The sequence below is a fragment of the Enterobacter sp. 241F3 genome (genome assembly GCF_034106785.1).
GTDB lineage: Bacteria > Pseudomonadota > Gammaproteobacteria > Enterobacterales > Enterobacteriaceae > Enterobacter > Enterobacter vonholyi.
The window spans coordinates 1-57,345 of the sequence record NZ_JAWNDD010000012.1; the positions used below are offsets into that span (position 1 = coordinate 1).

The following is a 57,345-nucleotide window of genomic DNA, read 5'->3' on the forward strand; positions in this document are numbered from 1 at the left end:
AGATTAGCGAGTGTCTCGTGGGCTCGGAGATGTGTATAAAGAGACAGCTAATACTGTGCAAGTGTTATTTTCTGTCGATTAAAAAATAGTTTGCTCTAACCCGTTACGCGTAAAGTTTAAAGTACCGATTTTTCTTCTATGAAATTATTACCTACTACTACAATACTTGGAGTAATCGAATGAAACTCGCAAAATATTTCTGCTGTTTTATGGTAATGTTTAATACTACTGTATTTGCTGCTGAGGAAATTGATGCGGAAAATGCAAGTAAATATACCAAAATTGGAACGTTATCAGTGACTGAAGATGGTTTTACAATGTCTGACGATGATCTTTCGCAAAAGGTTGATGAAAAGGGAGGAAAGTACTACGTTATTACTTCGAAGGAAGGAAAAGAAGAGCATAAGACTATTAACGCTGACATCTACAAGTGATGCCTTAGAAGGTGGCGATTGTTTTTGCCACCTTCATTGATAGTCTTAAAAAATGAATTAACCAATTCCAATTTTATATTTTTTTTCGTGGCGTGCGGCATTGTGTGAATGTTTGTATTTTATTTGTGCTTTCTATTTGTTTGTCAAATGATTAGATGATTCTTGTTGTTTTTGTTATTTTTTTTTAGTTCTTAAATTGTTGCTTCCAATCAAACTGTTTTTCCTGAGTATGCTGAAAATACTAAGAATGTGGTACATGGTTGTATGAAGTTTATGTTGTTTTGGAATTTAAGATTCAAACGGTGTTGATGTTCGATTAGGTTGACTTTATATATTTCGATAAATTAGTAAGTTACAGCCGAATAAAGGCTGGGAAACATATAATACGATCAACTTAGCGTGGCATAGAATAGATTAATTAAACCAGATATGAACTGCAGCAATGTTAATCATAAACTATGAATAATGGTTCATTAGGCAAGCCTGCCAATACTCGCTGCGTTCAGCTCTCTGAAAATAATCTTTGCAAGATCTTTGGCTCACCGCTGCGTCCGAAGGTCTGCTCCGGGCTTCAGCCCACGGCCGAAATGTGCGGCAGCACGCGCGAGCAGGCGATGACGTACCTTCTTGAGCTTGAATCGCTCACCGCACCTTAAACGTCTTTAATCTTCGCCAGACAGCCCATCGTCAGCGTACACATCACCAGCGCAATCCAGAACACCGTGTGATAGTCCCAGATTTCGGCCACAACACCGGCCATTGAGCCGGCAATAATCCAGCCCACGCGGGTGGTATTAGTATAAAGGGTGGTGGCAGAGCCTGCCTGGCCCGGCATCAGATCTTGGAAATAGAGCATGCCTATCCCCGCGAGAATGCCAATATAGATGGCGTTCAGCAGCTGTAAAGCCAGCAACAGCCCCGGCGTATGTACCGTCAGCATGCCGAGATAGAACAGCAGACCGGCGACGGCGGCGATACGCATTAAAAAACGTTTCCCGAAGCGCTTTGCGTAATAGCCCGCAATGAGCATCGTCGGGATCTCAAGCCCGGCCGCGGTGCCCATCATGATTCCCGCCAGCTTCTCCGACAGGTGCAGTTCATTAATAATAAACAGCGGCATATTGATGATATACAGGCTATTGGTGCCCCACATCAGCGTGCAGACAACAAACAGGAGCAGGGCATCGCGGCGGTTGCGGCGCGGTGCTTCCAGCACGCCCGTTGTCACTTTCGGCTCTTTGCGCATGGACGGCAGGAAGAACCACACCAGCGCGCCGCATACCACAAACGCGACGGCGGCACTCAGGTACATCACCGTAAAGCCAAAACCCATCGCCAGCGCGTAGGCCAGCGGCGGGCCAATCACCCATGCCAGAGACACCTGAGCACGCAGGACAGAGCTGAACATCACCGCTTCACGTCCGGTATGGTCCGCGTGTTCGCGGGCAAGGGCGAACAGCTGGGGGTTAGCCGTTGAGCCAAAGCTGCTCAGGAATACCCCGACGAAGAGCAGAATGAAATAGTTGCGGTTCCAGGCAAACAGAACGCAGGCCATGACCCCCAGCAGGCAGCAGAAAACGATCAGGCTTTTACGATCGCCTTTTCTGTCGGAGCGTCCCGCCAGAAACTGGCTGACCAGGATGCCGATGATGGCGCTTCCGGTAAAAAAGAAGCCAACCAGCGCCGGACGAACATGAACCTCATTTGTCAGAAATAGGCTGAGCGTCGGCGTCTGTAACGCACCGGCAATGCCCGTGAAGAAGGCAACAATCAGGAAGGCCGCTGAGGTTAAATCAAAGGGCTTCGGCGAGGCAGCCGCAGGGGTGTTATGCATGTTTTATAATTAGCGAGTAGCAGAGAGGGGCGGAGTGTACGCCGTCAGCTAAAAAATAAACAGTGGGTGCGGTCAATGATGCCACGAAAAATCAAAATGGCATTTCATCTTACAACCACATCGGCTGACCTTAGCTGAAACTGACTTGCTGAACTTCAGCAAAATTCAGCTGAACGAAGAAGAAATGTGCTGTATCTCTAAATTCTGACATCAGAAAGACGAGTTTACTTGCAAGGTATTGCAGAAAGCGCAAGACTTTTTGAAACGTTTCAGCGCTATCTTGTTTAAACAAACGGAGCAGGCTAGCGCATTTTTTCTCATTAAAGCTGAAACGATTCAATTTCAGCAGGAGTGGAGAACCATGTTCCAGTTATCTGTTCAGGATATCCACCCGGGCGCTCAGGCCGGGGATAAAGAAGAGGCTATTCGCCAGGTTGCCGCTGCGCTTGTGCAGGCGGGTAACGTCGCGGACGGCTATGTCAACGGCATGCTGGCCCGCGAGCAGCAGACCTCAACCTTCCTCGGCAATGGCATTGCCATTCCGCACGGCACAACCGACACCCGCGATCAGGTGTTGAAAACCGGCGTTAAGGTTTATCAATTCCCGCAGGGCGTGCTTTGGGGCGACGGTCAGGTGGCCTATGTGGCTATCGGTATCGCGGCCAGCAGCGATGAACACTTAGGTCTGCTGCGTCAGCTGACGCATGTCCTGAGTGATGACGCGGTGGCTGAACAGCTTAAGTCCGCCACCACAGCGGAAGAGCTGCGCGCCTTGCTGATGGGCGAAAAACAGAGCGAAGCGCTGAAACTGGATAATGAAACGCTGACGCTGGACGTGGTTGCTTCCGATCTGGTGACGCTGCAGGCGCTGAACGCCGGTCGTCTGAAAGAAGCCGGCGCGGCGGATGCCACCTTTGTGACGCGCGTGATTAACGATAAGCCGTTGAATCTGGGTCAGGGTATCTGGCTGAACGACAGTGCTGAAGGCAACCTGCGCAGCGCTATCGCAGTGAGCCGCGCGGCCAATGCATTTGACGTAGAAGGCGAACGCGCGGCCATGCTGGTGACCGTAGCGATGGCTGATGAACAGCCGGTTTCCGTGCTGAAGCGTCTGGGCGACCTGTTGCTGAACAACAAAGCTGAAAAACTGCTGAACGCTGATGCCTCCACCGTGCTGGCACTGCTGACCAGTGATGATGTGCTGACGGATGACGTGCAAACTGCGGAGTTCGTGGTGCGTAACGAACACGGCCTGCATGCCCGCCCGGGTACCATGCTGGTGAATACCATTAAACAATTCGAGAGTGAGATCACCGTGGCGAATCTTGACGGCACGGGCAAACCGGCCAACGGCCGTAGTCTGATGAAAGTTGTCGCGCTGGGCGTGAAGAAAGGTCACCGTCTGCGTTTCACCGCGCAGGGTGCTGATGCTGAACAGGCGCTGAAAGCGATTGGCGACGCCATCGCGGCGGGTCTGGGGGAGGGCGCATAATGAGCAGACGTGTTGCGACTATTACGCTGAACCCGGCTTATGACCTGGTAGGATTTTGCCCGGAAATTGAGCGCGGCGAAGTCAACCTCGTGCGTACCACTGGCCTGCATGCTGCGGGCAAAGGGATTAACGTCGCGAAAGTGCTCAAGGATCTCGGTATCGACGTCACCGTGGGGGGATTCCTCGGTAAAGATAACCAGGATGGTTTCCAGCAGCTGTTCAGCGAGCTGGGCATTGCCAACCGTTTTCAGGTTGTTCAGGGCCGTACCCGAATCAACGTTAAGCTGACTGAGAAAGACGGTGAAGTGACCGATCTGAACTTTTCTGGCTTCGAAGTGACGCCGTCAGACTGGGAGCGTTTTGTTAACGATTCTCTGACCTGGCTGGGTCAGTTTGACATGGTGTGCGTCAGCGGCAGCCTGCCGTCCGGCGTGAGCCCGGAAGCGTTTACCGACTGGATGACGCGCCTTCGCAGCCAGTGCCCGTGCATTATTTTTGACAGCAGCCGCGACGCGCTGGTGGCCGGTCTGAAAGCCTCGCCGTGGCTGGTGAAGCCGAATCGCCGCGAGCTGGAAATCTGGGCGGGCCGTAAGCTGCCAGAATTAAAAGATGTGATTGACGCTGCCCATGCGCTGCGCGAGCAGGGTATCGCTCACGTGGTTATCTCGCTTGGTGCAGAAGGCGCGTTGTGGGTTAACGCGTCTGGCGAATGGATCGCCAAACCGCCGTCAATGGAAGTTGTGAGTACCGTTGGCGCAGGGGATTCAATGGTTGGCGGCCTGATTTACGGCCTGCTGATGCGTGAATCCAGTGAACATACTTTACGTCTTGCCACTGCCGTTGCTGCCCTGGCCGTAAGCCAGAGCAATGTCGGTATTACCGATCGTACCCAGTTAGCCGCGATGATGGCGCGCGTTGACTTAAAACCTTTTAACTAACAGCAGGAGAGGAATAATGAAAACGCTGCTGATCATTGACTCCGGTCTCGGACAGGCTCGCGCCTATATGGCGAAGACCTTGCTGGGAGCGGCGGCGAACAAAGCACATCTCGAGATGACTGATAACCCTGGCGATGCCGAACTGGCCATTGTACTGGGCGACAAAATCCCGGCTGACAGTGCGCTGAACGGCAAAAAAGTGTGGCTGGGCGATATTAATCGCGCGGTGGCTCATCCGGAACTGTTCCTGAGCGAAGCGAAAGGTCACGCGTCTGTTTACAGCGCGCCCGTCGCGACGGCACCGGCTGCGGCTGCGGGCCCGAAACGCATTGTTGCGGTGACGGCCTGTCCGACGGGTGTGGCTCACACCTTTATGGCGGCTGAAGCCATTGAAACCGAAGCGAAAAAACGCGGCTGGTGGGTTAAAGTTGAAACGCGCGGCTCCGTCGGTGCCGGCAACGCTATCACCCCTGAAGAAGTGGCTGAGGCCGATCTGGTGATTGTGGCGGCGGATATCGAAGTGGACCTGGCGAAATTTGCCGGTAAGCCAATGTACCGCACGTCTACCGGCCTGGCGCTGAAAAAGACCGCGCAGGAGTTTGATAAAGCGCTGGTGGAAGCGAAGCCGTATCAGGCAACTGGCGCGCGTCAAACCGCGACGGAAGGTAAGAAAGAGTCCGCAGGCGCCTATCGTCACCTGCTGACCGGCGTGTCTTACATGCTGCCGATGGTGGTTGCGGGTGGTCTGTGTATCGCGCTCTCGTTCGCATTTGGTATTACCGCGTTTAAAGAGCAAGGCACGCTGGCCGCTGCGTTAATGCAGATTGGTGGCGGTTCCGCATTCGCATTGATGGTACCCGTTCTGGCAGGCTTTATTGCTTTCTCCATCGCCGATCGTCCTGGCCTCACGCCGGGTCTTATCGGCGGTATGCTGGCCGTAAGCACCGGTTCCGGCTTTATCGGCGGTATCATCGCGGGCTTCCTCGCCGGTTACGTCGCGAAGCTCATCAGCTCGAAGCTCAAGCTGCCGCAGAGTATGGAAGCGCTGAAGCCGATTCTGATCATCCCGCTGATTTCCAGCCTGGTGGTCGGTCTGGCGATGATTTACCTGATTGGTAAGCCGGTTGCAGGCATCCTGGCGGGTCTGACCCACTGGCTGCAAACCATGGGTACCGCGAACGCGGTTCTGCTGGGGGCAATTCTCGGCGGCATGATGTGTACCGACATGGGTGGTCCGGTAAACAAAGCGGCGTACGCCTTTGGTGTTGGCCTGCTGAGTACCCAGACCTACGCGCCAATGGCAGCGATCATGGCGGCAGGTATGGTGCCACCTCTGGCGCTCGGCCTGGCGACGATTATTGCCCGTCGTAAGTTCGATAAAGCGCAGCAGGAAGGCGGTAAAGCCGCGCTGGTGCTGGGTCTGTGCTTCATCACCGAAGGCGCGATTCCGTTCGCGGCCCGTGACCCAATGCGTGTACTGCCGTGCTGTATTGCAGGTGGTGCAGTGACCGGGGCGATCTCCATGGCGATTGGCGCGAAGCTGATGGCACCACACGGCGGTCTGTTTGTTCTGCTGATCCCTGGCGCCATCACGCCGGTACTGGGCTACCTGCTGGCCATCGTCGCCGGTACGCTGGTGGCGGGTCTCTCTTACGCGGTGCTGAAACGTCCGGAAGCGGAAGTTGTGGCAAAAGCAGCGTAAGCGATAAATAATAAAAAAGCCGGGTCGCATTACGCACCCGGCTTTTTTTATGCCGCCTGTTCAGCAGTTTGCTGAGCCTTCAGCCAGGCAATCTCTTCTGCCCAGATGTCCGGATTAATGGTTTCAAGCACCATCGGAATACCGTCGAAGCGGGCGTCCTGCATGATAAAGCGAAACGCATCGTGGCCAATGTTGCCTTCGCCCAGGCTGTGGTGGCGGTCAACGCGGCTGCCAAAGGCGCTTTTCGCATCGTTTAAGTGCATTCCGCGCAGGTACTTAAAGCCAACTACGCGCTCGAACTCATCAAACGTGTTTTTCGTTGTCTCGGTGGTGCGAAGGTCATAACCGGCGGCAAACGCGTGGCAGGTATCAATGCACACGCCGACGCGGGATTTATCCTCCACGCCGTCGATAATCGCCGCCAGATGTTCGAACTTAAAGCCGAGGTTGCTGCCCTGACCGGCGGTATTCTCAATCACCGCGGTGACGCCTTTGGTCTTGTCCAGCGTGATGTTGATGGATTCGGCAATGCGCGCGAGACAGGCATCTTCATCGATCTGCATCAGATGGCTGCCAGGATGGAAGTTCAGCAGCGTCAGCCCAAGCTGCTCACAGCGCTGAACTTCATCAAGAAACGCCTCGCGGGATTTTTCCAGCGCCTCTTCAACCGGGTGCCCGAGGTTAATGAGATAGCTGTCGTGGGGAAGGATCTGGCCTGGCCCGTAGTGGTACTTCTCACAGGCAGCTTTGAAATCGTCAATCACCTCGGCGGTGAGCGGTGCGGCGCGCCACTGGCGCTGATTTTTGGTGAACAGGGCGAAAGCGGTCGCCTCAATTTCGGCGGCGCGAATGGCGGCATTCGCAAGGCCACCTGCAGCGCTGACGTGCGCTCCAACATATTTCATAAAGGGACTCCTGTTAACCCGAAATGCCTATGATAGCGGGTTAACAGGAGAAGGATGTAGTGGTTTATGCCATCAGGCTATGGACCGCGAGGTTAATCGCGCCGCCGCCGACAATCAGCCAGATGAAGAGTACCAGCGCCATCAGCAGCGGTTTCGCACCAGCTTTTTTCAGTGCGCTGACGTGTGTAGTCACCCCCAGGGCCGCCATGGCCATCGCCAGCAGTACGGTATCCAGCGTCACCAGCATATCCACTACCGATTTGGGCAGCAGGTGGAAGGAGTTAAAGATAGCGACCACGATAAACAGGATCGCAAACCATGGAATGGTGATTTTACTTTTCTGATTACTGTCCGCCGGTGCCAGCTGTTTAACCCGTGCAGCAAGGAAAATCAGGAACGGCGCCAGCATCATCACGCGCAGCATTTTGGCAATCACCGCCGCGTTTTCGGCTTCAGGGTTAATAGCATGTCCTGCCGCCACCACTTGGGCCACTTCGTGCATGGTCGAACCGATATAGATGCCGTAGGTTTTCGGGCTAAACCAGTGGGCAACCAGCGGATACATGGCCGGGTAGAGGAAAATCGCCAGCGTACCGAAGATCACCACCGTCGCTACCGCCACCGTCACCTTACTGGCTTCGGCTTTAACAACGGGTTCCGTTGCCAGCACCGCCGCGGCCCCACAGATACTGCTCCCGGCACCGATCAGCCAGCTGGTTTGCCTGTCCAGGCCAAAGACTTTCTGGCCGATAAAACAGGCCAGCAAAAAGGTGCTGGTCAGGGTCAGGACGTCGATGGCGATCCCGCTCACGCCCACATCCGCAATCTGCGAAAAGGTGAGACGGAAGCCGTAAAGAATGATCCCAAGACGCAGCAGATGCTGCTTGGCAAAGATCACGCCGCCGTCGCAGGATTTCCAGATATGTGGATAAACGGTGTTACCCACGACCATGCCGAGCAAAATGGCCAGCGTCAGCGCGCTGAAGCCTGCGCCTGCGATGGCCGGGATGCTGCCGCCCCATAGCGCGACGGCGGTCACTGCGGCGCTGAGCGCAAGACCCGGCACGAAGTGCCACACTGTACGATGATGTTGTAAGGTGATTTCTGACATAACCTTCTCCTTTGTCTGGCTAAAGGTTACGGCGCTCTGGCTTAAAAATAAAATTGATTATATACTTATAATCAATCTATATAAGTGGTAAGTAACCATGCACATTACTCTGCGTCAGCTGGAAGTGTTTGTCGAGGTGCTGAAAAGCGGCTCGACGACCCAGGCGTCACAAATGCTGGCGCTCTCGCAGTCTGCGGTCAGCGCGGCGTTAACCGATCTTGAAGGACAGCTGGGCGTTCAGCTTTTTGACAGGGTAGGGAAGCGTCTGGTGGTCAACGAGCACGGTCGTCTTCTTTATCCGCGCGCGCTGGCGCTGCTGGAGCAGGCTATCGAAATCGAGCAGCTGTTCCGCGAAGACAACGGTGCGATCCGCGTCTACGCCAGCAGCACCATCGGGAACTACATCCTGCCGGAAGTGATTGCCCGCTACCGCCGGGATTTCCCGACCCTGCCGCTGGAGATGAGCGTGGGGAACAGCCAGGACGTCATCAACGCGGTGATCGACTTCCGGGTGGATATCGGCCTCATCGAAGGACCCTGCCATAACGTCGATATTATTGCCGAGCCCTGGCTGGAAGATGAGCTGGTGGTGTTTGCCTCCCCGGCCTCGTCTTTACTACAGGGAGAGGTGACGCTGGAACGCCTGGCGCAGGCGCAGTGGATCCTGCGCGAGCAGGGCTCCGGCACGCGTGAAATTGTCGATTATCTGCTGCTTTCTCATCTGCCGCATTTCCAGTTAGGGATGGAGCTTGGGAACTCTGAGGCCATCAAGCACGCGGTGCGCCACGGGCTCGGCATCAGCTGTCTTTCACGGCGCGTTATTGCCGAACAGCTGGAAACCGGATCGCTGGTTGAAATCCCCATCCCGCTGCCGAAGCTGGTGCGCACGCTGTGGTGCATTCATCATCGTCAGAAACACCTTTCCAGCTCGCTGCAGCGTTTTCTGCGCTATTGCGAAATCTGACATCGTCCCTCTCCCCAAAGAGGAGAGGGAAAAATTATGCTTTACTTATAATCCTGGCCCAGTCATGAAGCTCTCTTATAACTGAGTATTTCTGCCGGAAGGAACGCGGATCGTCTGCTACAATCGCGCCTCATTTATTAAATGGACAGCATTTTCATATGGTTTCAGAAATTAAAACCACAGAAGCGCCCACGCTACGTCGTGAACTCAAGGCGCGTCACCTGACGATGATCGCCATTGGCGGCTCCATCGGTACAGGTCTTTTCGTTGCCTCTGGCGCAACGATTTCGGCAGCAGGCCCGGGTGGGGCACTTTTCTCTTATATCCTGATTGGCCTGATGGTGTACTTCCTGATGACCAGTCTTGGCGAACTGGCCGCGTACATGCCGGTATCCGGTTCGTTCTCGACCTACGGTCAAAAATACGTTGAAGAAGGCTTTGGCTTCGCGCTGGGCTGGAACTACTGGTACAACTGGGCGGTCACTATCGCCGTTGACCTCGTTGCCGCACAGCTGGTGATGAACTGGTGGTTCCCGGATACGCCGGGCTGGATCTGGAGCGCCCTGTTCCTGGCCGTTATTTTCCTGCTGAACTACATCTCCGTGCGCGGTTTCGGCGAAGCGGAATACTGGTTCTCTTTGATCAAAGTGGCAACTGTCATCATCTTTATCGTCGTCGGTGTGGCGATGATCGTTGGTATTTTCAAAGGCGCAGAACCTGCGGGCTGGAGTAACTGGACAACAGGCGATGCGCCGTTTGCCGGTGGACTGTCGGCAATGATTGGCGTGGCGATGATTGTCGGCTTCTCCTTCCAGGGGACCGAGCTGATTGGTATCGCTGCCGGTGAGTCAGAGAACCCGGAGAAGAATATTCCGCGCGCGGTTCGTCAGGTCTTCTGGCGTATCCTGCTGTTCTATGTGTTCGCGATCCTGATTATCAGCCTGATCATTCCGTACACCGATCCAAGCCTGCTGCGTAATGACGTTAAAGACATTAGCGTCAGTCCGTTCACGCTGGTCTTCCAGCACGCCGGTCTGCTTTCAGCCGCGGCAGTGATGAACGCCGTTATCCTGACCGCTGTGCTTTCAGCCGGTAACTCCGGGATGTACGCGTCCACCCGTATGCTCTACACGCTGGCATGCGACGGTAAAGCACCGCGTATTTTCGCGAAGCTGTCCCGTGGCGGCGTACCGCGTAACGCGCTGTACGCCACTACGGTGATCGCCGGTCTGTGCTTCCTGACCTCTATGTTTGGCAACCAGACGGTGTACCTGTGGCTGCTTAACACGTCCGGGATGACGGGCTTTATTGCCTGGCTGGGGATTGCCATTAGCCACTACCGTTTCCGCCGTGGCTTCGTCAAACAGGGTCACGATATTAACTCGCTGCCGTATCGCTCAGGGTTCTTCCCGCTGGGTCCCATTTTCGCGTTCATTCTGTGCCTGATCATTACGCTGGGACAGAACTATGAAGCGTTCCTGGCGGACACCATTGACTGGGGCGCCGTCACGGCGACCTACATTGGTATTCCGCTGTTCCTCGTTATCTGGTTTGGCTACAAGCTGACGAAAGGAACAAAATTCGTTCGCTACAGTGAAATGGAATTCCCGGAACGATTTAAACAATAACCGCACTTCCTCTCTTTTAACCCGCTCATTCGAGCGGGTTTTTTTATTCCCGTATCCTGAAACAAAGATATATTTCTTAACAATTTAATTGATAATAATTATCGTTTGCTTTATCGTTATCAAAAATAAGCGTGTCACCGACCCACCCCAGATGTGGGCGGCAGGGAAGACGCTGTGAGCAATAATGATTTGATTTAGTTGTATTTACCTCATGGAGATATGGAATGTTTAGGTTGAATCCCTTCGTCAGGGGAGGACTGTGCGCGTCCGCAATGTCCTTGGCCCTGCCTGTTATCGCAGCGGAATCCGGCGACACAATGGTTGTAACGGCCTCCGCGACCGAGCAAAACCTGAAAGACGCACCGGCAAGCATCAGCGTGATTACCCAGGAAGATTTGCAGCGCAAACCCGTTCAGAACCTGAAAGATGTGTTACGGGATGTGCCGGGCGTTCAGCTCACGAGCGAAGGGGACAACCGTAAAGGGGTAAGTATCCGTGGACTGGACAGCAGCTACACGCTGATCCTGATCGACGGCAAGCGCGTCAATTCCCGTAACGCGGTGTTCCGCCATAATGATTTCGACCTCAACTGGGTGCCGGTTGACGCCATCGAACGAATCGAAGTGGTGCGCGGACCGATGTCTTCTCTTTACGGCTCCGATGCGCTGGGCGGCGTGGTAAACATTATCACCAAAAAAATCGGCCAGAAATGGACGGGCACTCTGAGCGCCGATTCCACAATTCAGGAACATCGCGACCGTGGCGACACGTATAACGGTCAGTTCTATACCAGCGGTCCGCTGGTGGACGGTCTGCTGGGGCTGAAAGCCTACGGTAGCCTCGCGAAGCGTGAGAAAGACGGTCAGCAGAAGTCCTCTACCACGGCGAGCGGTGAAACGCCGCGCATTGAAGGCTTTACCAGCCGCGATGCGAATGTTGAATTCGCCTGGACGCCGTCTGAAAATCATGACTTTACGGCGGGCTACGGTTTCGACCGTCAGGATCGTGACTCTGATTCCCTCGACAAAAACCGCCTTGAGCGGCAGAACTACTCGCTCAGCCACAACGGCCGCTGGGGCGTCGGCAACAGCGAGCTGAAGGTTTACGGCGAAAAGGTAGATAACAAGAACCCGGGCAACAGCAATCCGATCACCTCCGAGAGCAACGCGGTGGACGGGAAATACGTGCTGCCGCTGGGCGAAATCAACCAGCTACTGACCTTCGGCGGCGAATGGCGTCACGATAAGCTGAAGGATCCTGTCAACCTGACGGGCGGTTCCAGCAGCAGTACGTCGACAAGCCAGTATGCCCTGTTCCTGGAGGACGAGTGGCGTATTTTTGAACCTCTGGCACTGACCACCGGCATCCGTATGGACGACCATGATACCTACGGCGACCACTGGAGCCCGCGCGCCTATCTGGTCTACAACGCGACCGATACCGTAACGGTGAAAGGGGGCTGGGCGACCGCGTTTAAAGCGCCGTCACTGCTGCAGCTGAGCCCGGACTGGGTCACCGGCTCGTGCCGCGGTGCCTGTGAGATTGTTGGTAACCCCGACCTGAAACCGGAAACCAGCGAGAGCTTCGAATTCGGTCTCTACTACAGCGGGGAAGAGGGCTGGTTAGAGGGCGTGCAGGCCAGCGTCACCACCTTCCAGAATAACGTCGATGACCGCATCAGCATCAGCCGTACGGCCAATGCGAAACAGGCCCAGGGCTACACTAACTACGTTGGCCTGAATGCGGACGGTGAACCGATTTTCCGCTACTACAACGTTAACAAGGCGCGCATCCGCGGGGTGGAAACAGAGGTAAAGTTCCCGGTTGCTGAAGACTGGAAGGTGACGCTGAACTACACCTACAACGACGGTCGTGATATCAGCAACGGCGGCAACAAGCCGCTGTCCGATCTGCCGTTCCACACCGCCAACGGGACCGTTGACTGGAAGGCAACGCAGGACTGGTCGTTCTATGTTCAGGGTAACTACACCGGTGAGAAACGCGCGCTGACCAGCAGTGCTCCAACGCCGGGTGGCTATGTCATCTGGAATACCGGCGCCGCGTGGCAGGTAACGAAAGCCGTTAAGCTACGCGCGGGCGTGCAGAACCTGCTGGACAAAGATCTGAGCCGTGACGATTACAGCTACACGGAAGATGGCCGTCGCTACTTTGTGGGCGTGGATTATAAGTTCTGATGTAGCCTGGATGCCCGGTGGCGCTTCGCTTGCCGGGCCTACAAAACCCACGAATGTAGGCCGGGTAAGGCGAAGCCGCCACCCGGCAATCGGCTGCACTTAGCCAAACAAATGCTCCGCATGGAAGCGAAGATGATCCTCAATAAAGGACGCGATGAAGTAATAGCTGTGATCGTATCCCGGCTGAATGCGCAGCGTCAGCGGCCAGTCTTTCTGGCGTGCCGCTTCTGCCAGCACCGCAGGCTGCAGCTGTCCGGCGAGAAACTGGTCCGCATCACCCTGATCGATAAGGGTGGGAATGGCCTCTTCAGCTTTGCTGGCCAGCATCAGCGCGCAGCTGTCCCATGCCTGCCATTTTTCCGCATCCTCACCCAAATAGTGTGTGAAGGCTTTCTGCCCCCACGGCACCTGCGTTGGGTTCACAATCGGCGCAAAGGCCGACGCGCTGACGTATTTCCCCGGATTTTTCAGCGCCATGATGAGCGCCCCGTGTCCGCCCATCGAGTGGCCGCTGATCGCGCAGCGCTCGCCAACCGCAAACTGCGACTGCACCAGCGCAGGAAGTTCATCGCGAAGGTAATCATACATGCGATAGTGGCGCGCCCAGGGCTGCTCGGTGGCATTGAGATAAAATCCGGCGCCTTTGCCCAGATCGTATCCCGCATCGTCGGCCACATCATCGCCGCGCGGGCTGGTATCAGGCATCACCAGCGCAATACCGAGCTCGGCGGCAATACGCTGCGCCCCCGCTTTGGTGGTGAAGTTTTCGTCGTTGCAGGTCAGGCCGGAAAGCCAGAACAGAACCGGCGGATTTTCCGTCGGCGGCAGGAAAATGCTGAACGTCATCGCACAGTTCAGGACGGTGGAGTCATGCCGCCAGCGCTGCTGTCGACCTTCAAAACAACGGTGCTCTTCGAGCAGTTCCATGCAGGGCTCCTTAATGAGAATGCGTATTCATAAAAACCATAATACAGCCTTTTCATTGACCTGTGAGCAACTTTCACTTTCGCCTGACGGCCAGATGCTGCATCATAAATTTACTTTTCTTTAACAATTGGAGCGGTCATGGCGCTGCGTATTGCGCTCAGTGGGTTTGTCGTCCTGGTGGTGGCGATGGGGATAGGGCGCTTTGCCTTTACGCCTCAGGTGCCGCTGATGATTGCTTCCGGGCAGCTTACGCTGACCAGCGCGGGTCTGGTCGCGGCGATGAACTATCTGGGCTATCTGGTGGGCGCATGGGATGCCATGCGCGCGCACCGCTTTGTGGAAACGCGCCTCTGGCTTGGCATCACCGGCGCGGTGGCGCTGACGCTGCTCTCCGCGGCGGCGGATAACGCCGTCGTACACGGCCTGCTGCGTTTTGTGATTGGCTGCATGAGCGGCTGGTCGATGGTACTGATTGCCGCCTGGACTAACGAACGGCTTGGGCAGTTGGGTAAACCGGGCCTGAGCGCTGCCGTATTTGCCGGACCGGGGGCGGGCATTGCCCTGAGCGGGCTGCTCGCCGTCTACATCCAGGCGAAATCCCTTTCGGCCGGGGCGGCATGGCAAATCTACGGCGTGCTGGCGCTGGTGCTGATTGCGCTGGTGGCGCGCTACCTGCCGCGATCCGGGCAGCTCCATCGACCGGGCACCGCACCAGAGCCGCTGGTGCTGACGGCGGATTTAAAACGCCTGGTCTGGAGCTACAGTCTGGCTGGCTTTGGATATATCCTCCCGGCGACATTCCTGTCGCAAATGGCGGCGGTGCGTTTTCCCGGCAGCCTGTTTGCGCAGTTCGTCTGGCCGATTTTTGGTATCGCCGCCGTGGTGGGGATAGCGCTCAGTATTCTTTTACGCCATACCTCAACGGCTAACCGCAGGCTGGCTATAGTCCTGTGGTTACAGGGGGCGGGCGTGCTGGCGGCCTGGCTGCTGCCGGGGATTGGCGGATTGCTGACGGGTGGGCTGCTGGTGGGCGGCGGCTTTTTGTGTGCCGTGCAGCTCTCTCTTTTATACGGTCGCGAGCTGGCGCCAAACCACACGCGCTATATGGCAGGCCTGCTCACCACCGGGTATGCGATTGGTCAGTTGATTGGGCCGGTCACCTCGGCGTTATCAACCTGGCTTACCCACCGGCTGGAGCCCGCGCTTGGCCTGGCGGGCATTGCGCTGTTCGTTGGAGGAGCGTTGGTCTGGAATCGTCACGCTGAAAGGCAACAGCAATTGCAATAATTATCGTCGTGAATACTGGATTATGTGCGTCGCCTCACGCACAATGAGCGCATACTTTTGCCACAACGAGGGCAAAAGACGCCACACCTGCAGGAGAACAAAATGTCATCACTCAGTAAAGAAGCTGCCCTGGTCCACGAAGCCCTGGTTGCGCGCGGTCTTGAAACGCCACTGCGTCCGCCCGTACAGGATTTGGACAATGAAACCCGCAAGCGTCTGATTGCCGGTCATATGACCGAAATCATGGAGCTGCTGAATCTCGATCTGAGTGACGACAGTCTGATGGAGACGCCGCACCGCATCGCGAAAATGTACGTCGACGAAATTTTCTCCGGCCTGGATTACGCCAACTTCCCGAAAATCACCGTCATTGAAAACAAGATGAAAGTGGATGAGATGGTGACGGTGCGCGATATCACGCTGACCAGCACCTGCGAACACCATTTCGTGACCATCGACGGTAAAGCGACCGTGGCGTATATCCCCAAAGATACGGTGATTGGCCTGTCGAAGATCAACCGCATCGTGCAGTTCTTTGCCCAGCGTCCGCAGGTGCAGGAGCGTCTGACGCAGCAGATCCTGACCGCGCTGCAAACGCTGTTGGGCACCAATAACGTGGCCGTCTCTATCGACGCGGTTCACTACTGCGTGAAGGCGCGCGGCGTGCGTGATGCGACCAGTGCAACGACCACCACCTCGCTGGGCGGCCTGTTTAAGTCAAGCCAGAATACCCGCCAGGAGTTCCTGCGCGCCGTACGTCATCACAACTAAGTCTTACAGGGCAGGGACCATGGAGCGAAACGTCACGCTCGATTTTGTTCGCGGCGTCGCCATTCTCGGTATCCTGCTGCTTAATATCGCCGCCTTCGGTTTGCCGAAGGCGGCTTATCTCAATCCTGCGTGGTATGGCGACATCACGCGCAGTGATGCCTGGACGTGGGCGATCCTCGACCTCTTTGCGCAGGTCAAATTCCTCACGCTCTTTGCCCTGCTGTTTGGCGCAGGCCTGCAGCTTCTCCTAAAACGCGGTACGCGCTGGATCCAGTCGCGCCTGACGCTGCTGGTTCTCCTCGGCTTTATCCACGGCCTGTTCTTCTGGGACGGCGATATTCTTCTCGCGTATGGGTTAGTCGGGCTCATCTGCTGGCGTCTCATTCGCGATGCGCACAGCGTAAAAAGCCTGTTTAACACCGGCGTGATGCTGTATGTGATGGGGCTTGGCGTCCTGCTATTGCTGGGGATGATCTCCGGCGAGGCGACAAACCGTTCATGGATCCCGGATGCCGCTAACCTGCAGTACGAACAGTTCTGGAAGCTGAAAGGCGGTACGGAAGCGATAAGCAACCGTGCGGATATGCTGGGGGACAACCTCCTTGCGCTGGGCGCGCAATACGGCTGGCAGCTGGCGGGCATGATGCTGATGGGCGCGTCATTGATGCGCACCGGCTGGCTGAAAGGAGAATTCAGCCTGCGTCACTATCGTCGTACCGGCGCCGGTCTGGTGCTGCTCGGCGTGCTGATTAACCTCCCGGCGGTGATTGTGCAGTGGCATATTCACTGGGATTACCGCTGGTGCGCGTTTCTGCTCCAGGTGCCGCGTGAACTGAGCGCGCCGTTCCAGACCATCGGCTACGCGGCGCTGATCTATGGCTTCTGGCCAACGCTTTCCCGCCTGTGGATTGTCAGCGCTATCGCCTGCGTGGGCCGAATGGCGTTGAGCAATTACCTCCTGCAAACGCTCATATGTACCACGCTTTTCTATCGTTTTGGCCTGTTTATGAAATTCGACCGCCTTACGCTGCTGGCGTTTGTTATTCCGGTCTGGGTGGTAAACCTGGCGTTTTCTGTTCTCTGGCTACGCTATTTCCGCCAGGGGCCGCTGGAGTGGGTGTGGCGTCAGTTAACCGCATATGCGTCAGGGGTATCATTGAAAAACACATCCAGATAACGATCTGGATCACAATCATTAACAAAACGGATGTAAGCGTTTTCATGACTGTGAGCTTCTTCACGTAGTCCCCTTTCTCTCGCTGCCAAAATAGCCACCTTGCTAAACACAGGGGGTGTCTGTGAGTTGCTGCAATCCTTTGAAGGATGGTGAATATGATCACCATTCGTGACGTCGCCCGTCAGGCGGGCGTTTCTGTGGCTACCGTCTCACGCGTGCTGAACAATAGCGCGCTGGTCAGCCCTGAAACCCGAGAAACCGTAATGAAAGCCGTGACCCAGCTCGGGTACCGGCCAAATGCCAATGCCCAGGCGCTTGCGACGCAGGTCAGTGACACCATCGGCGTGGTGGTGATGGATGTCTCGGATGCCTTTTTCGGCGCGCTGGTGAAAGCGGTCGACATGGTGGCACAGCAGCATCAGAAATATGTCCTGATCGGCAACAGCTATCATGAGGCGGAAAAAGAGCGCCATGCCATTGAAGTGCTGATCCGCCAGCGCTGTAACGCCCTGATTGTCCATTCAAAAGCCTTGAGCGATGAAGAGCTAACCGGATTGATGGAGCAGATCCCGGGCATGGTGCTGATCAACCGCATTGTCCCCGGCTATGCCCACCGCTGCGTCGGGCTGGATAACGTCAGCGGCGCCATGATGGCCACGAAAATGCTCATCAACAACGGGCATCAGCGGATCGGTTATCTGGCCTCCAGCCATCAGATTGAAGATGACGAACTGCGGCGCGAGGGGTGGCAAAATGCCCTGAAAGAGCACGGCATTACGCCATCCGAAAGCTGGGTGGGGACCGGCACGCCGGACATGCAGGGCGGTGAGGCGGCAATGGTGGAGCTGCTGGGTCGCAATCTGCAGCTTTCTGCGGTGTTTGCCTATAACGACAGCATGGCGGCTGGCGCCCTAACGGCACTGAAGGATAACGGCATTGCGGTGCCACAGCATTTATCACTCATTGGTTTTGATGATATCCCGATTGCCCGTTACACCGACCCGCAGCTGACAACGGTGCGCTACCCCATTGCCTCTATGGCGAAACTGGCGACTGAGTTGGCATTACAGGGAGCGGCAGGGCTGCTGGATCCGGGCGCAACGCACTGTTTCATGCCGACTTTAGTACGTCGCCACTCCGTCGCGGCCCGGCAAATTGTGGTTCCGATCACTAACTGATTAGATCAGGTGATGTAACCGTTTTCAATCTGTGAGTAAATTCACAGTATCTTAACAAGGCGCTGACTATGATGTCAGCGTTTTAGGGGCTGAAACGCTATGTAACAGTGATTATTCACTTTCACTATAGCCAATGTGCCGCAAACAACGAATAAAACGCATTTCTGGAGCGTTACCGAACACGGAAGAGAGAAATTTTATAAGTGAACTTCGGCTGTCAGTAACGTTTTATTAACACCTGCCCGCCGATCGTTATTCACAAGAACTACCCTGCATAAAAAAACCGGAGATACCATGAATAAGAAGGTGTTGACCCTGTCTGCTGTAATGGCAAGCATGCTTTTTGGTGCAGCAGCGCACGCTGCGGATACCCGTATTGGTGTGACCATCTATAAATACGACGACAACTTCATGTCTGTTGTGCGTAAAGCGATTGAGAAAGATGCGAAAGCAGCGCCAGACGTTCAGCTGCTGATGAACGACTCCCAGAATGACCAGTCCAAACAGAACGACCAGATCGACGTTCTGCTGGCGAAAGGCGTGAAAGCCCTGGCCATCAACCTGGTTGACCCGGCTGCAGCAGGCACGGTCATTGAAAAAGCGCGCGGTCAGAACGTGCCGATCGTCTTCTTCAACAAAGAACCTTCCCGTAAGGCGCTGGATAGCTACGACAAAGCGTATTACGTCGGTACTGACTCCAAAGAGTCCGGTATTATTCAGGGCGATTTGATCGCGAAACACTGGGCGGCGAACCCGAACTGGGACCTGAATAAAGACGGTCAGATTCAGTTCGTGCTGCTGAAAGGCGAGCCAGGCCACCCGGATGCTGAAGCGCGTACTACCTACGTTATCAAAGAGCTGAACGACAAGGGCCTGAAAACCCAGCAGCTGGCGTTAGATACCGCGATGTGGGATACCGCTCAGGCGAAAGATAAGATGGACGCATGGCTGTCCGGCCCTAATGCCAACAAAATCGAAGTCGTTATCGCCAACAACGATGCGATGGCAATGGGTGCGGTAGAAGCGCTGAAAGCACACAACAAATCCTCAATCCCGGTATTCGGCGTGGATGCACTGCCAGAAGCGCTGGCGCTGGTTAAATCCGGTGCGATGGCCGGTACCGTGCTGAACGATGCCAACAACCAGGCGAAAGCCACCTTCGATCTGGCGAAAAACCTCGCCGATGGCAAAGGCGCGGCAGATGGCACCAACTGGAAAATTGACAACAAAATCGTTCGCGTACCTTACGTGGGCGTAGACCAGTCCAACCTGGCTGAGTTTATCGGTAAATAAGTTAGCGGTACTGTCTCCACTGGGCGCAATTCGTTGCGCCCTTTTATAACGCGATATGCGAGGCCAACAAGGTATAATTATGGTCAGCACAACAACTCAGTCATCCGGTGAATACCTGTTGGAAATGAGCGGTATCAACAAGTCATTTCCCGGCGTTAAGGCACTCGATAATGTTAATTTAAAAGTTCGTCCTCACTCTATTCATGCCTTAATGGGGGAGAACGGTGCGGGTAAATCAACATTATTAAAATGTCTTTTTGGGATCTATCAAAAAGATTCTGGCAGCATTCTTTTTCAGGGGAAAGAGATCGATTTCCATTCAGCGAAAGAAGCACTGGAAAACGGTATCTCGATGGTTCACCAGGAATTAAACCTGGTGCTGCAGCGTTCAGTTATGGATAACATGTGGTTGGGACGTTATCCAACCAAAGGTGTCTTTGTCGATCAGGACAAAATGTATCGCGACACCAAAGCGATTTTCGACGAGCTGGATATTGATATCGATCCGCGCGCCCGCGTGGGAACATTATCCGTCTCCCAGATGCAGATGATCGAAATCGCCAAAGCGTTCTCCTATGATGCGAAAATCGTCATCATGGACGAACCGACATCGTCATTAACGGAAAAAGAGGTTAACCACCTTTTTACCATTATTCGTAAGCTAAAAGATCGCGGCTGCGGCATTGTGTACATCTCACACAAAATGGAAGAGATCTTCCAGCTGTGCGATGAGATCACCATCCTGCGCGACGGTCAGTGGATTGCCACGCAGCCGCTGGAAGGGCTGGACATGGACAAGATCATCGCCATGATGGTCGGCCGTTCCCTGAACCAGCGCTTCCCTGACAAAGAAAACAAGCCGGGTGAAGTGATTCTGGAAGTGCGCAACCTGACCTCGTTACGTCAGCCGTCTATACGCGATGTCTCCTTCGACCTGCATAAAGGTGAAATCCTGGGGATTGCCGGCCTGGTCGGGGCAAAACGTACCGATATCGTCGAAACCCTGTTTGGTATCCGTGAGAAGGCTCAAGGCACCATTACGCTGCACGGTAAGAAAATTAACAACCACAACGCCAACGAAGCTATTAATAATGGTTTCGCGCTGGTGACGGAAGAGCGTCGGTCGACCGGTATTTATGCTTATCTGGATATTAACTTTAACTCGTTAATTTCTAACATTCGCAATTACAAAAACAAAGTCGGGCTGCTGGATAACTCCCGCATGAAGAGCGATACCCAATGGGTGATTGACTCCATGCGCGTGAAAACGCCAGGCCATCGCACCCAAATTGGTTCGCTGTCAGGCGGTAACCAGCAGAAAGTGATTATCGGCCGTTGGTTATTAACCCAGCCAGAAATTCTGATGCTGGATGAACCTACCCGCGGTATTGACGTCGGCGCGAAGTTTGAAATTTATCAGCTGATTGCCGAGCTGGCGAAAAAGAATAAAGGGATCATTATTATTTCTTCCGAAATGCCGGAATTGTTAGGGATCACGGACCGTATTCTGGTTATGAGCAATGGTCTCGTCGCCGGTATTGTTGACACCAAAACGACAACGCAAAACGAAATTTTGCGTCTTGCGTCTTTGCACCTTTAAGATCAGGGGCTCCTCATGAGTGCGTTAAATAAAAAAAGTTTTCTCACTTACCTGAAAGAAGGCGGTATTTACGTTGTTCTTTTAGTCTTGCTGGCAATCATCATTTTCCAGGACCCTACGTTCTTAAGCCTGCTGAACCTGAGTAACATTCTGACCCAGTCCTCCGTGCGTATTATCATTGCGCTGGGCGTGGCGGGCCTGATCGTGACCCAGGGGACGGACCTTTCTGCCGGTCGCCAGGTGGGTCTGGCGGCGGTTATCGCGGCAACTCTGCTGCAGTCGATGGAAAACGCTAACAAGGTCTTCCCGGAAATGGCCACCATGCCGATTTTCGTGGTGATCCTGATTGTCTGCGCCATCGGTGCGGTGATTGGTCTGATCAACGGAATTATCATCGCCTACCTGAACGTGACGCCGTTTATCACCACCTTGGGTACGATGATCATCGTTTACGGTATCAACTCCCTGTACTACGACTTCGTCGGCGCTTCGCCAATCTCGGGCTTTGACAGCGGCTTCTCGACCTTTACGCAAGGGTTTATTGCGCTTGGCAGCTTCCGCCTGTCGTACATCACCTTCTATGCGCTGATTGCGGTGGCCTTCGTCTGGATCCTGTGGAACAAAACGCGCTTCGGCAAAAACATCTTCGCCATCGGCGGTAACCCGGAAGCGGCGAAAGTCTCCGGCGTTAACGTAGCTCTGAACCTGCTCATCATCTATGCCCTGTCCGGCGTGTTCTACGCCTTCGGTGGGATGCTGGAAGCGGGCCGTATCGGCTCTGCAACCAACAACCTCGGCTTCATGTATGAGCTGGATGCGATCGCAGCCTGCGTGGTGGGCGGCGTCTCCTTCAGCGGCGGTGTGGGTACGGTACTGGGCGTGGTGACCGGTGTGATCATTTTCACCGTCATCAACTACGGGTTGACCTATATCGGCGTGAACCCGTACTGGCAGTACATCATCAAGGGCGCCATCATTATCTTCGCGGTTGCGCTGGATTCACTGAAGTACGCCCGTAAGAAGTAATCGTCTCTCTCCATACCCGGCCCGCTCACCGAGCGGGCTTTTTTTATGCTCTATGCCAGATGGGACTCCTCTCGGGTCACAATGCGCTCAAACCAGTCGAGTTCAGAGAGCTTGCAGGCGACCCACTGTTCGGAAAAGGCATCGCCCAGGCTGTCGGTGAGATACTGACAGCGGGCAAAGGCCTCAATCGCCTCCTGCTGGAACAGCGGCAGTTCCGGTTGGTCGTGCTGCGGTTCAGGGAGATCCCCCTCGTCGATATGTTCCAGCCCGTACAGCATGCCGGTCAGGATAGTGGCCGCCACCAGATACGGATTCGCATCGGCCCCGGCCAGCCGGTACTCGATACGACGGTTACTCTCATCCGAGCAGGGAATACGCAGGGCGGCGGAGCGGGTGTTATAGCCCCAGGAGTTAAAGACGGGTTCCGTCAGGCTTTTACGCAGGCGACGAAACGCGTTGACGCCTGGCGCAAGAATGGCGACGGAGGCGGGCATCAGCGCCATCTGGCCCGCGACGCACAAACGTATCATGCTGTTAAGCGCGTTCACCGGGGAAGCAAAGACGTTTTCGCCGTGACGATTGTTCAGGCTGAAATGGAAGTGCAGGCCGCTGCCGGCAAGCTGGCTGAAAGGCTTAGCCATAAAGTTGGCCTGCAGACCGTGCTTTTCAGCAACGTAACGGGTCAGGCGACGAAGCGCCAGCACGTTATCGCAGACCTCAACGACGCGATGGCTGTGCTTCAGGTTTAATTCGTACTGTCCGGACTCGGCTTCCGCCACGACCCCTGACAGCGGGATGCGCTGCAGGTGGGCCAGCTGTTCCAGCTCGTCAAACAGCGCCGCATGCACCGACGAGGTATCCATATGAAAACAGCCCTGATTTTGCGGATCGCGATCGTTATGTCCCGTCAGATAGAACTCAATTTCAGGTGCAATAACCGGGAAGAGGTCGTGCTGGTGGAAGCGGGCCAGTACGTTCTGCAGTATCACGCGCGGCTCAAGCGGGCAGGGGTTACCGTCGCTGTCTTTCATCGTCAGCAGGATCTGCGCCGTGTGCTCTGGATCCTGCGGACAGGGGCGCAAAGAGCCGGCGACCGGGACGCACAGCCGGTCGGGTTCATCATAAAGCGGGGCGGCGATTTTTCCCTTCTGGTCCATTGAGTAGACGGAAAGCGGAAAATAACAGCCTTTTTCCAGATTCAGCATGCTCTCTACCGAGAGGCGCTTGCCGCGCATCGTGCCGTTGATATCGTTCAGATAAACGTCAACATGTTTCGTTTGCGGGTAACGTTCCAGATAATCGGCCACTTCCACGGCAACGTTGTGCTGCAGGGCGTCTATTTTTTCATCCAGCCAGAGACCAGAAGTAAGTGCGCCAGGGAGTGATAAACCGGGAAAGTTAAAGTACGGGCGGAGACTTTTGAGGAAAAACGCATTCATTATCGAGTTCATAGTCATTCTTCAATGAAGCCGTAGCGGCAGTGAACTCAGCTTAAAAGAGCAGACGTAAAGGGGAGATAAAAAGCGTCAGGCCGGCCGTAAAGAAAGTATAAAGGCGGTCCCGCTATTTCTCTTTTTTCTGCATATCCAGCAGCTGCTCAGGCGTGACGGCCGGATAACCCTGCGCGTCTTCCGGCACTTCGTGCATCGCCGGAATCGGCACCAGAGGGCCTAAAAAGCGCGGTTCGCGTTTGAAGATATACAGATCGGCCAGGGCACCAAAGCGGGCGCCGAACTCGCGCACGCGCACGCTCAGCATATCTTTTGGCGACGGCACCGCGTAGCACTGCGCCTGAATGCCCATATGCAGGGCGATAAACAGCGCGCGCTCGCAGTGGAAGCGCTGGGTGATGATGATGAAGTCGTTGGTGTCGAAGACTTTGCGCGTGCGCACGATGGAGTCCAGGGTGCGGAACCCGGCGTAGTCGAGCACGATATCGGCCGGATCCACGCCCGCAGCAATCAGGTCCTTACGCATCGTCACCGGTTCATTGTAGCTTTGCAGGGCGTTATCGCCGCTCAGCAGCAGGTAGTTCACCTTGCCGCTGTTGTAGGCGTTCAGCGCGCCCTGAATGCGGTAACGGTAATACTGATTGATGACGCCGGTGCGGTAATACTTGGCGGTGCCAAGCACCACCCCAACCTGACGATAGGGCAGGTCCTGCAGGTCATCAAAGATGTAGGGGGCGGTTTTCCAGCTCATCCAGCGGTCGAGACCCAGCACGATCAACAGCAGTATGCCGACCAGGACAGACAGGCTGTAAAAAACGCGCTTTAACATGCAGATGGCTCGTACCGAAGGTGAAATTTAACTCAGGCTACTTTACCCGCCTGGTTAGCGCAAGAAACAGCGACTCAACTGAGGGGTTTTTCAGCAAACTGGCGGGCATTTCTGCCCGCCGGAAGGATTACGCCAGCAGTACGCGGTCAATCGTCGTACAGCCCAGCGCTTTGAGCGTTGCGGCGGTGGCATCCCACTGGATCAGCGGTGCATCGGCAATCTCAGCCAGAATGGCGCGCTGAATGTCCGGATAATCATAGCCGTTCAGGCTCAGCAGGTTGAGTGCGCCCTGCAGCGGCGGCAGCGTTGGGTTAAACGCGGCGTTTTCCGCATAGCTGCCGGTGAAGATTCGGCCATCGCGGCACTGCAGCGCCACGCCGCTCGGGGACTTGCTGTACGGCGTGTGGCTCTTGTTGGCGGCGGTAATCGCCGCCTGGCTCAGGTCATCGCCGGACAGGCCGAAACCGTGGTCCTGATCGTCCATCAGCAGCGTTTTGATCTCCAGATCTTTCGGACCAAATGCGTCAGGCAGATAATCGCCCAGCGTGTGCGGCGCGCGGCCCGGCAGGTTGATGCGCAGCTGCAGCCCGCTGTTCAGCTCGTTCATAAACTGACGGCAGTGGCCGCACGGAGTGTAGTTAACGGTAATGGCGCTCAGGGCTTTTTCACCGCGCAGCCAGGCGTGGCTGATGGCGCTCTGCTCGGCGTGAACCGTTTGCTGCATGGTCGCGCCCAGGAACTCCATATTGCCGCCGAAGTACCAGGTTCCGCTGACGCCGCGCGCAATGGCCCCGACGTTAAAATGGGAGAGATCGGCCCGCGCGCAGGCGGCAGCCAGGGGGAGCAGTGCGAAAGCCAGCGCGTCTTCGTCCAGTCCCGTTGCTTGTTTCAGCATCGTGACCTGCTCCGCGGTCAGCAGGGCGGGGAAGTGTGCATCTGCCAGAACGGGAGCCAGGGCTGACTGCAAATTCTCTGCAAGCTGGGCGAAAGAAGCTTGAAAACGTGGGTGCATGGCGTTTGCCTCATAAAGGTTAATGGATCGGTAGTTTACGGAGCCGTCAGGGCTTTATATGTGATCCACTTCTCATTATGTATGCAACTTATGAAAACAAAATGAAATTTGCGCGACGCATCGCAAATTTTAGCCCATCACCGCCAGAATAAGCGGGAAAATGAACGGGGCCAGCAGGGAGGTGATAATCCCGCAGATCACCAGCGCCAGCGAGCTAAACGCCCCTTCCTGATAATCCAGCTCCGCGCAGCGGGCAGTGCCCAGGGCGTGGGAAGCTGTCCCCATCGACAGACCTCGTGCCGCTTTAGTATGAATGCGCATACCGTTCAGCAGGCTGTGGCCAAACACCGCGCCGAGAATACCGACGAAAATAACGCACATCGCGCTGATTGCCGGAATACCGCCGAGGCTACCCCCAACCGCCATCGCAATAGGCGTGGTCACCGATTTAGGCAGAATAGAGGCGGCAATCTGCGGCGAGGCCCCCATCAACAGCGCCACCGACGTGCCGGTGATCATCGCCACCAGGCTGCCGACAAAGCAGATGGTAATGATGGATTTCCAGCGGGCGCGGATCTGGTGTAGCTGCTCGTATAAAGGAAAGGCGAGCGCCACAACGGCGGGCTGCAGCAGGTCGTTTAAAATTTTGCTGCCGGCAAAGTAGCGTTCGTAAGGAATGCCGGTGAGCAGCAGGAACGGAATAATCACCACCATTGCCACCAGCAGCGGGTTCAGCAACGGCATTTTGAAACGCGCGGCAAGCTTACGTGCGGCGAAGAATACTGCGAGGGTGAGCGGCAGCGACCACCAGATATTGGCCATCATTTTTTTGTTTTCTCCCCAATCACGTTACGTTCGCCATGCACCAGATGCGAACTCCAGCTCACGACCAGGAAAACCACCAGCGTACTCACCGCGCAGGAGACAACAATCGGGCCGAACTGGGCCTTGAGCAAATCAAAATACTGCATGACCCCGACGCCGATAGGCACGAAAAGCAGCGCCATATAGCGAATGAGGACGAAGCAGCCGGGATTGACCCATTTTGCGGGCAGGATTTGCAGCGCCAGCAACACGAAGAGGATCAGCATGCCGATAATGCTGCCGGGAATGGTGATGGGCAGCAGCGACGCGATGAAAATCCCGGCATACAGGCAGGCGTAAATCAGGACGAATGCGCGCAGATATTGCCAGATAATGTTCAATGTTTTGCTCATGGTGATAGTCCTTGCTGAAACGCATTCATCATACAATTAAACCTAAAAATGTGCCACGGATCACATCATGAATTTTGAGCATACCAGACATTCCGGAATGGAACGTCCGGTATCATCTTACTGGTGCAGGCAATAGTTTAGAGGAAAGGAATTGCACTGGCGTAGTAACGCGCCAGAGAAGGCATCAGCGTCAGGCGGTCAGTTTATCGAGAAAAGAAAACAGCACCTGGTTCATTTCGCGATAATCATGCGAGCGGAGTTTTTCCGCCGTTTCGACAAAACGGAATTCATCCGCGCGGCTGAGGTCATTCTGCGAATGCTCAATCAGCAACTCTACAACCTCCGGCGTCAGCTCCATATGGCACTGAAAACCGTAAACCCGTTCGCCATATTCCACGATCTGACGGGGGCAGCCCTCGCTGTAAGCCAGCACTTTAGCCTGCGGCGTCAACCCTGGCATGTCGTTATGCCAGTGACCGACGTTCAATTCGTGGCCAAAATCCGCAAACAGCGGGTTCGCCTTGCCTGCATCGGTGAGCCTGACGGGAAATTTGCCGATCTCTTTTTCCGGGCTATGGCTAAACGCTGCCCCCAGCGCTTCGCCGATAAGCTGCGAGCCAAGACAGACGCCTATCACCGTTTTACCTGCCTCTATCGCGCGGCTGATGAGTGCCTTTTCCGCCTGTGCATCGAACCAGGGGCATTCCTCAGGCGTGGTAGCGGGGGACTGCGGGCCTCCCATGATGATAAGCAGGTCCGTGCTCCCCAGCTCCTCGGGTAAAGGATCGCTCTGATAAACTCTGGTGTAGCTCAGAGTATGGCCGCGGCTTTTCCCCCAGATTTCATAGGCGCCCGGCGCTTCGAAATGTTCATGAATGATAAATTGAATGTGCATTGCGTCTCTCTCCGGTTACGTGTACAAGCAGCATCATAAGTGGAAGGGAGGAATGTGAGATGCCAACCGTTATCGATAAAACGCCAATTCATGACGATGACATCGGATGGTCCAGAGGGGCTATTAGCTATACGCGCGGCGAAGTGGATCCGCCTCACCAGCATTCACAGGGACAGCTTTTGTTTGCCATCAAAGGGGTGATGCTGGTCGAAACCGGCAATAAGCGTTGGGTCATACCGCCGCAGCGCGCGCTGTGGATCCCTCCCTTTCAGGAGCATACCTACAGCGTGTTATCCGCAACGGAGCTGCGCGCAGTCTGGTTTAGCCCTGCGCTGATATCGCAATGCGGGTCTTTTAAACGGAAAGAAGAGGTTCACGTCATTATGGCGACAGCGTTGTTCAAAGAGCTGATAGCCGGGCTGTTCAGTGCGGAATACCGGCCAGCCACTCAGCGCAGCATGGCCGTTTTGCTGCTCGATATTCTCAGTGAAGCTCAGCAAATCTCGGCCGAATTACCGATGCCCGTGGATGAGCGCTTACATCGCGTTGCCTGTGACATCATTGCCAATAATCTCTGGGATCTTTCTCTGGAAAGGCTGGCGGAACGGGCCGCGATGTCTGAACGCACGTTTTCACGCGCGTTTATCAAAGATACTGGCTTTAGCTTCCGGGCCTGGCGACAGCGCGCAAGGATTTGTGCCTCGCTGGACCTGCTCGCCAACGGATACCCGGTTAAGCAGGTGGCCTGGATGCTGGGTTTTTCAGGGCAGGCGGCATTTGCGGCGGCGTTTCGCGCGATTGTCGGGGCAACGCCGGCTGACTTTCTCCCCGAACAGAAGCGCTTCCCAGCGATATAGAGAGCGGCTACTATAGCGCGTCTTTTTTCACAGGTACTGCTATGCGTGTTTTACTGGCCCCAATGGAAGGCGTGCTCGACTCCCTCGTGCGCGAGCTTCTGACCGAGGTGAACGACTACGATCTCTGCGTGACGGAATTTCTGCGCGTGGTCGATATGCTGTTGCCGGTAAAATCCTTCTACCGTCTGTGCCCCGAGCTGCACAACCAGAGCCGGACCTCTTCCGGCACGCTGGTGCGTATTCAGCTGCTCGGCCAGTATCCTGAATGGCTGGCGGAAAACGCCGCCCGGGCGGTTGAGCTGGGCTCTTACGGGGTGGATCTCAACTGCGGCTGTCCGTCGAAGCTGGTGAACGGCAGCGGCGGCGGAGCGACCTTGCTGAAAGATCCTGAGCTGATTTATCGCGGCGCGAAAGCCATGCGCGAGGCCGTGCCCGCGCATTTGCCGGTGACGGTTAAGGTGCGCCTGGGATGGGACAGCGACGCGCGGCAGTTTGAAATCGCCGATGCGGTGCAGCAGGCCGGAGCCACCGAGCTGGTGGTGCATGGCCGCACCAAAGAAGACGGCTACAAAGCCGAGCGCATAAACTGGCAGGCGATCGGCGAGATCCGCAAGCGCCTCACCATTCCGGTGATCGCTAACGGCGAAATCTGGGACTACGAGAGCGCGCAGGCCTGTCTGCAGGCCACCGGCTGCGATGCGGTAATGATCGGTCGCGGCGCCCTGAATGTGCCCAACCTCAGCCGGGTGGTGAAATATAACGAGCCGCGAATGCCGTGGGCAGACGTCGTCACGCTGCTGCAAAAATACAGCCGTCTGGAAAAGCAGGGCGATACCGGTTTGTATCACGTCGCGCGTATTAAACAGTGGCTGAGTTATTTACGCAAAGAGTACGATGAAGCGCTGGGGTTATTTCAGGATATTCGTACTTTACAGACGTCGGCTGATATTGCCCGGGTAATTCAGTCGAAATAATAAGCGTTAAATTGCTCACACTTTTTTAAAACAGAAAACAGTTCAGGTTTTCAACGTGGCGCGACGGTGTTAAGGTGCCACTGTTTTCAACGCAGGATTGTTACTGGTTAACAGGCAAAACCTAAGCGTTTCGCAGCATTTTCGCTGTGAAGCGCTTAGGTTTTTTTTTGCCTGTCGTTTACGCAGGAGAGACATTTGGCTTAGCGCTTTTTAATGATTTTAAAAAATGAATTATCGACAGGAAATAGAAAAACTTCCTGCGGCCGGTTACGCACTCAATACTCAATCACAGGTTGTTATTATGGCATATAAAAATCAACTCTATGCGCTCGCCTTATTGGCGATATCCCCGCTGTCGATGGCGCAAGACTGGAACGGTACGGTACTAGGTTTTGAGGCTCCACCGGCGCCGCTTCTCGGCAATATGCTCGGTGTGCGTAAAATTCTCAACGATAACGGCTTTACGTACAATCTCGGCTATTTGAATGAGATCGGCTGGAACGGCGGCGGTGGCTATAACCACGACTCCCACGTGGCCTATATTGACCAGTTCGCGCTGACCTTCAACCAGGACCTGGAGCGCTGGACCGGTATCCCGGACGCGCGTATCGAGGGAAACATCGTTAACCGCAACCACAATGACGATCTCACCACCAAACGCGTGCAGGATCCGCGCGTCAACTTCAACGATCTGACCCAGGAGAGCTGGGGCGGGCAGTCGATTACCCGTCTGGGCTGGCTGACCTTTGCCCGCAGCTTTGACGACCGGCGTCTGACCTGGCGCATAGGGATGATGAACAAGGTGCAAACCTTCGATCAAATTATCCCCTGTGATTTCCAGCTGCTGTCCCAGTGCGGCGGAAAGTCCGCCAACTCGCTGACCTGGAACAACTGGAACGTGCACACCTGGGGCACCACGCTTGCCTATAAACTCACGCCGACGCTGACCTTAAAAGGCGGCGTGATGGAGCAGAATCCGCAGGCCGCCAGCCGCAGCCATGCGTGGAGCTGGTCGACGAAGGGCAGCAAAGGGATCTTACTGCCGGTTGAAATCGAAGCGCGTCCGCTGATTAACGGCCTGCCGGGCGCGTACAACCTGGGCGTGGTATTTACCAACGCGCCGCAAACCGATCTCTATCGCGGCAAATCGGGTGGGGCGGGGGCGACGGACCCGGACGGATTCGATACGCACAGCCGGACCTGGTTTATGTACGCCGGACTGAACCAGCAGCTAACGCAGCATCAGGACGATCCGAATCGCGGGTTGAGTACCTCGTTCAGCATGAGCCTTGCGGAACAGAGCAGTAACTACATGCACCAGGTATACGCCGCCTCGCTGCGCTACCGCGGGCTGTTTGATGCGCGACCGGAAGACTGGATTGGCTTTGGCTTAACCTGGATTGATATGAGCAGCCAGTACGCCCGCAACCAGCGTTACCTGAACAACCTGAGCGGCGTAAGCGATTATGACAATCCGGCGTATCACCCGGTGCCGGGCCATTCCCTGAACGGCGAGTTTTACTACCGTTTTCGTCCGGCGTCATGGCTCGAGCTGCAGCCGGGCATTCAGTACTGGCATCATCCCGGCGGGGTCAGCCGCACCCAGGATGCCTGGGTCACCGAGCTGAAAACGGTGGTGACCTTCTGATATCACCGTAGCAAGTTCGATCCGCGTCACGTTTCTGACGCGTGACGCATTGAGGCTACGAATGAAACTGATAGAGTGCCAGAACTGGATTGTTACTGCTTATGCAGGCAAAACCTGATTTTCTGGCATCTGCCGGAGGTCAGGTTTTTTTGTTTCTGGGGTTCCGATGAAAATCGCCAAGATACTCAATAATAACGTGGTGGTTGTTCAGGATGAGCGCGGGCGCGAACAGGTGGTGATGGGCCGTGGGCTGGCCTTTCAGAAGCGCGTCGGTGAAGCGCTGGATACCGCGTTGGTTGAAAAGGTGTTTGCATTACAAAGCGATGAACTGGTGCGTCGGCTCGGAGAGCTGCTGAGTCAAATTCCGCTGGAGGTGATGACCACCTGCGATCGCATCATCGGGCTGGCGACGCAGCGGCTGGGCAAGCTTCAGGAGAGCTTGTATATCACCCTCACCGATCACTGCTACTTTGCTATTGAGCGGCAGAAGAACGGGCTGGCCATCAAAAACGTGCTGCTGTGGGATATCAAACGGCTGTATCCGAAGGAGTTCGAGTTAGGGCAGGAGGCGCGGGCCATTATCGCCAGACGCCTGAACGTCGAACTGGAGGAGGATGAGGCCGGTTTTATCGCGCTGCATCTGGTCACCGCGCAGCTGAACAGCGAAATGCCGGAGGTGATGCACGTGACGCGGGTGATGCAGGAGATCCTCCAGCTGGTGAAGTATCAGCTGCAGCTTGAGTATGACGAAGAGTCGCTCAGCTATCAGCGTTTTGTCACCCACCTGAAGTTTTTTGCCCAGCGGATGCTCACCCGCACCGTGGTGGAAGATGACGATGTCTCGCTGCATACGGCAGTAAAAGACAACTACGCGAAAGCGTGGAAATGCGCCGAGAAAATCGCCCAGCACCTGAACAAAAGCTATCAGCGTGAGCTGACGACCGAAGAAATTATGTTCCTCGCCATTCATATCGAGCGGGTGAGAAAAGAGGGGCGTTAAGCCTCAAACAGGATTGTTACTGCACTACGCAGGCAAAACCTGAGAACGGCCTTCGTCAGAAGGCCGTTCTCGGGTTTTTTTATTTTTTGTACTCAGTCAACAGGTGCCTGCGGGCATCGGATGTAAGGAAATCGAGATGGAATACCAGGCTTTAGCGAAGGATATTCTCGGCCACGTTGGCGGAAAAGAGAACATCGTCAGTCTTGTGCACTGCGCGACCCGGCTTCGCTTCAAACTGAAAGAGAATCAACGGGCGGATGCGGAAGGGCTCAAGAAAAATCCGGGCGTAATCATGGTGGTCGAAAGCGGCGGCCAGTTTCAGGTGGTGATTGGCAACCACGTTCACGACGTCTGGCAGGCTGTCCGTAATGAAGCAGGCCTTACGGATGACGCCCCTGTTGTGGAAGAGAAGGGTGAAAAGGGGAACCTGCTGGGCCGCCTGATCGACATCGTCTCCGGGATCTTCACCCCGTTTATCGGCATTCTGGCCGCGTCCGGTATTCTGAAAGGGCTGCTGGCGCTGGCCGTGGTATGCGGCTGGCTCACGACCGGGAGCGGCACGTATAAAATCTGGTTTGCCGCCAGCGACGCGCTGTTCTTCTTCTTCCCGATGGTGCTGGGCTATACCGCCGGGAAAAAGTTCGGCGGCAACCCGTTTATTACCATGGTGATCGGTGGGGCGCTCACCCATCCGGTAATGATTGCGGCGTTTAACGCCAGCCAGCAGCCGGGCGCGGTGTCGGACGCCTTTTTGGGCATCCCTGTCACCTGGTTCAACTATAGCTCGTCGGTGATCCCGATTATTCTCGCCGCGTGGGTGAGCTGCTGGCTTGAAAAACAGAGCACCAGGCTGCTGCCTTCCTCGATGAAAAACTTCTTCGCGCCGCTGATCTGTCTGGGCGTAACCGTGCCGCTGACTTTCCTCGTTATCGGGCCGCTGGCGACCTGGCTGAGCCAGCTGCTGGCGAACGGCTATCAGAGTATTTACGTTCTGGCGCCGTGGCTGGCGGGTGCGGCGATGGGCGCGCTATGGCAGGTCTGCGTTATTTTTGGCCTGCACTGGGGGCTGGTGCCGCTGATGATTAACAACCTGGCGGTGCTGGGGCATGACTCCATGCTGCCCATGCTCTTGCCCGCGGTGTTTGGTCAGGTGGGGGCGGCGCTGGGCATTTTCCTGCGCACCCGCGATGCGCGTCAGAAAATGCTGGCCGGTTCATCCGTGACGGCAGGTATTTTCGGTATCACCGAACCCGCAGTGTATGGCGTAAACCTGCCGCTGCGCCGTCCGTTTATTTTCGGCTGCGTGGCGGGGGCTATCGGCGGGGCGATTGTCGGCTTTAGTGACACCCACGTTTACTCTTTCGGCTTCGCCAATATCTTTACTGTCGCCCAGATGATCCCGCCGGGCGGCGTGGACGCCACGCTGTGGGGCGGCATTATCGGTACGGTGGTGGCGCTGGTACTGAGCTGCGGCCTGACGCTGGTCGCCGGTATGCCAGGAAACACCGCGACAGAAGGGGCGGTCTCCGCGGGTGAAAACGATGTGCTGGCACCGATGACCGGCACCGTTCTGGCGCTCGACCAGGTGCCGGATACCACCTTTGCCAGCGGCCTGCTGGGCAGCGGTGCCGCGATTATTCCCTCCGATAACAAAGTGGTTGCCCCGTTTGCCGGCGTGGTGGCCTCTCTTTTCCAGACCAAACACGCCATCGGCCTGCTTAGCGACAGCGGGATTGAAGTGTTAATCCACGTGGGTATCGACACCGTGAAGCTCGACGGCAGGCCGTTTACCGCCCACGTGAAGGTGGGCGACAAGGTACAGCCCGGCGATCTGCTGCTGGAGTTTGACCGACAGGCGATTATCGATGCCGGATTCGACCTGGCGACCCCGATTATTATCAGTAACAGCGATGAGTATCGCGACGTGGTGACCGTGGCGGCAACGTCCGTCAGTGCCGGTGCGCCGTTACTCAGCGTAAGCCATCAATAACAGGAGAACGTGATGAAAACTTTCCCGGACGATTTTTTATGGGGCGGCGCGGTTGCCGCGAATCAGGTAGAGGGCGCGTATCTGGAAGAGGGAAAAGGGCTGTCCACCTCAGACGTTCAGCCGCGCGGTGTCTTTGGCCCGGTGGTTGAGCGCGTGGCGGGTGACAGCGGCATCAAGGATGTTGCCATCGACTTCTATCATCGCTATCCCGAAGACATCAAACTGTTCGCTGAGATGGGCTTTAGCTGCCTGCGCGTCTCCATTGCCTGGACCCGCATTTTTCCGAACGGCGATGAGCAGCAGCCTAACGAGGCGGGGCTGGCGTTTTACGACCGGCTGTTTGACGAGCTTGCTGTGCACAACATTACCCCGCTGGTGACGCTGTCGCATTACGAAATGCCGTGGGGGCTGGTGAAGCAGTACGGCGGGTGGGGCAGCCGCCAGACTATCGGCTTCTTTGAACGCTATGCCCGTACCGTGTTCGTGCGCTACAAAGAGAAGGTGAAGCTCTGGCTGACCTTCAACGAGATCAATATGTCTCTGCACGCGCCGATGACCGGCGTGGGCCTGCCGGAAACCAGCAGCAAAGGTGAAGTGTATCAGGCAATCCACCATCAGCTGGTTGCCAGCGCGCTGGCGGTGAAGGCCTGCCACGAGATCGTTCCTGATGCCAGAATTGGCAACATGCTGCTGGGCGGCCTGATGTATCCGCTGACCTGCAAGCCGGAAGATGTTCTGAAGACGCTGCAGGAAAACCGCACCTGGCAGTTCTTTGGCGACGTGCAGTGCCGCGGCGCTTACCCGGGGTATATGCAGCGCTTCTTCCGCGACCGCGGTATTCAGCTTGAGGTCACGGACGCCGACCGCGAGGCGCTGAAATCGACCGTCGATTTTATCTCCTTCAGCTACTACATGACGGGCTGCGTTACCGCGGATGAAGCTCTCAACCAGCAGGCGCGCGGCAACATCCTGAGCATGGTGCCAAACCCGCATCTGGCAAGTTCCGAATGGGGCTGGCAGATTGACCCCATCGGCCTGCGTACCCTGTTAAACGTGCTCTGGGATCGCTATCAGAAGCCGTTGTTTATCGTGGAAAATGGCCTCGGGGCGAAGGATAAACCGGATGCGGACGGTGTGGTGCAGGATGACTATCGCATCAGCTACCTTAACGACCATCTGGTACAGGTGCGTGAGGCAATTGATGACGGCGTTGAGGTGATGGGATATACCAGCTGGGGGCCAATCGATCTGGTGAGCGCGTCTAAAGCTGAACTCTCTAAGCGCTACGGCTTTATTTACGTCGATCGCGATGACAGCGGAAAAGGCACGCTGGCGCGCAGCCGCAAAAAGAGCTTCTACTGGTATAAAGAGGTTATTGCTACGAAAGGTGCTTCGCTGAAAGCCTGATATCGAGGACGTTGCCCGGCGATGCGCCGGGCAAAGGAATCAGAAAATCATCTTGAATACACCGGTAACCACTAAGAGACCTATCAGAAATATAATCAAAATAACCCACAGTAATATTTTCATTCCCTTCTCCCGCTCATGTATGTCCTGAATAAGTGTAGCAGCGTATTTATGGTTGGCATGAATGTATTAAATTTAATCATTATTTTTAGGAATAAATTTCCGTGTATTAAGATGTATGACAATTTGCGGATTGCCACGCGTTACTAAAAAAATGAACGACACTGAGCGTAACGTGCGCCTTTATTTTTTGAGTTTATGGCGTCATGAAACGTTCTCTTATTTTTTTCTCTGAGTGCTCCCTTCGTTTTTATTCTGGCTGCCTGTGCGCCTGAACATGCCACGGTATCTCCCATTAAAACGCAAACCGCTGCGGCGTCGGTGAATACGCAGCTTCGTCATACCGACTGGCCGAAAAATGAGTGGTGGAAAGAGTATAACAATCCCGAACTTAACGGGCTTATTGCGAAAGCATTAAGCGATGCGCCGGATATGCAGATTGCCCGTCAGCGCATTACGCTTGCCGAAGCCCAGGCCAAATCCGTAATGGCAGCCGACGGTCCGCAGATTAATTTTTCCGCCGATGCGGAACGTCAGAAAATGTCCGCCGAAGGGCTGATGGGACCGTTTGCCTTTACCGACCCGGCTGCAGGCACCACCGGGCCGTGGTACACCAACGGCACCTTTGGCCTGACCGCAGGCTGGGATCTCGATCTTTGGGGAAAAAATCGCGCCCGGGTCGAGTCCCGGATTGGCAAAGTGAATGCGCAAAAAGCGGAGCTGGAGCAGACGCGTCAGCTGCTGGCCAGCAGCGTGGCGCGGCTCTACTGGGAGTGGCAAACGCAGGCCGCCGTGGGGGAGGTTCTCGCCCAGATCAAACATGAGCAGGACAATATTATCGGTGCCGATCGCGAGCTGTATCAACACGGCATCACCTCCTCCGTGGAGGGCGTCGAAACGGATATCAACGCCAACAAAACCGAAGCGCAGCTGGCAGAAGTCAACGGGAAGATGAAAGCCGTTGAGGCGCGCCTGGTCGCGCTGACGAACGCCTCTTCCGTGACGCTGACGCGGCACGCCTTGCCGACGGTGGAAGCCTCGTTACCGTCGACGCTCGGCTATGAACTGCTGGCACGTCGTCCGGATCTTCAGGAGGCGCACTGGTTTATCGAAGCCTCTATGAGCGAAGTGGAGGCTGCCCGAGCGGCTTTCTACCCTGACGTGAACCTGATGGCATTCTTACAGCAGGATGCCCTGCACCTGAGCGATCTGTTCCGCTCTTCCGCGCAGCAGATGGGCATGACCGCCGGGCTGACGCTGCCGATTTTCGACAGCGGCAGGCTGAACGCCAGCCTGGATATCGCTCAGGCGCAGAATAATCTCTCGGTGGCGAACTACAACAAAGCGGTGGTCGAAGCCGTCAATCAGGTGGCACGTACGGCCAGTGAAGTCGAAACGCTGACGGCGAAGAACAGCCACCAGCAGCAGGTTGAAAAAGATGCGGCACGCGTTGTGGCGCTTGCCCAGGCGCGTTTCAGCGCGGGGATCGTTGCGGGCTCTCGGGTCAGTGAAGCCAGAATACCGGCCCTCAAAGAACACCTCGAAGGATTACTGTTAAAGGGGCAGTATGTCGACGCCACGCTGCAGCTGACCTCGGCGCTGGGCGGTGGCTATCATCATGGCTAAAAAAGGTCATTATCTATACTTACCTCTTTGCAGTTTTTCAGGAGGTGAGTATGACCAGAGTAGCGATTGTAACCGCATCGGATTCCGGGATCGGTAAAACCACGGTGCTGATGCTTGCAGAGCGCGGGTTTGATATTGGCGTCACCTGGCATTCGGATGAAAAAGGGGCGCTGGAAACCTGCCGCGAAGTTGAAGCGCAGGGGCAGCGCGCAGAGGCTATCCATCTTGACTTAAGCACACTACCGGAAGGCGCAGAGGCTATTGAAACGCTGATTGCGCGTTTTGGCCGGCTGGACGTGCTGGTCAATAATGCGGGTGCGATGACCAAAGCGCCGTTCCTTGAAATGCCGTTTGACGACTGGCGGAATATTTTCACCGTCGACGTGGACGGCGCGTTTCTCTGTTCACAAATTGCCGCCCGGCAGATGGTGAAGCAGGGGGAAGGGGGGCGAATTGTGAACATTACCTCGGTGCATGAGCACACGCCGCTGCCGGAGGCGAGCGCCTACACGGCGGCAAAACATGCGCTCGGCGGGTTAACCAAATCCATGGCGATGGAACTGGTTAAGCACAATATTCTGGTGAATGCCGTCGCGCCGGGTGCCATTGCCACGCCGATGAATGACATGGACGACGGCGAAGTGAAGGAAGGCTCAATGCCGGAAATACCGCTGGCAAGGCCGGGCCACACTAAAGAGATTGCCAGCCTGGTGGCGTGGCTTTGCGACAGCGACGCCAGCTATACCACAGGGCAATCGTTTATCGTCGACGGGGGCTTTATGCTGGCGAACCCGCAGTTTAAGCCGGAGGGGTAGTAACCTTTCTCCCTCTCCCTTGAGGGAGAGGGCTGGGGTGAGGGGAGGAGACCGCACTCACTCCTCATCCCGCGTCTTTTCCCGGTGCTTCAGCCACAGTCGAACCCCAATCACCGCCACAACCACCAGAATCAACCACGCCCAGTGCTTCAGGTGCTGGTCGAGATTATGCAGCCATGGCGCAATCACTTCGCCCCCTGCGTAACCGAGCGTCGTAAAGATCAGCGCCCAGGCAACCGCGCCCAAAATATTGAGCGGCAGAAAAATTTTTGGCGGCAGATGGCTGGCGCCAATCAGTATCGGCCCGATAATGCGAAAGCCATACATAAAGCGCGTGCCAATGACGAACAGATAGGGATGACGTTGAATGAGCCGCTGAGCGCGGCGGATTTTCTTTTGATGCTTTGCGAAGCGTTTAAGCAGCGTTGGCCCAAATCGCAGCCCCAGAAAGTAGAGCAGCTGATCGCCAATCATTCCACCCAGCGCGACCGCGGCAACGACCAGCGGGAACTTCAGTAACCCCTGATGCGCGGCGACGCCCCCTAACAGCGTGATGGTTTCACCTTCTGCCACGCTGCCGATGACCAGCGCGGCATAGCCATATTGCTCAATGAGTGCGTTAATATCCATTACGTAAATGTTATCTCCCTCAGCGTACCTCGTTTAATCATATACCCCGTGAATCAACAGCGGGGAAATCAACGGAAATTTCCCACTGTACATAAAATAATCTAAAGCCTGCATTATACTTAAGGTATCGCTGACGGGCCGACAACAAGGGGGCGCTATGAACCATGTCTGGGGACTTTTCTCCCATCCCGATCGTGAAATGCATGTCATTAAAAGTGAGAACGAAACGGTCTCGCATCATTACACGCACCATGTGCTGCTGATGGCTGCGGTGCCGGTAATATGCGCCTTTATCGGAACAACACAAATCGGCTGGAACTTCGGTGACGGCACCGTGGTTCAGCTTTCCTGGTTTACCGGGCTTTATCTGGCCATCGTTTTTTATGGCCTGATGCTGGCGGGTGTGGCGGTTATGGGGCGCGTCATACACTGGATGGCGCGTAACTATCCGCAGCGTCCATCGCTGGCGCACTGTATGGTCTTTGCCGGATATGTCGCGACCCCGCTGTTCTTAAGCGGTATTGTTGCGCTCTATCCACTGGTCTGGCTGTGCGCGCTGATCGGTACCATTGCCCTCTTTTACACCGGGTATCTGCTGTATCTGGGGGTTCCAACCTTCCTGAATATCAATAAAGAAGAAGGCCTGAGTTTTTCCAGTTCAACACTCGCCATTGGGGTGCTGGTGCTGGAGGCGCTACTGGCGCTGACGGTTATTCTTTGGGGTTATGGATACCGTCTCTTCTGAGTTCACTGCATTGCTGGCGTAAATGCCAGCAATGCAGCATCTGTTCACGATTATCCGCTAGCGACAACGCTCTGTGACCGCTATGATGCCGAAGCCAGCCTGTGTTTATCCGTTGATACAGGCGGTGTACGTCATGACGTGCGTGAATAATTATCAGAAGTCTCACCATGCAGAAATTCCGAGTCTCTTTACTTAGCCTGGCGCTGCTGCTGGGCGCGTCCGCTGCCGTGCCGGCCGTCGCCAAAACGCCCGCGGTGAGCGCCGCCGCTGCTCAACCGCAAATTGCGTCCGGCAGCGCGATGATTGTCGATCTCAACACCAATAAGGTGATTTACGCCAGCCATCCGGACCTGGTGCGCCCGATCGCCTCGATTACCAAATTAATGACCGCGATGGTGGTGCTTGATGCACATCTGCCGCTGGACGAAAAGCTAAAAGTAGATATCAGCCACACGCCGGAGATGAAAGGGATCTACTCCCGCGTGCGGCTGAACAGTGAAATCAGCCGTAAAAATATGCTGCTGCTGGCGCTGATGTCGTCTGAAAACCGCGCGGCGGCGAGCCTGGCGCACCACTATCCGGGCGGCTACGACGCCTTTATCCGCGCGATGAACGCAAAAGCCAAAGCGCTGGGGATGAATAATACGCACTACGTTGAACCGACGGGGCTGTCGATCAACAACGTCTCCACGGCGCGCGATCTGACGAAACTGCTGATTGCCAGCAAACAGTATCCGCTGATTGGTCAGCTCAGTACCACCCGTGAAGAGATGGCGACCTTTGCGAACCCGGCCTATACGCTGCCGTTCCGCAACACTAACCATCTGGTTTATCGCGATAACTGGAATATTCAGCTAACGAAAACCGGCTTTACCAACGCGGCAGGACACTGTCTGGTGATGCGCACCGTGTTTAACGGTAAGCCAGTGGCGCTGGTGGTGATGGATGCCTTCGGCAAATATACCCACTTCGCGGACGCGAGCCGCCTGCGCACCTGGATTGAAACCGGAAAAGTGCAGCCTGTACCGGCCGCGGCATTGACGTATAAAAAGCAGAAAGCCGAGCAGATGGCGACGGCGCAGAACGATTAATTTCCCTCTGCCCGCAGATGCCCTCACCCCGACCCTCTCCCTGTCGGAGAGGGAGAAAACACTAAAAACGGTAACCCAGGTTACCGTTTTGCGTTTATTCCGGCAGCGTCCAGTCACCATCGTTGAGCGGGCGCTGCATAATCACCGTATCCCGCCAGTCGCCTTTCTTATACCCCACGCTGCGCAGCTGACCGACAATCTCGAAGCCGTGCTTTTTATGCAGCCGCAACGAGCCGGCATTATTATTGCCATCTCCCACCACGGCAATCATCTGCCGCCACGGCCCTTGCTCGCAGCGTTCAATCAACGCATCCATCAGTGCCGAGCCAAAACCGCGCCCGGTGATGCTGGCATCAACGTAAATCGACTCTTCCAGGGTATAGCGGTAGGCGTGTCGCGGACGGTAAGGCGTGGCGTAGCAGTAGCCCACCACGATGCCGCGATACAGCGCGATAAGCCACGGTAAACCGTGCTCAGCCACGCTTTTCATACGATGTCGCATTTCGTCGATGGTGGGGGGGACTTCTTCAAACGACGCGCGCCCGTGAAGCACATGCCAGGCATAGATGGCGGCAATAGCATGCACATCATCGGGAAGGGCGTCGCGCACTTCCAGTTCGGTCTCGGATAAAACATCAACAGCCGACATGATGTGCCTGCTCCTCGTTATAGAAAGCCGGAGAAACGTTTCTCCGGCGATAAGCAGTTACTCTATTACGATTAAGGAGCGCTTAACAATCTCTCAAATTTGGCTGTAGGAATTAATCAGACGTTTGCGTTATGCGCTGCTCCGCGTCTGCGCTCTCTTTCCAGTATTTCTTCCGCGTTGTTTTACCAATGCCGGGATTCATGCTGTTTGTAGGGTCATTCTCGCGATAAAACTGCTTAAGTGCGTCAGGGGCTTCATAAAGATGTCCGACGTTATGTTCCGCAGGATATTGTGCGCCGCGTTCACGCAGAAGGGCGAGCATCTGCTCCTTCAGTTCGTGTGCGTCGACCCCTTTTTTGACAATATAATCCTGATGGAAGACATAACACATAAAGTGGCCGTAATAGAGCTTGTGCACCAGCTTGCTGTCGATTTCCGGCGGGAGATGCTCGAACCAGTCGGTGTCGTTACGTCGCAGGGCGATATCCAGCGCCAGAATATCTTCCACTTCTTCGGAATGCACCGCCTGGTAACGGATGGCTGCGCCTGCGGCGGCAAAACGGTGCAGGAAGGCTTTGCTGCCCTCTTCAGGCGTACAGGCAAAGAAATCCCCTTCGGCGGTTTTGAAGTATTCGGTCAGCCAGGACTGCGCTTCGGCAATCCCGTCCCCGGCCATTTTCAGCAGCAGGTGATGTTCGTACTTGTCGCGCCAGGTTTTCATTCTCTCCGGTAAATGCGCCGGGAAAACGTTGCCCAGCTTCTGCATAAAGCGGTCGGTGAAGTGGGGTTTAAACAGCGACACTTTCTCCAGCATCGCATCGGTGCGGCCCTTCATGGTGAAGAAGAACGGCATTTTGTCGGTGCCGAGCTTGTCGATCATCAGGAAGGTATCTTTGCCGTAACGTTCGGCGATGTCGTAAATGTCCCGGTGCATGTACTCGCCCGCCACCGGAAGATTGCTGAATTCGCCCAGAATATGACGGCGGATTTCCGTCAGAACCTCAGGCTGATTGGTACCGATGTAAAATACCTGCTGCTTTTTCTCTGCCGGGAAGGTATCCAGACGCACAGCAAAAACGGCAAGCTTCCCGGCGCAGCCGGAGGATTCAAACAGGCGGTCCGGGTCGGCGTTGTAGCGCGCCGGCGTATCGGCGTCGATATCCCGGACGCGGGTCACGTAGTCGTGATCGTGCGCATGACGGCCGTCGTGCTGCACGTCTTCGTCCTTCACGCGATCGTCGTCAAGCTTGCTGAGGATCTGTTCTGGCGTCACGCCGAGATCGATTCCCAGATGGTTCACCAGCGTCAGCTTGCCGTTTTCGTCAATACGGGCAAACAGCGACATCTCGGTATACGCCGGGCCGCGCTGCACCAGCGAGCCGCCGGAGTTATTGCAGATCCCGCCGACCACCGAGGCGCCAATGCAGGAGGAGCCAATCACCGAGTGCGGTTCGCGGCCCAGCGGCTTAAGCGCTTTTTCGAGGGAGTAAAGCGTGGTGCCGGGAAACGCGAGCACCTGCTCGCCCTTGTCCAGCAGGTGCAGCTTGTCGAGACGCAGGGTACTGATAATCACGATGTCACGATCGTAATCGTTGCCGTTCGGCGTGGAGCCTTCGGTCAGGCCGGTGTTGGCCGCCTGCATTAAAATAATCTTGTCGGCCGCGACGCAGGCGCTCAGCACGCGCCACAGTTCCAGCAGCGTGCCGGGGAAAACCACCGCCAGCGCCTCGCCCTGACCGGAGCGGAAGCCCTTGCGGTAGCGGGCGGTTTTAGCCGGGTCGGTAAGCAGGTGAGAGGAGCCAACCAGGCGCGACAGTTCGTTAATAAATGCTTTGTTATCGTCAGTTCGAACAGAAGACATCTTCCACTCCTTGTGGTGGGGCAAATTTCTCGCTGTAAAGCATAGCGCGATTAACTGTTAAGCGGTCGAGTATTCACGAGAAAAATCAGAGAATAACCCTGCAACGTTCAGAGGGTTTGTGGCACACTGCGCTTTTCGCACGGTATGGCCGAGATCGTCCGGCGGTTATTGATGAGAGAGTAAAACGACATGAAATGGCTATGTTCTGTAGGTGTCGCCGTCAGCCTGGCGCTGCAACCTGCGCTGGCAGAGGATTTGTTTGGCAATCACCCGCTCACGCCTGAAGCGCGGGATGCGTTTGTCACGGAATTGCTCAAGAAAATGACGGTCGATGAGAAAATCGGCCAGCTGCGTCTGATCAGCGTCGGCCCGGATAACCCGAAAGAGGCCATCCGCGAGATGATCAAAGACGGGCAGGTAGGGGCCATCTTTAATACCGTCACCCGCCAGGATATCCGCAAGATGCAGGATCAGGTGATGGATCTCAGCCGCCTGAAGATTCCGCTGTTCTTCGCCTATGACGTGGTGCACGGCCAGCGTACCGTCTTCCCGATTAGCCTCGGCTTAGCGTCTTCCTTTAACCTCGATGCGGTGAAAACCGTCGGGCGCGTGTCTGCTTATGAAGCGGCGGACGACGGCCTGAACATGACCTGGGCGCCCATGGTGGACGTCTCGCGCGATCCGCGCTGGGGCCGCGGCTCGGAAGGCTTTGGTGAAGATACGTACTTAACCTCCACGATGGGTAAAACCATGGTGGAAGCGATGCAGGGTAAAAGCCCGGCGGACCGCTACTCGGTGATGACCAGTGTCAAACACTTTGCGGCCTATGGCGCGGTTGAAGGTGGGAAAGAGTACAACACCGTCGACATGAGCCCGCAGCGCCTGTTCAACGACTACATGCCGCCGTACAAGGCAGGGCTTGATGCGGGCAGCGGCGCGGTGATGGTAGCGTTGAACTCGCTGAACGGCACGCCTGCGACGTCCGATTCCTGGCTGCTGAAAGACGTGCTGCGCGACCAGTGGGGCTTTAAGGGCATCACCGTATCCGACCACGGCGCGATTAAAGAGCTGATCAAACACGGCACCGCCTCCGATCCGGAAGACGCGGTGCGCGTCGCGCTCAAGTCCGGCATCAACATGAGCATGAGCGACGAGTACTACAGCAAATACCTGCCGGGGCTGGTGAAGAGCGGGAAGGTGACGATGGCGGAGCTGGACGATGCCACGCGCCACGTGCTGAACGTGAAATACGACATGGGGCTGTTTAACGATCCGTACAGCCATCTGGGCCCGAAAGACTCTGATCCGGCAGATACCAATGCCGAAAGCCGCCTGCACCGCAAAGAAGCGCGTGACGTGGCGCGCGAAAGCCTGGTGCTGCTGAAAAACCGCCTCGACACGCTGCCGCTGAAAAAATCCGGCACCATTGCCGTGGTGGGCCCGCTGGCCGACAGCAAGCGCGACGTGATGGGCAGCTGGTCTGCCGCGGGCGTGGCTGACCAGTCCGTGACCGTGCTGACCGGTATCAAGAGTGCCGTCGGTGAAAATGCCAAAGTGGTCTATGCCAAAGGGGCGAACGTCACCAACGATAAAGACATCGTGACCTTCCTCAACCAGTACGAGGAAGCGGTGAAGGTCGATCCGCGCACGCCGAAGGAGATGATTGACGAGGCGGTGAACGCCGCGAAGCAGTCTGACGTCGTGGTCGCGGTCGTGGGGGAAGCGCAGGGTATGGCGCACGAAGCCTCCAGCCGTACCGATATCACGATTCCACAGAGCCAGCGCGATCTGATCGCTGCTCTGAAAGCGACCGGCAAGCCGCTGGTGCTGGTGCTGATGAACGGTCGCCCGCTGGCGCTGGTGAAAGAAGACCAGCAGGCTGACGCCATTCTGGAAACGTGGTTCGCCGGTACCGAAGGCGGTAACGCCATCGCCGACGTGCTGTTTGGTGATTACAACCCGTCGGGCAAGCTGCCGATGTCCTTCCCGCGCTCCGTCGGGCAGATCCCGGTTTACTACAGCCACCTGAACACCGGTCGTCCGTACAATGCCGACAAGCCGAACAAGTACACGTCTCGTTACTTCGACGAAGCTAACGGCCCGCTGTATCCGTTTGGTTACGGCCTGAGCTACACCACCTTTAAGGTCTCTGACGTGAAAATGTCGGCGCCGACCCTGAAGCGTGACGGCAACGTTACCGCCAGCGTCGAGGTAACCAACACCGGCAAGCGCGAAGGGGCTACGGTGATTCAGATGTACGTTCAGGATGTTACCGCGTCGATGAGCCGTCCGGTGAAGCAGCTGCGCGGCTTCGAGAAGGTCAACCTCAAGCCAGGGGAAACCAAAACCATCAGCTTCCCGATCGACGTGGATGCGCTGAAGTTCTGGAACCAGCAGATGAAATATGATGCGGAACCAGGCAAATTTAACGTCTTTATCGGCGTGGACTCCGCCCGCGTGAATAAAGGCGAGTTCGAGCTGCTGTAACCTTTCCCTCCTTTGCCTCCCCCCGTCCTGCGGGGGAGGCGTCTTACCTTATGCTAAAAAGGCATTTTGACGGTTAATTCCGCCGTTTTAAGCTACGCTTTTCTCTCAAGCCTCTGAAAAAGGCAGCAAAAAAATGAGGATAGCGGAATGACGATTGCAAAGGGGATGTTGGGATCTGCGGTGTTACTGGCGGCGCTGAGCCTGCCGTTACAGGCGGCGGAGCCGGTAAAAGTGGGCTCAAAGATCGATACCGAAGGCGCGCTGCTCGGCAATATTATTTTGCAGGTGCTGGAAAGTCACGGCGTGAAAACGGTCAATAAAGTCCAGCTCGGCACCACGCCCGTCGTGCGCGGCGCGATTACCTCCGGCGAGCTGGATATCTACCCGGAATACACCGGCAACGGCGCATTCTTCTTCAAAGATGAAAACGATCCTGCCTGGAAAAACGCCAAGGCCGGGTATGAGAAAGTCAAAAAACTCGACGCGGAACAGAACAAGCTGGTCTGGCTGACCCCGGCACCGGCCAACAACACCTGGACTATCGCCGTGCGCAAGGACGTGGCGGAGAAAGGGAAGCTGACTTCTCTGGCGGATCTCAGCCGCTACCTGAAAGAGAAGGGCGACTTTAAGCTGGCTGCGTCCGCGGAGTTTATCGAGCGTCCCGACGCGCTTCCTGCGTTCGAAAAAGCCTACGACTTCAAGCTCGACCAGGCTCAGCTGCTCTCGCTGGCGGGCGGGGACACGGCGGTAACCATCAAAGCGGCGGCGCAGCAAACCTCCGGCGTTAACGCGGCAATGGCCTACGGCACCGACGGCCCGGTGGCGGCGCTCGGCCTGCAAACCCTGACCGATCCTAAAGGCGTACAGCCGATTTACGCTCCGACCCCGGTCGTGCGTGAGGCGGTACTGAAAGCCTATCCGGAGATTGCCGAATGGCTCAAACCGGTTTTCGAAAAGCTTGATGAAAAAACGCTGCAGCAGCTGAATGCCAGCATTGCCGTCGAGGGGCTGGATGCCAAAAAAGTGGCCGCCGACTTCCTGAAACAACAAGGGCTTGTGAAGTAACGGGAAAGGGCTGTGCCAATAAAATGTCATAACCGCGTCCTGCTGCTGCTGGCCTGCGTGGCCATCGCGGCGGTCGCGTTACCGTTTGTCAACGTTGCCCCAAACCGCCTGATGTCGGGGGAGGGCAAAGCGCTCTGGCAGGTCTGGTCGTTTACGCCGGCGTGGCTTGTGGCGTCGTTGAGCGCGTGGGTGATCCTGTCGCTCTGGCAGGGACGCCCGGCGCAGTGGCTGACGCTGCTCCTCTCTGAAGGGCTGTTTATCCTCCTGTTCTGGAGCGCCGGACTGGCGGCGACGCATATGGCATCGGCGGAAAGTCCGCTGGCGAGAACCACTATCGGCAGCGGCCTGTGGCTGTGGCTGGCGCTGTGTCTGCTGGCCTGCAGCGATGCCATTCGTCGACTCATCGCCAGCGCGGTCTGGCGCTGGGTGCTCCATGCGCAGATATGGTGTATTCCTTTACTCCTGCTGTTCAGCGGTGAGCTGAACAACCTCTCGCTGCTAAAAGAGTACGCCAACCGTCAGGAGGTGTTTGATGATGCCCTCGCGCAGCACCTGACGATCCTCCTCGGTACGCTCGTTCCGGCGCTTCTGGTTGGGATCCCCCTTGGCATGTGGTGCTATCGCCATCCTTCACGCCAGGGCGGGGTTTTTACAGTGCTCAATGTTATCCAGACCATTCCTTCCGTTGCGCTGTTTGGCCTGCTGATTGCGCCGCTGGCCGGGTTGGTGAAGTCATTTCCTGTGCTGGGAACGCTCGGTATTGCCGGAACGGGGTTAACGCCCGCCCTAATCGCGCTGGTGCTGTATGCGCTGCTGCCGCTGGTGCGCGGCGTGGTCGCGGGCTTAGGTCAGGTCGCACCTGACGTGCTGGAAAGCGCCCATGCGATGGGAATGAGCGCCCGGCAGTGTTTCTGGAAGATTCAGCTCCCGCTGGCGCTGCCCCTGCTGCTGCGCAGCCTGCGTGTGGTGGCGGTTCAAACCGTCGGCATGGCGGTGATTGCGGCGCTGATTGGCGCGGGTGGCTTTGGCGCGCTGGTGTTCCAGGGGCTGCTGAGCAGCGCTCTGGATCTGGTGCTATTGGGCGTGGTGCCCACGATTGCGCTGGCGGTGGTCGTCGACGCATTGTTTGCCTTATGGCTCGCGCTGCTCGGGAGAAGAGCCAATGATTGAATTTCATGATGTCAGTAAAACCTTTGCCGGTCGCCCGGCGGCGAGCCATCTGAACCTGAACTTTGCCGAGGGGGCGTTCTCCGTGCTGATTGGCACCTCGGGCTCGGGAAAATCCACCACGCTGAAGATGATCAACCGTCTGGTTGAGCATGACAGCGGGCTGATTCGCTTTGCCGGAGAAGAGATCCGCAGCCTGCCGGTGCTGGAGCTGCGCCGTCGGATGGGCTATGCCATTCAGTCTATCGGCCTGTTTCCGCACTGGACGGTGGCGCAGAACATCGCCACCGTGCTGCAGCTGGAAAAATGGTCGCGGGCAAAAATCGCTGACCGGGTGGATGAACTGATGTCCCTGCTGGGGTTAGAGCCCGCGCTGCGCGATCGCTATCCGCACCAGCTTTCCGGCGGGCAGCAGCAGCGCGTGGGCGTGGCGCGCGCGCTGGCGGCCAACCCGCAGGTACTGCTGATGGATGAACCCTTCGGCGCGCTGGACCCGGTCACGCGCGGGGCGCTGCAGGCGGAGATGACCCGCATCCACCGCATTCTCGGACGCACGATCGTTCTCGTGACGCACGATATTGATGAAGCCCTGCGCCTGGCCGACCATCTGGTGCTGATGGATCATGGCGAAGTGGTGCAGCAGGGCTCGCCGCTTGAGCTGTTAACCTGGCCGAAGAACGACTTTGTGCGCGAGTTTTTTGGCCGCAGCGAGCTGGGCGTCAGGCTTCTCTCCCTGCGGACGGTCAGCGACTATATGCGCCGGGAAGAGGTGCCGGTGAGCGGCGAACCGCTGCAGGCGCAGATGAGCCTGCGGGATGCCCTCTCCGCGTTTGTCGCGCGACAGTGCGAGGTATTGCCCGTCTCGGACTCCGGCGGGACGCCGTGCGGAACCTTACATTTTCGCGATCTGCTGGCCGGGGAGGTGACGCGTGAAGGCTCTGCGTGATCCGCTCCTCTGGCTGGTAGCGCTCTTTGTCGCCTTGCTGTTTCTGATGCCCCACAGCGCGGCGCTGTTTAACAGCCTCTTTCCCGGGCTGCCGCGGCCGGTGTATCAGCAGGAGAGCTTTATTAATCTCGCCCTGGCGCATCTCTGGCTGGTGGCGCTCTCAAGCGCTGTCGCGATCGTGCTGGGCGTGGGGGCGGGCATCGCGGTCACGCGGCCTGCGGGCCGGGAGTTTCGCCCGCTGGTGGAGACGATTGCGGCCATTGGTCAGACGTTTCCCCCGGTGGCGGTGCTGGCGATAGCGGTTCCGGTGATGGGCTTTGGTCAGCAGCCCGCCATCATTGCGCTGATTTTATACGGCGTATTGCCGGTGCTGCAGGGCACGCTGGCGGGCCTCGCGGCGGTACCGGCGTCAGTGCTGAGCGTGGCAGAAGGGATGGGGATGAGTCGCGGCCAGCGGCTGCGCAAGGTTGAACTGCCGCTTGCGGCGCCGGTTATTATTGCCGGGATCCGCACGTCGGTCATCATTAACATCGGGACGGCGACCATTGCGTCGACGGTCGGTGCCAATACGCTGGGGACGCCGATCATTATCGGCTTAAGCGGGTTTAATACGGCTTATATTGTGCAGGGGGCGGTGCTGGTCGCGCTGGCGGCCATCGTCGTCGATCGCCTTTTTGAGCGGCTGACGCTGTACCTCAGCCGACACCGCCGCGAACAATAAACGAGTACCCTGCCAGCATCACGCCGCCGATACCGCTCACGGCCATCAGGACAAAAAGGGTAATAATGGCCAGTTTGGTTGCCTTCATCATGTGCTCCTGTTGTTAACGGAACAATTATACGGTGAAGCGCAGCTGTTAATGAACCATTAAATGCCGTTATGGCTCATCCGGCCCAAGGGAATAAACCGGGTAACCATTTTCTCGCCATTCCATCAGAAGCTGCTGCTGCGTGGCGGACGGCACTTCGCCACACCAGACCAGCAGGGTCTGGCCGTCGAAAAACTCAGGCTTAAGCTGAGCCAGCGAGTGCGCCAGAACATCCACGCGCCAGCCCTTCTGGGTAGCAATCCACGCTTCCAGCCACAGGCGGGTGGTATCGTGCACGTTCCAGCCCACTACCAGCGCATCTTTTCCGGCTTTGTTCTTCGCTGAGGCAAGGCAGACGGCAATATAGTTGATCAGCACCCCGTCGAGCATGCTGAGCAGCGCCTGCAGGGTGGACTGCTGGCACTGCAGGCGTCGACGGAGCGGGATGAAAAGATGGGAGATCAGCGTCTGTGCCGGATAGTCGCGGCCCTGCTCTTTTATCCATGCGCGCAGGCGCTGAAGATTGCCCGCCTGCAGGAGCCGCAGCAGGGTTTCCTGCTGTTCGCGCCAGAGGTGCTGCGTGTCCGGGTCGTCGTGGCTCAGCAGAGACTTCACTTTGCCGACCTGCACCCCGTTGTCGATCCAGCTCTTAATCTCGCGGATGCGGTCAATATCGGCCTCATTGAAAAGGCGATGCCCGCCGTCGGTCCTTTGCGGTTTGAGCAATCCATACCGTCGCTGCCACGCCCGTAGGGTAACGGGATTGATATCACAAAGGAGTGCCACTTCACCTATCGTGTAAAACGCCATATTCGCCCCCTGGCTTACGCGTTCCCAGCTTAACTGTAGACCCACTTTTGCGAACCAGGAAGGGTTGATTGATTTTTGAACAAACAATGCGAAGCATGCACGATATTCAGAAAAAGGTGTGATAACGGACACGATTTTGTGCTTTTTTGGAATGCTTCAAAGAAAGTAACCCCGCATCAGTGTATGTTACGCGTTTTTAGCGTGTGCGGTTTTGAGTATGTACGAGTTTAATCTGGTGCTGCTGTTGCTTCAGCAGATGTGCGTGTTTCTTGTCATTGCCTGGCTGATGAGCAAAACGCGCCTGTTTATCCCGCTGATGCAGGTCACCGTTCGTCTGCCGCATAAGTTGCTCTGCTACGTCACCTTCTCTATTTTCTGCATCATGGGGACTTATTTTGGTCTCCATATCGAAGACTCTATTGCCAACACGCGCGCGATTGGCGCGGTGATGGGGGGGCTGCTGGGCGGTCCCGTCGTCGGTGGCCTTGTCGGTTTAACCGGGGGGCTGCATCGCTATTCCATGGGCGGGATGACGGCCCTGAGCTGCATGATCTCCACGATCGTGGAAGGGCTGCTCGGCGGCCTGGTGCACAGCTATATGATTAAGCGCGGCCGTCCGGATAAAGTCTTCAGCCCGCTCACCGCCGGAGCCATTACCTTTGTGGCCGAAATGGCGCAGATGGCGATCATTCTGCTCATTGCCCGTCCGTTTGAAGATGCGCTGCACCTGGTAAGCAGCATTGCCGCCCCGATGATGGTGACTAACACCGTGGGGGCGGCGCTGTTTATGCGCATTCTGCTCGACAAGCGCGCTATGTTTGAGAAGTACACCTCGGCGTTTTCCGCCACGGCGCTGAAGGTCGCCGCCTCGACCGAAGGGATCTTGCGCCAGGGGTTTAACGAAGAGAACAGCATGAAAGTGGCGCAGGTGCTCTACAAGGAGCTGGATATCGGCGCGGTGGCCATCACCGACCGCGAGCGGCTGCTGGCCTTTACCGGCACCGGGGACGATCACCATCTGCCGGGCAAACCGATCTCTTCAGCCTACACGCTGCGCGCCATTGAAACCGGCGAGGTGGTGTATGCCGACGGCAACGAAGTGCCTTACCGCTGTTCGCTGCATCCGCAGTGCAAGCTGGGCTCCACGCTGGTGATTCCGCTGCGCGGCGAGAATCAGCGGGTGATGGGGACCATCAAGCTGTATGAGGCGAAAAACCGTCTTTTCAGCTCGATCAACCGCACGCTGGGGGAGGGGATAGCCCAGCTGCTGTCCGCACAAATCCTCGCCGGACAGTATGAGCGGCAGAAAGCCCTGCTGACGCAGTCTGAGATCAAACTGCTGCATGCCCAGGTCAATCCGCATTTCCTGTTCAACGCCCTCAATACGCTTAAAGCGGTGATCCGCCGCGACAGCGATCAGGCCGCGCAGCTGGTGCAGTTTCTGTCGACCTTTTTCCGCAAGAACCTGAAGCGGCCGTCTGAGATCGTGACCCTCGCCGACGAGATTGAGCACGTGAACGCCTATCTGCAGATTGAGCAGGCGCGTTTCCAGTCGCGCCTGCAGGTGACGCTCTCCGTGCCGGACGAGCTGGCGTATCAGCACCTCCCGGCTTTTACCCTGCAGCCTATTGTCGAAAACGCCATTAAGCACGGCACGTCACAGCTTCTGGGTACAGGGGAGATAACCATTGCCGCCAGCCGTTTTAACCACCATCTGGTGCTGGATATTGAAGATAATGCCGGGCTTTACCAGCCTTCCGCCTCCGGCGGTTTAGGGATGAGCCTGGTGGATAAACGCCTGCGTGCCCATTTTGGCGATGACTGTGGCATAACCGTCGCCTGCGAGCCCGACCGATTTACCCGTATTACCGTACGACTGCCGCTGGAGGAAAACGCATGTTAAGAGTGCTGATTGTGGATGATGAGCCGCTGGCACGGGAAAACCTGCGCGTTCTGCTGCAGGAGCAGCCGGATATTGAAATTGTGGGTGAGTGCGCCAACGCCATTGAGGCCATCGGCGCGGTGCACAAGCTGCGCCCGGACGTGCTGTTCCTTGATATTCAGATGCCCCGCATCAGCGGTCTGGAGATGGTCGGCATGCTCGACCCGGAACATCGTCCCTACATCGTGTTTCTGACGGCGTTCGACGAATATGCCGTTAAGGCCTTTGAGGAGCACGCGTTTGACTATCTGCTCAAGCCGATCGAAGAGAAGCGCCTTGAAAAAACGCTCACCCGTTTACGCCAGGAAAGAACCGTACAGGACGTCACGCTGCTGCCGGAGAACCAGCAGCCGCTGAAGTTTATCCCCTGCACCGGGCACAGCCGGATCTATCTTCTGCAGATGGATGATGTGGCGTTCGTCAGCAGCCGCCTGAGCGGGGTGTTTGTCACCAGCGCGGAAGGGAACGAAGGATTTACCGAGCTGACCCTGCGCACGCTCGAGAGCCGCACGCCGCTGATCCGCTGCCACCGCCAGTATCTGGTGAACATGGCGCACCTGAAGGAGATCCGTCTGGAAGATAACGGCCAGGCCGAGCTGGTGCTGCGTGCCGGGCAAACGGTACCCGTCAGCCGCCGCTACCTGAAGAGTTTGAAAGAGGCGATTGGGCTGTAAAGCTGGTACACTGCGCGCCATTGCATCATCGACATTCGAAGGCTCTATGCTAAGTAACGATATTCTCCGTAGCCTGCGCTACACCCTGAAAGCGAACAATAACGACATGGTGCGCATTCTTGCGCTGTCCGATATGGAATCCACGTCTGCGGGTTTTGACACGTGGATGACCAAAGAAGACGAAGAGGGCTTTGTCCGCTGCCCTGATATCATTCTGTCGGGTTTCCTGAACGGCCTGATTTACGATAAGCGTGGCAAAGATCCTGCCGCGCCAGAGCTGGCGCTGGAGCGTCGCGTGAACAATAACACGGTGCTGAAAAAGCTGCGTATCGCGTTCTCGCTGAAAACGGACGATATCGTGGCGATCATGACCGAGCAAAAATTCCGCGTATCCGTGCCGGAAGTCACCGCCATGATGCGCGCGCCGGATCATAAAAACTACCGCGAGTGCGGCGACCAGTTCCTGCGTAATTTCCTGCGCGGGCTGACCCATCGGGTGCATCACCCTAAACCATAAAAAAAGCCGGAGATAATCTCCGGCTTTTTTGTTATTTCACCTGCTGACCCGGCTTCGCGCCTTCGTCAGGGCTTAACAGGAAGATATCTTTCCCGCCAGGGCCTGCGGCCATCACCATCCCTTCAGAGATGCCGAAGCGCATTTTGCGCGGCGCCAGGTTCGCCACCATCACGGTTTGACGGCCAATCAGCACTTGCGGGTCCGGATACGCAGAACGGATGCCGGAGAAGACGTTACGCTTCTCGCCGCCCAGATCCAGCGTCAGGCGCAGCAGCTTGTCAGAGCCTTCCACGAACTCCGCGTTCTCAATCAGCGCCACGCGCAGGTCGACTTTAGCGAAATCGTCGAAGGTAATGGTTTCCTGAATCGGATCGTCTGCCAGCGGGCCGGTAACCGGTGCCGCAGCCGCTTTAACCTCTTCTTTAGACGCTTCCACCAGGGCTTCAACCTGCTTCATCTCGATGCGGTTGTACAGCGCTTTAAAGGTGTTGACCTTGTGGCCGAGCAGCGGCTGCTGGATGGCATCCCAGGTCAGTTCGGTGTTCAGGAACGCTTCGGCACGGGCCGCCAGCTGTGGCAGAACCGGCTTCAGGTACGTCATCAGCACGCGGAACAGGTTGATGCCCATAGAGCAGATCGCCTGCAGATCGGCATCGCGACCTTCCTGTTTAGCGACAACCCACGGTGCCTGCTCGTCCACATAGCGGTTTGCCAGGTCGGCCAACGCCATGATTTCGCGCACGGCTTTACCGAACTCACGAGTTTCCCACGCGTCGCCAATGGTAGCTGCCGCGTCGGTAAAGGTTTTGTACAGGGCAGGGTCAGCCAGTTCAGCCGCCATCACGCCGTCAAAGCGTTTGGCGATAAAGCCCGCGTTACGGGAGGCCAGGTTCACCACCTTGTTGACGATGTCCGCGTTCACGCGCTGCACGAAATCTTCCAGGTTCAGGTCGATATCGTCGATGCGGGAAGAGAGCTTCGCGGTGTAGTAGTAGCGCAGGCTGTCCGCATCGAAGTGGTTCAGCCAGGTGCTGGCTTTGATGAACGTACCGCGGGACTTGGACATCTTCGCGCCGTTCACCGTCACGTAGCCGTGTACGAACAGGTTGGTTGGCTTGCGGAAGTTGCTGCCTTCAAGCATCGCCGGCCAGAACAGGCTGTGGAAGTAAACGATGTCTTTACCGATGAAGTGGTACAGCTCTGCCGTGGAATCTTTCTTCCAGTATTCGTCGAAGCTCACGGTGTCGCCACGCTTGTCACACAGGTTCTTGAAGGAGCCCATGTAGCCGATTGGCGCGTCCAGCCAGACGTAGAAGTATTTGCCCGGCGCGTTCGGGATTTCAAAGCCGAAGTACGGCGCATCGCGGGAGATATCCCACTGCTGCAGGCCGGATTCGAACCACTCCTGCATTTTGTTCGCCACCTGCTCCTGCAGCGCGCCGCTGCGGGTCCACGCCTGCAGCATTTCGCTGAAGGACGGCAGGTCGAAGAAGAAATGCTCGGAGTCACGCATGACAGGCGTGGCGCCAGAAACCACGGATTTCGGCTCGATAAGCTCGGTCGGGCTGTAGGTTGCGCCGCACACTTCGCAGTTATCGCCGTACTGGTCCGGGGATTTACATTTCGGACAGGTGCCTTTGACGAAACGGTCCGGCAGGAACATGCCTTTTTCCGGATCGTACAGCTGAGAGATGGTGCGGTTTTTGATAAAACCATTCTCTTTCAGACGGGTGTAGATCAGCTCCGACAGCTCGCGGTTTTCGTCGCTGTGCGTGGAGTGATAGTTGTCATAGCTGATGTCAAAGCCAGCAAAATCAGTCTGATGCTCCTGACTCATTTCGGCAATCATCTGCTCCGGGGAGATCCCCAGCTGCTGCGCTTTAAGCATGATCGGCGTGCCGTGGGCATCGTCCGCACAGATGAAATTAACCTCGTGGCCGCGCATTCGCTGGTAACGGACCCAGACATCAGCCTGGATATGCTCCAGCATGTGGCCGAGGTGGATTGAGCCGTTGGCGTACGGCAGTGCGCACGTTACCAGAATTTTCTTCGCGACTTGAGTCATAGTAGGCATTACTTCTTTTAACTGTGAAAAGGGTTTTCGATATTACCAAAAGGGGCATTATTAAGTAAGCACAAACCACGGCCTTTCAGGTAAACTTGTTCATCTAAGGTCTTATTCACAAGAACAAAGGAGTCGGGATGAGTTCTCAATCCCAGGCCAAATCACCGGAAGCCTTACGAGCAATGGTCGCCGGGACGCTGGCTAACTTTCAGCATCCAACCCTGAAGCACAATCTCACTACGCTGAAAGCGTTACACCACGTTGCCTGGCTGGACGATACCCTGCACATTGAGCTGCAGATGCCGTTCGTCTGGACCAGCGCCTTTGACGCACTGAAAGAGCAGACCAGCTCTGAGCTGCTGCGCATTACCGGCGCGAAGGCGATTGACTGGAAGCTGAGCCACAGCATCGCCACGCTGAAGCGCGTGAAAAACCAGCCTGGCGTGAACGGCGTGAAAAATATCATTGCCGTCAGCTCGGGTAAGGGTGGGGTAGGGAAATCCTCTACCGCCGTTAACCTGGCGCTCGCGCTGGCGGCGGAAGGGGCAAAGGTCGGCATTCTGGATGCGGATATCTACGGTCCGTCTATTCCGAACATGCTGGGTGCGGAAAACCAGCGTCCAACCTCGCCGGACGGCACCCACATGGCGCCAATCATGGCTCACGGTCTGGCGACCAACTCCATCGGTTATCTGGTGACTGACGATAACGCCATGGTCTGGCGCGGCCCGATGGCCAGCAAAGCGCTGCTGCAGATGCTGCAGGAGACGATGTGGCCGGATCTGGATTATCTGGTACTGGATATGCCGCCGGGCACCGGTGACATTCAGCTGACGCTGGCGCAAAACATTCCGGTCACGGGGGCCGTTGTGGTGACGACGCCGCAGGATATCGCGCTGATCGACGCCAAAAAAGGCATCGTAATGTTCGAGAAGGTGGAAGTGCCGGTGCTCGGTATCGTTGAGAACATGAGCATGCACATCTGCAGCAACTGCGGTCACCACGAACCTATCTTCGGTACCGGTGGCGCAGAAAAACTGGCCGCGAAGTATCACACCCAACTGCTTGGGCAGATGCCGCTGCACATTACCCTGCGTGAAGATTTGGACAGAGGAAAACCGACGGTCGTCAGCCGTCCGGACAGCGAATTTGCAGATATGTATCGCCAGCTGGCGGGACGCGTTGCGGCGCAGCTTTACTGGCAGGGCGAAGTGATCCCGGGCGAAATCGCGTTCCGCGCTGTGTAATACCTCTTCGCTTAGTGCCGGGTGGCGGCTTCGCCTTACCCGGCCTACGAAATACGGTTTTGTAGGTCAGGTAAGCGAAGCGCCACCTGACTTACTCTAGCCGATAATGCATCAGATAGTACTCTCCGTCCGGAGAATCACCCGTCGCCTCAATGTGCCAGCCGTGCCGCTGGTAAAACGCAATAGCCCGCGCATTCTTCACCAGGCACTTAAGCGAACCCGTACTGGTAAACGTTTTCTGCACGTGTTCAAGCAACTCATGCCCGACGCCCATGCTCTGATACTGCGGATCTACAAACAGATTGTGCAGGAAATTATCGTTCGTCCAGACAGAAGC

Annotated in this window: 50 protein-coding genes and 1 pseudogene (1 of these 51 only partly in view); 34 read left to right on the forward strand and 17 right to left on the reverse strand. The window is 56.3% G+C overall.

From position 1 onward, the window contains the following. Positions 1 to 179: 179 nt before the first annotated feature. Both UR504_RS20280 and UR504_RS20285 read left to right on the forward strand, forming a co-directional pair. The gene (locus UR504_RS20280) at positions 180 to 434 is read left to right on the forward strand and encodes a DUF1471 domain-containing protein (protein WP_048224133.1); all 255 of its coding nucleotides are present in this window, start codon (positions 180 to 182) and stop codon (positions 432 to 434) included. Between the two features lie 458 nt (positions 435 to 892). Beyond that, positions 893 to 1,090 carry a Fe-S-cluster oxidoreductase gene (locus tag UR504_RS20285; protein WP_302235081.1) on the forward strand — a complete coding sequence of 66 codons (198 nt, stop codon included), beginning with the start codon at positions 893 to 895 and terminating at the stop codon, positions 1,088 to 1,090. On the opposite strand, the gene setB is transcribed toward UR504_RS20285, so the two are convergent. Next, the gene (gene setB, locus UR504_RS20290; RefSeq protein WP_302235082.1) at positions 1,087 to 2,268 is read right to left on the reverse strand and encodes a sugar efflux transporter SetB; all 1,182 of its coding nucleotides are present in this window, start codon (positions 2,266 to 2,268) and stop codon (positions 1,087 to 1,089) included. The two genes, UR504_RS20285 and setB, sit on opposite strands and share 4 nt — an antisense overlap. Before the next feature lie 361 nt (positions 2,269 to 2,629). On the opposite strand from setB, the gene fruB reads away from it, so the two are divergent. The 3 genes from fruB to fruA are packed head-to-tail and all read left to right on the forward strand — an operon-like array spanning position 2,630 to position 6,400. After that, complete coding sequence (gene fruB, locus UR504_RS20295; protein WP_111965334.1) at positions 2,630 to 3,760, forward strand: fused PTS fructose transporter subunit IIA/HPr protein; 1,131 nt, start codon at positions 2,630 to 2,632, stop codon at positions 3,758 to 3,760. Further along, the gene (fruK, locus tag UR504_RS20300; RefSeq protein WP_008500936.1) at positions 3,760 to 4,698 is read left to right on the forward strand and encodes a 1-phosphofructokinase; all 939 of its coding nucleotides are present in this window, start codon (positions 3,760 to 3,762) and stop codon (positions 4,696 to 4,698) included. Before fruB ends, fruK begins: the two co-directional genes overlap by 1 nt. Positions 4,699 to 4,714: 16 nt before the next feature. Further along, positions 4,715 to 6,400, forward strand: coding sequence for a PTS fructose transporter subunit IIBC (fruA, locus tag UR504_RS20305; RefSeq protein ID WP_115875856.1), 1,686 nt, complete (start codon positions 4,715 to 4,717; stop codon positions 6,398 to 6,400). Positions 6,401 to 6,447: 47 nt separating this feature from the next. Here fruA and nfo read toward each other — a convergent pair whose 3' ends face one another. Continuing rightward, a complete protein-coding gene (gene nfo, locus UR504_RS20310) occupies positions 6,448 to 7,305 on the reverse strand; it encodes a deoxyribonuclease IV (RefSeq protein WP_302235085.1) in 858 nt (285 codons plus the stop codon). A 64-nt stretch (positions 7,306 to 7,369) separates the two neighbouring features. Further along, positions 7,370 to 8,416, reverse strand: a complete 1,047-nt coding sequence (locus tag UR504_RS20315; RefSeq protein WP_302235086.1) for a YeiH family protein — start codon at positions 8,414 to 8,416, stop codon at positions 7,370 to 7,372. Positions 8,417 to 8,513: 97 nt separating this feature from the next. On the opposite strand from UR504_RS20315, the gene yieE reads away from it, so the two are divergent. The 3 genes from yieE (at position 8,514) to cirA (ending at position 13,203) form a co-directional block, all read left to right on the forward strand. After that, positions 8,514 to 9,380 (forward strand): DNA-binding transcriptional regulator YeiE, encoded by an 867-nt coding sequence (yieE, locus tag UR504_RS20320; protein WP_271368644.1) that lies wholly within the window; start codon positions 8,514 to 8,516, stop codon positions 9,378 to 9,380. A 158-nt stretch (positions 9,381 to 9,538) separates the two neighbouring features. Then, positions 9,539 to 11,008 (forward strand): amino acid permease, encoded by a 1,470-nt coding sequence (locus UR504_RS20325; RefSeq protein ID WP_024908170.1) that lies wholly within the window; start codon positions 9,539 to 9,541, stop codon positions 11,006 to 11,008. A gap of 224 nt (positions 11,009 to 11,232) precedes the next feature. Beyond that, the gene (cirA, locus tag UR504_RS20330) at positions 11,233 to 13,203 is read left to right on the forward strand and encodes a catecholate siderophore receptor CirA (RefSeq protein WP_115875854.1); all 1,971 of its coding nucleotides are present in this window, start codon (positions 11,233 to 11,235) and stop codon (positions 13,201 to 13,203) included. A gap of 99 nt (positions 13,204 to 13,302) precedes the next feature. Here the strand turns inward: cirA and fghA are convergent, their stop codons facing one another. Continuing rightward, positions 13,303 to 14,130, reverse strand: coding sequence for an S-formylglutathione hydrolase (gene fghA, locus UR504_RS20335; RefSeq protein ID WP_271368645.1), 828 nt, complete (start codon positions 14,128 to 14,130; stop codon positions 13,303 to 13,305). A gap of 138 nt (positions 14,131 to 14,268) precedes the next feature. Here fghA and UR504_RS20340 point away from each other — a divergent pair, with 138 nt between their 5' ends. The 7 genes from UR504_RS20340 (at position 14,269) to mglC (ending at position 22,462) form a co-directional block, all read left to right on the forward strand. Beyond that, the gene (locus UR504_RS20340; RefSeq protein WP_302235089.1) at positions 14,269 to 15,417 is read left to right on the forward strand and encodes a YbfB/YjiJ family MFS transporter; all 1,149 of its coding nucleotides are present in this window, start codon (positions 14,269 to 14,271) and stop codon (positions 15,415 to 15,417) included. A 102-nt stretch (positions 15,418 to 15,519) separates the two neighbouring features. Further along, positions 15,520 to 16,188 (forward strand): GTP cyclohydrolase I FolE, encoded by a 669-nt coding sequence (gene folE / locus UR504_RS20345; RefSeq protein ID WP_023312471.1) that lies wholly within the window; start codon positions 15,520 to 15,522, stop codon positions 16,186 to 16,188. 19 nt (positions 16,189 to 16,207) lie between these two features. Then, positions 16,208 to 17,365: a DUF418 domain-containing protein YeiB gene (gene yeiB, locus UR504_RS20350; protein ID WP_136195430.1), complete on the forward strand. Its 1,158-nt coding sequence runs from the start codon at positions 16,208 to 16,210 to the stop codon at positions 17,363 to 17,365. Between the two features lie 155 nt (positions 17,366 to 17,520). Next, positions 17,521 to 18,543, forward strand: coding sequence for an HTH-type transcriptional regulator GalS (galS, locus tag UR504_RS20355; RefSeq protein WP_115875849.1), 1,023 nt, complete (start codon positions 17,521 to 17,523; stop codon positions 18,541 to 18,543). A 294-nt stretch (positions 18,544 to 18,837) separates the two neighbouring features. Beyond that, the gene (gene mglB, locus UR504_RS20360; RefSeq protein ID WP_008500923.1) at positions 18,838 to 19,836 is read left to right on the forward strand and encodes a galactose/glucose ABC transporter substrate-binding protein MglB; all 999 of its coding nucleotides are present in this window, start codon (positions 18,838 to 18,840) and stop codon (positions 19,834 to 19,836) included. 79 nt (positions 19,837 to 19,915) lie between these two features. Then, a complete protein-coding gene (gene mglA / locus UR504_RS20365) occupies positions 19,916 to 21,436 on the forward strand; it encodes a galactose/methyl galactoside ABC transporter ATP-binding protein MglA (RefSeq protein WP_047174129.1) in 1,521 nt (506 codons plus the stop codon). Between the two features lie 15 nt (positions 21,437 to 21,451). Beyond that, positions 21,452 to 22,462, forward strand: a complete 1,011-nt coding sequence (mglC, locus tag UR504_RS20370; protein WP_008500921.1) for a galactose/methyl galactoside ABC transporter permease MglC — start codon at positions 21,452 to 21,454, stop codon at positions 22,460 to 22,462. Between the two features lie 50 nt (positions 22,463 to 22,512). Here mglC and UR504_RS20375 read toward each other — a convergent pair whose 3' ends face one another. The 6 genes from UR504_RS20375 to UR504_RS20400 form a co-directional block, all read right to left on the reverse strand. Next, complete coding sequence (locus UR504_RS20375) at positions 22,513 to 23,901, reverse strand: glutamine synthetase family protein (protein WP_320740084.1); 1,389 nt, start codon at positions 23,899 to 23,901, stop codon at positions 22,513 to 22,515. 124 nt (positions 23,902 to 24,025) lie between these two features. After that, complete coding sequence (gene sanA, locus UR504_RS20380; RefSeq protein ID WP_008500918.1) at positions 24,026 to 24,742, reverse strand: outer membrane permeability protein SanA; 717 nt, start codon at positions 24,740 to 24,742, stop codon at positions 24,026 to 24,028. 127 nt (positions 24,743 to 24,869) lie between these two features. Beyond that, a complete protein-coding gene (cdd, locus tag UR504_RS20385) occupies positions 24,870 to 25,754 on the reverse strand; it encodes a cytidine deaminase (protein ID WP_320740077.1) in 885 nt (294 codons plus the stop codon). A gap of 129 nt (positions 25,755 to 25,883) precedes the next feature. Beyond that, the gene (locus tag UR504_RS20390; protein ID WP_111965322.1) at positions 25,884 to 26,579 is read right to left on the reverse strand and encodes a CidB/LrgB family autolysis modulator; all 696 of its coding nucleotides are present in this window, start codon (positions 26,577 to 26,579) and stop codon (positions 25,884 to 25,886) included. Continuing rightward, positions 26,576 to 26,971, reverse strand: a complete 396-nt coding sequence (locus UR504_RS20395; RefSeq protein ID WP_111965323.1) for a CidA/LrgA family protein — start codon at positions 26,969 to 26,971, stop codon at positions 26,576 to 26,578. Before UR504_RS20395 ends, UR504_RS20390 begins: the two co-directional genes overlap by 4 nt. Positions 26,972 to 27,161: 190 nt before the next feature. Next, the gene (locus UR504_RS20400; protein ID WP_320718281.1) at positions 27,162 to 27,866 is read right to left on the reverse strand and encodes a type 1 glutamine amidotransferase; all 705 of its coding nucleotides are present in this window, start codon (positions 27,864 to 27,866) and stop codon (positions 27,162 to 27,164) included. A gap of 59 nt (positions 27,867 to 27,925) precedes the next feature. Between UR504_RS20400 and UR504_RS20405 the strand changes: the two genes are divergently transcribed. The 8 genes and pseudogenes from UR504_RS20405 (at position 27,926) to UR504_RS20440 (ending at position 38,303) form a co-directional block, all read left to right on the forward strand. After that, positions 27,926 to 28,723, forward strand: a complete 798-nt coding sequence (locus UR504_RS20405) for an AraC family transcriptional regulator (RefSeq protein ID WP_302235094.1) — start codon at positions 27,926 to 27,928, stop codon at positions 28,721 to 28,723. 41 nt (positions 28,724 to 28,764) lie between these two features. Next, positions 28,765 to 29,697: a tRNA dihydrouridine(16) synthase DusC gene (dusC, locus tag UR504_RS20410; RefSeq protein WP_320740078.1), complete on the forward strand. Its 933-nt coding sequence runs from the start codon at positions 28,765 to 28,767 to the stop codon at positions 29,695 to 29,697. A 358-nt stretch (positions 29,698 to 30,055) separates the two neighbouring features. Then, positions 30,056 to 31,345, forward strand: a complete 1,290-nt coding sequence (locus tag UR504_RS20415) for a carbohydrate porin (RefSeq protein WP_414464937.1) — start codon at positions 30,056 to 30,058, stop codon at positions 31,343 to 31,345. 166 nt (positions 31,346 to 31,511) lie between these two features. Then, complete coding sequence (gene licT / locus UR504_RS20420; RefSeq protein ID WP_115875840.1) at positions 31,512 to 32,345, forward strand: BglG family transcription antiterminator LicT; 834 nt, start codon at positions 31,512 to 31,514, stop codon at positions 32,343 to 32,345. Positions 32,346 to 32,368: 23 nt separating this feature from the next. Continuing rightward, positions 32,369 to 34,335 (forward strand): annotated as a pseudogene (gene bglF, locus UR504_RS20425) (PTS beta-glucoside transporter subunit IIABC); the annotation flags it as partial. A gap of 12 nt (positions 34,336 to 34,347) precedes the next feature. Then, positions 34,348 to 35,742 carry a glycoside hydrolase family 1 protein gene (locus UR504_RS20430; protein ID WP_302235098.1) on the forward strand — a complete coding sequence of 465 codons (1,395 nt, stop codon included), beginning with the start codon at positions 34,348 to 34,350 and terminating at the stop codon, positions 35,740 to 35,742. 351 nt (positions 35,743 to 36,093) lie between these two features. Continuing rightward, complete coding sequence (gene mdtQ, locus UR504_RS20435; protein ID WP_414464938.1) at positions 36,094 to 37,488, forward strand: multidrug resistance outer membrane protein MdtQ; 1,395 nt, start codon at positions 36,094 to 36,096, stop codon at positions 37,486 to 37,488. Between the two features lie 50 nt (positions 37,489 to 37,538). Next, positions 37,539 to 38,303 carry an SDR family oxidoreductase gene (locus tag UR504_RS20440; RefSeq protein WP_271368653.1) on the forward strand — a complete coding sequence of 255 codons (765 nt, stop codon included), beginning with the start codon at positions 37,539 to 37,541 and terminating at the stop codon, positions 38,301 to 38,303. A gap of 57 nt (positions 38,304 to 38,360) precedes the next feature. Here the strand turns inward: UR504_RS20440 and UR504_RS20445 are convergent, their stop codons facing one another. Next, positions 38,361 to 38,933, reverse strand: a complete 573-nt coding sequence (locus UR504_RS20445) for a DedA family protein (RefSeq protein ID WP_115875835.1) — start codon at positions 38,931 to 38,933, stop codon at positions 38,361 to 38,363. Positions 38,934 to 39,090: 157 nt separating this feature from the next. On the opposite strand from UR504_RS20445, the gene UR504_RS20450 reads away from it, so the two are divergent. Further along, positions 39,091 to 39,678: a Yip1 family protein gene (locus UR504_RS20450; protein ID WP_023312454.1), complete on the forward strand. Its 588-nt coding sequence runs from the start codon at positions 39,091 to 39,093 to the stop codon at positions 39,676 to 39,678. A 167-nt stretch (positions 39,679 to 39,845) separates the two neighbouring features. Then, a complete protein-coding gene (pbpG, locus tag UR504_RS20455) occupies positions 39,846 to 40,769 on the forward strand; it encodes a D-alanyl-D-alanine endopeptidase (RefSeq protein WP_111965977.1) in 924 nt (307 codons plus the stop codon). A 94-nt stretch (positions 40,770 to 40,863) separates the two neighbouring features. Here pbpG and UR504_RS20460 read toward each other — a convergent pair whose 3' ends face one another. Beyond that, positions 40,864 to 41,418, reverse strand: coding sequence for a GNAT family N-acetyltransferase (locus UR504_RS20460; RefSeq protein WP_115875833.1), 555 nt, complete (start codon positions 41,416 to 41,418; stop codon positions 40,864 to 40,866). A 112-nt stretch (positions 41,419 to 41,530) separates the two neighbouring features. Next, a complete protein-coding gene (gene dld / locus UR504_RS20465; RefSeq protein WP_133294803.1) occupies positions 41,531 to 43,279 on the reverse strand; it encodes a D-lactate dehydrogenase in 1,749 nt (582 codons plus the stop codon). 189 nt (positions 43,280 to 43,468) lie between these two features. Here dld and bglX point away from each other — a divergent pair, with 189 nt between their 5' ends. From bglX to UR504_RS20490, 5 genes are all read left to right on the forward strand, one after another. Then, positions 43,469 to 45,766, forward strand: coding sequence for a beta-glucosidase BglX (bglX, locus tag UR504_RS20470; protein WP_021241491.1), 2,298 nt, complete (start codon positions 43,469 to 43,471; stop codon positions 45,764 to 45,766). A 147-nt stretch (positions 45,767 to 45,913) separates the two neighbouring features. Continuing rightward, positions 45,914 to 46,831 carry an ABC transporter substrate-binding protein gene (locus UR504_RS20475; protein ID WP_115875831.1) on the forward strand — a complete coding sequence of 306 codons (918 nt, stop codon included), beginning with the start codon at positions 45,914 to 45,916 and terminating at the stop codon, positions 46,829 to 46,831. Positions 46,832 to 46,843: 12 nt separating this feature from the next. Next, positions 46,844 to 48,001, forward strand: coding sequence for an ABC transporter permease (locus UR504_RS20480; RefSeq protein ID WP_302235103.1), 1,158 nt, complete (start codon positions 46,844 to 46,846; stop codon positions 47,999 to 48,001). Further along, on the forward strand, positions 47,994 to 48,944 hold the full coding sequence (locus tag UR504_RS20485; RefSeq protein WP_302235104.1) for an ABC transporter ATP-binding protein: 951 nt from the start codon (positions 47,994 to 47,996) through the stop codon (positions 48,942 to 48,944). Before UR504_RS20480 ends, UR504_RS20485 begins: the two co-directional genes overlap by 8 nt. Further along, positions 48,928 to 49,665: an ABC transporter permease gene (locus tag UR504_RS20490; protein WP_127731662.1), complete on the forward strand. Its 738-nt coding sequence runs from the start codon at positions 48,928 to 48,930 to the stop codon at positions 49,663 to 49,665. The genes UR504_RS20485 and UR504_RS20490 overlap by 17 nt, the downstream gene beginning before the upstream one ends. Here UR504_RS20490 and UR504_RS20495 read toward each other — a convergent pair. Both UR504_RS20495 and mlrA read right to left on the reverse strand, forming a co-directional pair. Further along, entirely contained in the window at positions 49,640 to 49,753 is a 114-nt protein-coding gene (locus UR504_RS20495; protein WP_008500895.1) for a protein YohO, read from the reverse strand. The two genes, UR504_RS20490 and UR504_RS20495, sit on opposite strands and share 26 nt — an antisense overlap. Positions 49,754 to 49,822: 69 nt before the next feature. Continuing rightward, on the reverse strand, positions 49,823 to 50,563 hold the full coding sequence (mlrA, locus tag UR504_RS20500) for an HTH-type transcriptional regulator MlrA (RefSeq protein WP_115875827.1): 741 nt from the start codon (positions 50,561 to 50,563) through the stop codon (positions 49,823 to 49,825). 217 nt (positions 50,564 to 50,780) lie between these two features. On the opposite strand from mlrA, the gene UR504_RS20505 reads away from it, so the two are divergent. From UR504_RS20505 to UR504_RS20515, 3 genes are read left to right on the forward strand one after another with little or no spacing between them, the layout of a single operon-like run. Then, positions 50,781 to 52,466, forward strand: coding sequence for a sensor histidine kinase (locus UR504_RS20505; protein WP_063143803.1), 1,686 nt, complete (start codon positions 50,781 to 50,783; stop codon positions 52,464 to 52,466). Further along, complete coding sequence (gene btsR, locus UR504_RS20510; RefSeq protein ID WP_024908144.1) at positions 52,460 to 53,179, forward strand: two-component system response regulator BtsR; 720 nt, start codon at positions 52,460 to 52,462, stop codon at positions 53,177 to 53,179. Before UR504_RS20505 ends, btsR begins: the two co-directional genes overlap by 7 nt. Before the next feature lie 46 nt (positions 53,180 to 53,225). Continuing rightward, the gene (locus UR504_RS20515) at positions 53,226 to 53,696 is read left to right on the forward strand and encodes a DUF1456 family protein (RefSeq protein ID WP_271368655.1); all 471 of its coding nucleotides are present in this window, start codon (positions 53,226 to 53,228) and stop codon (positions 53,694 to 53,696) included. A gap of 31 nt (positions 53,697 to 53,727) precedes the next feature. On the opposite strand, the gene metG is transcribed toward UR504_RS20515, so the two are convergent. Next, positions 53,728 to 55,761: a methionine--tRNA ligase gene (gene metG, locus UR504_RS20520; protein WP_047652495.1), complete on the reverse strand. Its 2,034-nt coding sequence runs from the start codon at positions 55,759 to 55,761 to the stop codon at positions 53,728 to 53,730. A gap of 137 nt (positions 55,762 to 55,898) precedes the next feature. Between metG and apbC the strand changes: the two genes are divergently transcribed. Further along, positions 55,899 to 57,008: an iron-sulfur cluster carrier protein ApbC gene (gene apbC, locus UR504_RS20525; RefSeq protein ID WP_302235109.1), complete on the forward strand. Its 1,110-nt coding sequence runs from the start codon at positions 55,899 to 55,901 to the stop codon at positions 57,006 to 57,008. 91 nt (positions 57,009 to 57,099) lie between these two features. Here apbC and UR504_RS20530 read toward each other — a convergent pair whose 3' ends face one another. Continuing rightward, positions 57,100 to 57,345, reverse strand: the 3' portion of a protein-coding gene (locus UR504_RS20530; RefSeq protein WP_149366493.1) for a GNAT family N-acetyltransferase. It continues 234 nt past the right edge of the window; the window shows 246 of its 480 coding nt (coding positions 235-480); its start codon lies beyond the right edge, outside the window; the stop codon is at positions 57,100 to 57,102.

What these genes read in the sequence shown, in the direction of transcription:
- mglC (WP_008500921.1), top strand. Translation starts at nt 21,452, where the DNA reads ATGAGTGCGTTAAATAAAAAAAGTTTTCTCACTTACCTGAAAGAAGGC.
- UR504_RS20340 (WP_302235089.1), top strand. Translation starts at nt 14,269, where the DNA reads ATGGCGCTGCGTATTGCGCTCAGTGGGTTTGTCGTCCTGGTGGTGGCG.
- UR504_RS20440 (WP_271368653.1), top strand. Translation starts at nt 37,539, where the DNA reads ATGACCAGAGTAGCGATTGTAACCGCATCGGATTCCGGGATCGGTAAA.
- apbC (WP_302235109.1), top strand. Translation starts at nt 55,899, where the DNA reads ATGAGTTCTCAATCCCAGGCCAAATCACCGGAAGCCTTACGAGCAATG.
- UR504_RS20495 (WP_008500895.1), bottom strand. Translation starts at nt 49,753, where the DNA reads ATGAAGGCAACCAAACTGGCCATTATTACCCTTTTTGTCCTGATGGCC.
- UR504_RS20415 (WP_414464937.1), top strand. Translation starts at nt 30,056, where the DNA reads ATGGCGCAAGACTGGAACGGTACGGTACTAGGTTTTGAGGCTCCACCG.
- metG (WP_047652495.1), bottom strand. Translation starts at nt 55,761, where the DNA reads ATGACTCAAGTCGCGAAGAAAATTCTGGTAACGTGCGCACTGCCGTAC.
- UR504_RS20515 (WP_271368655.1), top strand. Translation starts at nt 53,226, where the DNA reads ATGCTAAGTAACGATATTCTCCGTAGCCTGCGCTACACCCTGAAAGCG.
- mglB (WP_008500923.1), top strand. Translation starts at nt 18,838, where the DNA reads ATGAATAAGAAGGTGTTGACCCTGTCTGCTGTAATGGCAAGCATGCTT.
- galS (WP_115875849.1), top strand. Translation starts at nt 17,521, where the DNA reads ATGATCACCATTCGTGACGTCGCCCGTCAGGCGGGCGTTTCTGTGGCT.
- UR504_RS20325 (WP_024908170.1), top strand. Translation starts at nt 9,539, where the DNA reads ATGGTTTCAGAAATTAAAACCACAGAAGCGCCCACGCTACGTCGTGAA.
- UR504_RS20405 (WP_302235094.1), top strand. Translation starts at nt 27,926, where the DNA reads ATGCCAACCGTTATCGATAAAACGCCAATTCATGACGATGACATCGGA.
- cirA (WP_115875854.1), top strand. Translation starts at nt 11,233, where the DNA reads ATGTTTAGGTTGAATCCCTTCGTCAGGGGAGGACTGTGCGCGTCCGCA.
- mglA (WP_047174129.1), top strand. Translation starts at nt 19,916, where the DNA reads ATGGTCAGCACAACAACTCAGTCATCCGGTGAATACCTGTTGGAAATG.
- UR504_RS20450 (WP_023312454.1), top strand. Translation starts at nt 39,091, where the DNA reads ATGAACCATGTCTGGGGACTTTTCTCCCATCCCGATCGTGAAATGCAT.
- UR504_RS20280 (WP_048224133.1), top strand. Translation starts at nt 180, where the DNA reads ATGAAACTCGCAAAATATTTCTGCTGTTTTATGGTAATGTTTAATACT.
- sanA (WP_008500918.1), bottom strand. Translation starts at nt 24,742, where the DNA reads ATGTTAAAGCGCGTTTTTTACAGCCTGTCTGTCCTGGTCGGCATACTG.
- UR504_RS20505 (WP_063143803.1), top strand. Translation starts at nt 50,781, where the DNA reads ATGTACGAGTTTAATCTGGTGCTGCTGTTGCTTCAGCAGATGTGCGTG.
- fghA (WP_271368645.1), bottom strand. Translation starts at nt 14,130, where the DNA reads ATGGAACTGCTCGAAGAGCACCGTTGTTTTGAAGGTCGACAGCAGCGC.
- dusC (WP_320740078.1), top strand. Translation starts at nt 28,765, where the DNA reads ATGCGTGTTTTACTGGCCCCAATGGAAGGCGTGCTCGACTCCCTCGTG.
- UR504_RS20445 (WP_115875835.1), bottom strand. Translation starts at nt 38,933, where the DNA reads ATGGATATTAACGCACTCATTGAGCAATATGGCTATGCCGCGCTGGTC.
- fruA (WP_115875856.1), top strand. Translation starts at nt 4,715, where the DNA reads ATGAAAACGCTGCTGATCATTGACTCCGGTCTCGGACAGGCTCGCGCC.
- nfo (WP_302235085.1), bottom strand. Translation starts at nt 7,305, where the DNA reads ATGAAATATGTTGGAGCGCACGTCAGCGCTGCAGGTGGCCTTGCGAAT.
- UR504_RS20475 (WP_115875831.1), top strand. Translation starts at nt 45,914, where the DNA reads ATGACGATTGCAAAGGGGATGTTGGGATCTGCGGTGTTACTGGCGGCG.
- UR504_RS20460 (WP_115875833.1), bottom strand. Translation starts at nt 41,418, where the DNA reads ATGTCGGCTGTTGATGTTTTATCCGAGACCGAACTGGAAGTGCGCGAC.
- mlrA (WP_115875827.1), bottom strand. Translation starts at nt 50,563, where the DNA reads ATGGCGTTTTACACGATAGGTGAAGTGGCACTCCTTTGTGATATCAAT.
- yeiB (WP_136195430.1), top strand. Translation starts at nt 16,208, where the DNA reads ATGGAGCGAAACGTCACGCTCGATTTTGTTCGCGGCGTCGCCATTCTC.
- dld (WP_133294803.1), bottom strand. Translation starts at nt 43,279, where the DNA reads ATGTCTTCTGTTCGAACTGACGATAACAAAGCATTTATTAACGAACTG.
- UR504_RS20390 (WP_111965322.1), bottom strand. Translation starts at nt 26,579, where the DNA reads ATGATGGCCAATATCTGGTGGTCGCTGCCGCTCACCCTCGCAGTATTC.
- fruB (WP_111965334.1), top strand. Translation starts at nt 2,630, where the DNA reads ATGTTCCAGTTATCTGTTCAGGATATCCACCCGGGCGCTCAGGCCGGG.
- UR504_RS20485 (WP_302235104.1), top strand. Translation starts at nt 47,994, where the DNA reads ATGATTGAATTTCATGATGTCAGTAAAACCTTTGCCGGTCGCCCGGCG.
- UR504_RS20395 (WP_111965323.1), bottom strand. Translation starts at nt 26,971, where the DNA reads ATGAGCAAAACATTGAACATTATCTGGCAATATCTGCGCGCATTCGTC.
- UR504_RS20430 (WP_302235098.1), top strand. Translation starts at nt 34,348, where the DNA reads ATGAAAACTTTCCCGGACGATTTTTTATGGGGCGGCGCGGTTGCCGCG.
- UR504_RS20285 (WP_302235081.1), top strand. Translation starts at nt 893, where the DNA reads ATGAATAATGGTTCATTAGGCAAGCCTGCCAATACTCGCTGCGTTCAG.
- UR504_RS20315 (WP_302235086.1), bottom strand. Translation starts at nt 8,416, where the DNA reads ATGTCAGAAATCACCTTACAACATCATCGTACAGTGTGGCACTTCGTG.
- UR504_RS20400 (WP_320718281.1), bottom strand. Translation starts at nt 27,866, where the DNA reads ATGCACATTCAATTTATCATTCATGAACATTTCGAAGCGCCGGGCGCC.
- UR504_RS20375 (WP_320740084.1), bottom strand. Translation starts at nt 23,901, where the DNA reads ATGAATGCGTTTTTCCTCAAAAGTCTCCGCCCGTACTTTAACTTTCCC.
- fruK (WP_008500936.1), top strand. Translation starts at nt 3,760, where the DNA reads ATGAGCAGACGTGTTGCGACTATTACGCTGAACCCGGCTTATGACCTG.
- pbpG (WP_111965977.1), top strand. Translation starts at nt 39,846, where the DNA reads ATGCAGAAATTCCGAGTCTCTTTACTTAGCCTGGCGCTGCTGCTGGGC.
- yieE (WP_271368644.1), top strand. Translation starts at nt 8,514, where the DNA reads ATGCACATTACTCTGCGTCAGCTGGAAGTGTTTGTCGAGGTGCTGAAA.
- btsR (WP_024908144.1), top strand. Translation starts at nt 52,460, where the DNA reads ATGTTAAGAGTGCTGATTGTGGATGATGAGCCGCTGGCACGGGAAAAC.
- setB (WP_302235082.1), bottom strand. Translation starts at nt 2,268, where the DNA reads ATGCATAACACCCCTGCGGCTGCCTCGCCGAAGCCCTTTGATTTAACC.
- cdd (WP_320740077.1), bottom strand. Translation starts at nt 25,754, where the DNA reads ATGCACCCACGTTTTCAAGCTTCTTTCGCCCAGCTTGCAGAGAATTTG.
- licT (WP_115875840.1), top strand. Translation starts at nt 31,512, where the DNA reads ATGAAAATCGCCAAGATACTCAATAATAACGTGGTGGTTGTTCAGGAT.
- folE (WP_023312471.1), top strand. Translation starts at nt 15,520, where the DNA reads ATGTCATCACTCAGTAAAGAAGCTGCCCTGGTCCACGAAGCCCTGGTT.
- bglX (WP_021241491.1), top strand. Translation starts at nt 43,469, where the DNA reads ATGAAATGGCTATGTTCTGTAGGTGTCGCCGTCAGCCTGGCGCTGCAA.